The sequence below is a fragment of the Micromonospora sp. DT46 genome (assembly GCF_049841735.1).
In the GTDB taxonomy this organism is placed as follows: Bacteria; Actinomycetota; Actinomycetes; order Mycobacteriales; family Micromonosporaceae; genus Micromonospora; species Micromonospora reichwaldensis.
Genome location: NZ_JBNCKW010000001.1, coordinates 524,861 through 579,842, shown reverse-complemented (window position 1 = coordinate 579,842; position 54,982 = coordinate 524,861). Strand labels below are relative to the sequence as shown.

The 54,982-nt window shown below is 73.2% G+C and carries 55 protein-coding genes, 2 tRNA genes and 1 pseudogene (2 of these 58 cut by a window edge); 35 read left to right on the top strand and 23 right to left on the bottom strand.

What is annotated here, in order from left to right:
• Positions 1-53 carry the beginning of a Fur family transcriptional regulator gene (locus ACLQ20_RS02640; protein ID WP_151456754.1) on the bottom strand. Its footprint begins 376 nt before the window's first position, so 53 of the gene's 429 nt are visible here — the first part of the coding sequence; the start codon lies at positions 51-53; its stop codon lies off the left edge, out of view.
• A 226-nt stretch (positions 54-279) separates the two neighbouring features.
• Between ACLQ20_RS02640 and ACLQ20_RS02635 the strand changes: the two genes are divergently transcribed.
• The gene (locus tag ACLQ20_RS02635; protein WP_151456753.1) at positions 280-762 is read left to right on the top strand and encodes a DUF2231 domain-containing protein; all 483 of its coding nucleotides are present in this window, start codon (positions 280-282) and stop codon (positions 760-762) included.
• 55 nt (positions 763-817) lie between these two features.
• Here the strand turns inward: ACLQ20_RS02635 and ACLQ20_RS02630 are convergent, their stop codons facing one another.
• Positions 818-1,156 carry a hypothetical protein gene (locus ACLQ20_RS02630; protein ID WP_425853998.1) on the bottom strand — a complete coding sequence of 113 codons (339 nt, stop codon included), beginning with the start codon at positions 1,154-1,156 and terminating at the stop codon, positions 818-820.
• A 96-nt stretch (positions 1,157-1,252) separates the two neighbouring features.
• Here ACLQ20_RS02630 and ACLQ20_RS02625 point away from each other — a divergent pair, with 96 nt between their 5' ends.
• Together ACLQ20_RS02625 and ACLQ20_RS02620 are read left to right on the top strand one after the other, a co-directional pair.
• Positions 1,253-1,447 carry a hypothetical protein gene (locus ACLQ20_RS02625; RefSeq protein WP_151456751.1) on the top strand — a complete coding sequence of 65 codons (195 nt, stop codon included), beginning with the start codon at positions 1,253-1,255 and terminating at the stop codon, positions 1,445-1,447.
• An 18-nt stretch (positions 1,448-1,465) separates the two neighbouring features.
• Positions 1,466-1,777 (top strand): hypothetical protein, encoded by a 312-nt coding sequence (locus tag ACLQ20_RS02620; protein ID WP_425854258.1) that lies wholly within the window; start codon positions 1,466-1,468, stop codon positions 1,775-1,777.
• Between the two features lie 62 nt (positions 1,778-1,839).
• Here the strand turns inward: ACLQ20_RS02620 and ACLQ20_RS02615 are convergent.
• Together ACLQ20_RS02615 and ACLQ20_RS02610 are read right to left on the bottom strand one after the other, a co-directional pair.
• Positions 1,840-1,998, bottom strand: a pseudogene (locus tag ACLQ20_RS02615) (FmdB family zinc ribbon protein); the annotation flags it as partial.
• Positions 1,995-2,663, bottom strand: coding sequence for a 5-formyltetrahydrofolate cyclo-ligase (locus ACLQ20_RS02610; protein WP_425853997.1), 669 nt, complete (start codon positions 2,661-2,663; stop codon positions 1,995-1,997). The gene ACLQ20_RS02610 and the pseudogene ACLQ20_RS02615, both read right to left, overlap by 4 nt.
• 85 nt (positions 2,664-2,748) lie before the next feature.
• Between ACLQ20_RS02610 and ACLQ20_RS02605 the strand changes: the two genes are divergently transcribed.
• From ACLQ20_RS02605 to ACLQ20_RS02585, 5 genes are all read left to right on the top strand, one after another.
• Positions 2,749-5,016 (top strand): diguanylate cyclase, encoded by a 2,268-nt coding sequence (locus ACLQ20_RS02605; RefSeq protein WP_425853996.1) that lies wholly within the window; start codon positions 2,749-2,751, stop codon positions 5,014-5,016.
• Between the two features lie 9 nt (positions 5,017-5,025).
• On the top strand, positions 5,026-5,988 hold the full coding sequence (locus ACLQ20_RS02600; RefSeq protein ID WP_327030423.1) for a UTP--glucose-1-phosphate uridylyltransferase: 963 nt from the start codon (positions 5,026-5,028) through the stop codon (positions 5,986-5,988).
• A complete protein-coding gene (gene glp, locus ACLQ20_RS02595; RefSeq protein WP_151456791.1) occupies positions 5,985-7,298 on the top strand; it encodes a molybdopterin molybdotransferase MoeA in 1,314 nt (437 codons plus the stop codon). Before ACLQ20_RS02600 ends, glp begins: the two co-directional genes overlap by 4 nt.
• Before the next feature lie 144 nt (positions 7,299-7,442).
• Positions 7,443-8,048, top strand: coding sequence for a GNAT family N-acetyltransferase (locus ACLQ20_RS02590; RefSeq protein WP_370518989.1), 606 nt, complete (start codon positions 7,443-7,445; stop codon positions 8,046-8,048).
• 178 nt (positions 8,049-8,226) lie between these two features.
• A complete protein-coding gene (locus ACLQ20_RS02585) occupies positions 8,227-9,018 on the top strand; it encodes a divisome protein SepX/GlpR (protein ID WP_192581548.1) in 792 nt (263 codons plus the stop codon).
• Positions 9,019-9,027: 9 nt separating this feature from the next.
• Here the strand turns inward: ACLQ20_RS02585 and ACLQ20_RS02580 are convergent, their stop codons facing one another.
• On the bottom strand, positions 9,028-9,771 hold the full coding sequence (locus tag ACLQ20_RS02580) for a class I SAM-dependent DNA methyltransferase (protein WP_358115283.1): 744 nt from the start codon (positions 9,769-9,771) through the stop codon (positions 9,028-9,030).
• Positions 9,772-10,017: 246 nt separating this feature from the next.
• Here ACLQ20_RS02580 and ACLQ20_RS02575 point away from each other — a divergent pair.
• Positions 10,018-10,091: transfer RNA gene (locus ACLQ20_RS02575), tRNA-Ala, on the top strand.
• A 77-nt stretch (positions 10,092-10,168) separates the two neighbouring features.
• Here the strand turns inward: ACLQ20_RS02575 and ACLQ20_RS02570 are convergent.
• The 4 genes from ACLQ20_RS02570 to ACLQ20_RS02555 all read right to left on the bottom strand — a co-directional run bounded on the left by ACLQ20_RS02570 (position 10,169) and on the right by ACLQ20_RS02555 (position 12,836).
• Positions 10,169-10,336, bottom strand: a complete 168-nt coding sequence (locus tag ACLQ20_RS02570) for a hypothetical protein (RefSeq protein ID WP_327030424.1) — start codon at positions 10,334-10,336, stop codon at positions 10,169-10,171.
• 132 nt (positions 10,337-10,468) lie between these two features.
• Positions 10,469-11,428: a phosphotransferase enzyme family protein gene (locus ACLQ20_RS02565; protein ID WP_425853995.1), complete on the bottom strand. Its 960-nt coding sequence runs from the start codon at positions 11,426-11,428 to the stop codon at positions 10,469-10,471.
• 123 nt (positions 11,429-11,551) lie between these two features.
• Positions 11,552-12,331 (bottom strand): class I SAM-dependent methyltransferase, encoded by a 780-nt coding sequence (locus ACLQ20_RS02560; protein WP_425853994.1) that lies wholly within the window; start codon positions 12,329-12,331, stop codon positions 11,552-11,554.
• Between the two features lie 40 nt (positions 12,332-12,371).
• Positions 12,372-12,836 carry a MarR family transcriptional regulator gene (locus tag ACLQ20_RS02555; protein ID WP_151456797.1) on the bottom strand — a complete coding sequence of 155 codons (465 nt, stop codon included), beginning with the start codon at positions 12,834-12,836 and terminating at the stop codon, positions 12,372-12,374.
• A gap of 136 nt (positions 12,837-12,972) precedes the next feature.
• Between ACLQ20_RS02555 and ACLQ20_RS02550 the strand changes: the two genes are divergently transcribed.
• A complete protein-coding gene (locus tag ACLQ20_RS02550) occupies positions 12,973-13,872 on the top strand; it encodes an aminoglycoside phosphotransferase family protein (RefSeq protein WP_151456798.1) in 900 nt (299 codons plus the stop codon).
• A gap of 157 nt (positions 13,873-14,029) precedes the next feature.
• On the opposite strand, the gene ACLQ20_RS02545 is transcribed toward ACLQ20_RS02550, so the two are convergent.
• From ACLQ20_RS02545 to ACLQ20_RS02535, 3 genes are all read right to left on the bottom strand, one after another.
• On the bottom strand, positions 14,030-16,519 hold the full coding sequence (locus tag ACLQ20_RS02545) for a M14 family metallopeptidase (RefSeq protein ID WP_358115296.1): 2,490 nt from the start codon (positions 16,517-16,519) through the stop codon (positions 14,030-14,032).
• Positions 16,520-17,105: 586 nt separating this feature from the next.
• Complete coding sequence (locus tag ACLQ20_RS02540) at positions 17,106-17,315, bottom strand: hypothetical protein (protein WP_358115299.1); 210 nt, start codon at positions 17,313-17,315, stop codon at positions 17,106-17,108.
• 49 nt (positions 17,316-17,364) lie between these two features.
• Positions 17,365-18,723, bottom strand: coding sequence for a glycosyltransferase family 2 protein (locus tag ACLQ20_RS02535; RefSeq protein ID WP_151453481.1), 1,359 nt, complete (start codon positions 18,721-18,723; stop codon positions 17,365-17,367).
• Positions 18,724-19,059: 336 nt separating this feature from the next.
• Here ACLQ20_RS02535 and ACLQ20_RS02530 point away from each other — a divergent pair, with 336 nt between their 5' ends.
• A complete protein-coding gene (locus ACLQ20_RS02530) occupies positions 19,060-19,749 on the top strand; it encodes a hypothetical protein (RefSeq protein WP_151453480.1) in 690 nt (229 codons plus the stop codon).
• Between the two features lie 89 nt (positions 19,750-19,838).
• Here the strand turns inward: ACLQ20_RS02530 and ACLQ20_RS02525 are convergent, their stop codons facing one another.
• Both ACLQ20_RS02525 and ACLQ20_RS02520 read right to left on the bottom strand, forming a co-directional pair.
• Positions 19,839-20,909, bottom strand: a complete 1,071-nt coding sequence (locus ACLQ20_RS02525) for a hypothetical protein (RefSeq protein WP_327030430.1) — start codon at positions 20,907-20,909, stop codon at positions 19,839-19,841.
• A 208-nt stretch (positions 20,910-21,117) separates the two neighbouring features.
• Entirely contained in the window at positions 21,118-21,774 is a 657-nt protein-coding gene (locus ACLQ20_RS02520) for a 4'-phosphopantetheinyl transferase family protein (RefSeq protein WP_358115305.1), read from the bottom strand.
• A 269-nt stretch (positions 21,775-22,043) separates the two neighbouring features.
• Here ACLQ20_RS02520 and ACLQ20_RS02515 point away from each other — a divergent pair, with 269 nt between their 5' ends.
• Positions 22,044-22,313: a hypothetical protein gene (locus tag ACLQ20_RS02515; RefSeq protein WP_358115308.1), complete on the top strand. Its 270-nt coding sequence runs from the start codon at positions 22,044-22,046 to the stop codon at positions 22,311-22,313.
• Between the two features lie 41 nt (positions 22,314-22,354).
• Here ACLQ20_RS02515 and ACLQ20_RS02510 read toward each other — a convergent pair whose 3' ends face one another.
• On the bottom strand, positions 22,355-22,789 hold the full coding sequence (locus ACLQ20_RS02510) for an HNH endonuclease family protein (RefSeq protein ID WP_425853993.1): 435 nt from the start codon (positions 22,787-22,789) through the stop codon (positions 22,355-22,357).
• Between the two features lie 673 nt (positions 22,790-23,462).
• A complete protein-coding gene (locus ACLQ20_RS02505) occupies positions 23,463-25,178 on the bottom strand; it encodes a dolichyl-phosphate-mannose--protein mannosyltransferase (RefSeq protein ID WP_358115314.1) in 1,716 nt (571 codons plus the stop codon).
• Between the two features lie 66 nt (positions 25,179-25,244).
• On the opposite strand from ACLQ20_RS02505, the gene rsmI reads away from it, so the two are divergent.
• Positions 25,245-26,111, top strand: coding sequence for a 16S rRNA (cytidine(1402)-2'-O)-methyltransferase (gene rsmI, locus ACLQ20_RS02500; protein WP_425853992.1), 867 nt, complete (start codon positions 25,245-25,247; stop codon positions 26,109-26,111).
• A 106-nt stretch (positions 26,112-26,217) separates the two neighbouring features.
• On the opposite strand, the gene ACLQ20_RS02495 is transcribed toward rsmI, so the two are convergent.
• A complete protein-coding gene (locus tag ACLQ20_RS02495) occupies positions 26,218-27,270 on the bottom strand; it encodes a hypothetical protein (RefSeq protein ID WP_358115320.1) in 1,053 nt (350 codons plus the stop codon).
• 149 nt (positions 27,271-27,419) lie between these two features.
• Between ACLQ20_RS02495 and metG the strand changes: the two genes are divergently transcribed.
• Positions 27,420-29,222, top strand: coding sequence for a methionine--tRNA ligase (gene metG, locus ACLQ20_RS02490; protein ID WP_358115323.1), 1,803 nt, complete (start codon positions 27,420-27,422; stop codon positions 29,220-29,222).
• Between the two features lie 94 nt (positions 29,223-29,316).
• On the opposite strand, the gene ACLQ20_RS02485 is transcribed toward metG, so the two are convergent.
• Both ACLQ20_RS02485 and ACLQ20_RS02480 read right to left on the bottom strand, forming a co-directional pair.
• On the bottom strand, positions 29,317-30,168 hold the full coding sequence (locus ACLQ20_RS02485; protein WP_327030435.1) for an alpha/beta fold hydrolase: 852 nt from the start codon (positions 30,166-30,168) through the stop codon (positions 29,317-29,319).
• An 89-nt stretch (positions 30,169-30,257) separates the two neighbouring features.
• On the bottom strand, positions 30,258-31,490 hold the full coding sequence (locus ACLQ20_RS02480) for a hypothetical protein (protein WP_425853991.1): 1,233 nt from the start codon (positions 31,488-31,490) through the stop codon (positions 30,258-30,260).
• Between the two features lie 82 nt (positions 31,491-31,572).
• Here ACLQ20_RS02480 and ACLQ20_RS02475 point away from each other — a divergent pair, with 82 nt between their 5' ends.
• The 6 genes from ACLQ20_RS02475 (at position 31,573) to ACLQ20_RS02450 (ending at position 37,683) form a co-directional block, all read left to right on the top strand.
• The gene (locus ACLQ20_RS02475) at positions 31,573-32,499 is read left to right on the top strand and encodes a TatD family hydrolase (protein ID WP_425853990.1); all 927 of its coding nucleotides are present in this window, start codon (positions 31,573-31,575) and stop codon (positions 32,497-32,499) included.
• Positions 32,500-32,554: 55 nt separating this feature from the next.
• Positions 32,555-33,424 carry a 16S rRNA (adenine(1518)-N(6)/adenine(1519)-N(6))-dimethyltransferase RsmA gene (gene rsmA / locus ACLQ20_RS02470; protein ID WP_327030438.1) on the top strand — a complete coding sequence of 290 codons (870 nt, stop codon included), beginning with the start codon at positions 32,555-32,557 and terminating at the stop codon, positions 33,422-33,424.
• Between the two features lie 10 nt (positions 33,425-33,434).
• Positions 33,435-34,391, top strand: a complete 957-nt coding sequence (locus ACLQ20_RS02465) for a 4-(cytidine 5'-diphospho)-2-C-methyl-D-erythritol kinase (RefSeq protein ID WP_327030439.1) — start codon at positions 33,435-33,437, stop codon at positions 34,389-34,391.
• Positions 34,392-34,562: 171 nt separating this feature from the next.
• Entirely contained in the window at positions 34,563-36,368 is a 1,806-nt protein-coding gene (locus ACLQ20_RS02460) for an ABC-F family ATP-binding cassette domain-containing protein (RefSeq protein WP_151453467.1), read from the top strand.
• Positions 36,369-36,483: 115 nt separating this feature from the next.
• Positions 36,484-36,939: a DUF4383 domain-containing protein gene (locus tag ACLQ20_RS02455; RefSeq protein ID WP_425853989.1), complete on the top strand. Its 456-nt coding sequence runs from the start codon at positions 36,484-36,486 to the stop codon at positions 36,937-36,939.
• A gap of 267 nt (positions 36,940-37,206) precedes the next feature.
• Positions 37,207-37,683 (top strand): DUF4383 domain-containing protein, encoded by a 477-nt coding sequence (locus ACLQ20_RS02450; protein WP_151453465.1) that lies wholly within the window; start codon positions 37,207-37,209, stop codon positions 37,681-37,683.
• A gap of 12 nt (positions 37,684-37,695) precedes the next feature.
• On the opposite strand, the gene ACLQ20_RS02445 is transcribed toward ACLQ20_RS02450, so the two are convergent.
• The gene (locus ACLQ20_RS02445; protein ID WP_151453464.1) at positions 37,696-38,385 is read right to left on the bottom strand and encodes a TetR/AcrR family transcriptional regulator; all 690 of its coding nucleotides are present in this window, start codon (positions 38,383-38,385) and stop codon (positions 37,696-37,698) included.
• Between the two features lie 71 nt (positions 38,386-38,456).
• The gene (locus ACLQ20_RS02440) at positions 38,457-39,413 is read right to left on the bottom strand and encodes an acyl-CoA desaturase (RefSeq protein WP_327030440.1); all 957 of its coding nucleotides are present in this window, start codon (positions 39,411-39,413) and stop codon (positions 38,457-38,459) included.
• Between the two features lie 135 nt (positions 39,414-39,548).
• Here ACLQ20_RS02440 and ACLQ20_RS02435 point away from each other — a divergent pair, with 135 nt between their 5' ends.
• From ACLQ20_RS02435 to ACLQ20_RS02395, 9 genes are all read left to right on the top strand, one after another.
• The gene (locus ACLQ20_RS02435; RefSeq protein ID WP_225852029.1) at positions 39,549-40,304 is read left to right on the top strand and encodes a helix-turn-helix domain-containing protein; all 756 of its coding nucleotides are present in this window, start codon (positions 39,549-39,551) and stop codon (positions 40,302-40,304) included.
• 44 nt (positions 40,305-40,348) lie between these two features.
• Positions 40,349-40,419: transfer RNA gene (locus ACLQ20_RS02430), tRNA-Gln, on the top strand.
• 74 nt (positions 40,420-40,493) lie between these two features.
• A complete protein-coding gene (glmU, locus tag ACLQ20_RS02425; protein WP_370518918.1) occupies positions 40,494-42,029 on the top strand; it encodes a bifunctional UDP-N-acetylglucosamine diphosphorylase/glucosamine-1-phosphate N-acetyltransferase GlmU in 1,536 nt (511 codons plus the stop codon).
• A 55-nt stretch (positions 42,030-42,084) separates the two neighbouring features.
• Entirely contained in the window at positions 42,085-43,065 is a 981-nt protein-coding gene (locus ACLQ20_RS02420) for a ribose-phosphate diphosphokinase (RefSeq protein WP_151453461.1), read from the top strand.
• Positions 43,066-43,498: 433 nt separating this feature from the next.
• Positions 43,499-44,179, top strand: a complete 681-nt coding sequence (locus tag ACLQ20_RS02415) for a 50S ribosomal protein L25/general stress protein Ctc (protein ID WP_327030441.1) — start codon at positions 43,499-43,501, stop codon at positions 44,177-44,179.
• 105 nt (positions 44,180-44,284) lie between these two features.
• Positions 44,285-44,875 (top strand): aminoacyl-tRNA hydrolase, encoded by a 591-nt coding sequence (gene pth / locus ACLQ20_RS02410; protein WP_151453459.1) that lies wholly within the window; start codon positions 44,285-44,287, stop codon positions 44,873-44,875.
• Between the two features lie 122 nt (positions 44,876-44,997).
• A complete protein-coding gene (locus ACLQ20_RS02405; protein WP_151453458.1) occupies positions 44,998-45,831 on the top strand; it encodes an inositol monophosphatase family protein in 834 nt (277 codons plus the stop codon).
• A gap of 81 nt (positions 45,832-45,912) precedes the next feature.
• Positions 45,913-46,824: a sulfate adenylyltransferase subunit CysD gene (cysD, locus tag ACLQ20_RS02400; protein ID WP_311413708.1), complete on the top strand. Its 912-nt coding sequence runs from the start codon at positions 45,913-45,915 to the stop codon at positions 46,822-46,824.
• Positions 46,824-48,128 (top strand): sulfate adenylyltransferase subunit 1, encoded by a 1,305-nt coding sequence (locus tag ACLQ20_RS02395; protein WP_151453456.1) that lies wholly within the window; start codon positions 46,824-46,826, stop codon positions 48,126-48,128. The genes cysD and ACLQ20_RS02395 overlap by 1 nt, the downstream gene beginning before the upstream one ends.
• 125 nt (positions 48,129-48,253) lie before the next feature.
• Here the strand turns inward: ACLQ20_RS02395 and galK are convergent, their stop codons facing one another.
• Positions 48,254-49,414: a galactokinase gene (gene galK / locus ACLQ20_RS02390; RefSeq protein WP_425853988.1), complete on the bottom strand. Its 1,161-nt coding sequence runs from the start codon at positions 49,412-49,414 to the stop codon at positions 48,254-48,256.
• A complete protein-coding gene (galE, locus tag ACLQ20_RS02385; protein ID WP_151453454.1) occupies positions 49,411-50,394 on the bottom strand; it encodes a UDP-glucose 4-epimerase GalE in 984 nt (327 codons plus the stop codon). The genes galK and galE overlap by 4 nt, the downstream gene beginning before the upstream one ends.
• A gap of 176 nt (positions 50,395-50,570) precedes the next feature.
• Between galE and ACLQ20_RS02380 the strand changes: the two genes are divergently transcribed.
• The 6 genes from ACLQ20_RS02380 to ACLQ20_RS02355 form a co-directional block, all read left to right on the top strand.
• Positions 50,571-51,596 (top strand): hemolysin family protein, encoded by a 1,026-nt coding sequence (locus tag ACLQ20_RS02380; RefSeq protein ID WP_151453453.1) that lies wholly within the window; start codon positions 50,571-50,573, stop codon positions 51,594-51,596.
• A 33-nt stretch (positions 51,597-51,629) separates the two neighbouring features.
• On the top strand, positions 51,630-52,655 hold the full coding sequence (trpS, locus tag ACLQ20_RS02375) for a tryptophan--tRNA ligase (protein ID WP_425853987.1): 1,026 nt from the start codon (positions 51,630-51,632) through the stop codon (positions 52,653-52,655).
• Positions 52,656-52,701: 46 nt separating this feature from the next.
• A complete protein-coding gene (locus tag ACLQ20_RS02370; RefSeq protein ID WP_151453451.1) occupies positions 52,702-53,259 on the top strand; it encodes a 2'-5' RNA ligase family protein in 558 nt (185 codons plus the stop codon).
• A gap of 135 nt (positions 53,260-53,394) precedes the next feature.
• Entirely contained in the window at positions 53,395-54,318 is a 924-nt protein-coding gene (locus ACLQ20_RS02365) for a YihY/virulence factor BrkB family protein (protein WP_151453450.1), read from the top strand.
• A 14-nt stretch (positions 54,319-54,332) separates the two neighbouring features.
• Complete coding sequence (locus tag ACLQ20_RS02360) at positions 54,333-54,701, top strand: GntR family transcriptional regulator (RefSeq protein ID WP_393170328.1); 369 nt, start codon at positions 54,333-54,335, stop codon at positions 54,699-54,701.
• A 171-nt stretch (positions 54,702-54,872) separates the two neighbouring features.
• Positions 54,873-54,982, top strand: the 5' end (the start) of a protein-coding gene (locus ACLQ20_RS02355) for a hypothetical protein (protein WP_151453448.1). 331 nt of this gene lie beyond the right edge of the window; only the first 110 of its 441 coding nucleotides appear in the window; its start codon is at positions 54,873-54,875; its stop codon lies off the right edge, out of view.

Below are 54,982 nucleotides of genomic sequence, written 5' to 3'. Positions count from 1 at the left end.
GGCCGGGTGACCCGCAGGCCCCTCGACCGGAGCAGTTCCTCGCCACCGGGCATGTGCCAATGACAGCACGCGGGTCGGGGACCGACAACCGGCCTCCGGTGCAGGGTGGCGCCGGCCACAACCCCGGTCGTCCCGAGCCGGCCGCCGGGTCGGCGGGTTCCTCGCCGGGGAACGGTGAACCGGACCGGCTCCGGGCGCGTGTTCCCGATCGAGATTGACTGGGCGGGTCGACCGGCGCACCGTACGCTGGCCCCGCGACCGCGTACGCCGGAGGTGTGGATGTTCAAGGAGATCCTGGGTCTGCCGGCCCACGTGCTGGTGGTGCACGCGGTCGTCGTGCTCGTGCCGCTGCTGGCCCTGCTCTCCGCCGCGTACGTGGCGTTGCCCCGGTTCCGGGCGCGGCTGGACTGGGCGGTGGCGATCCTCGCCGTGGTGGCGCCCGTGTCGGCCTTCGTCGCCGTCGAGTCGGGGGAGGAGCTGACGGACGCGTTCCTCGCCCGGGGCATGCAGGGCCCGATCGTGGAGCAGATCTTCACGCACTCCCGCTACGGCGACATCCTGTTCCGCTGGGTGCTGCCGCTGGCCGTGGCGTCGCTGCTGCTGCTGTTCGTGACGAGCGGGCACCGGCGGGTGCCGAAGCTGCCGTCCTGGGTGACCCCGGTGCTGTCGGTCGTGGTGGTGGCGCTCGGCGTCGTCAGCCTCGTCTACGTGTACCTGACCGGGCACTCCGGGGCCGAGACCGTCTGGGGCAACACCCTCTGACGTCCCGCCGGCCGCGTCGGGCCGACAGGCGGCGCGGGCCGCGACCGGGCCGAGGTCAGAACACGAGCCGGGAGCAGAGCACGCAGACGAGGAGCACCAGCACCACACCGGTCACCGTGCCCACGCCGTACGTGAGTCGTTGCGCCCGCTGCTCCGCCGCGTCGAGTTCCGCCATGTCCTGCGCCGGCAGCCGCCGGGGCGGGGGCGGTCGCAGGTGCACCGGTGGGCGCCACCCGGCCGGTGGCGGGGTGGTCGCGGGCGGGCCCGCGTAGCCGCTCCCACGCGCCGGGGGTGGCGTGGCCGGCCCCGGCGGCGCGCCCGTGGGCCGCTCGGGCGAGGCGTCGGGCCGTCGCCAGTACTCGTCCGGGGCGCCGCCGGAGGTGGGGGTCGTCACGCCGTCCGACGCTACCAACGCCCCGGCCCGGCGGCCGGCCGGACGCGGCGGCCCGGCGGTTCGTCGTCGCTCCCGCCGGTGGTGGCTGCGCTAGTCTTGCCGCTCGTGAGCATCACCGAGGATCCGGGCCTGCCGGCGGTACGCGGCGACGACGACCGCGCCGTCGACCTCAGCGACGACTTCGTGGTGCTGCCCGAGCAGACCGCCGACGACACCGACCGGGGCTGGGGCGAGCGCTCGGGCGGCAACGACGACTGGCTGCTCGCGGAGCGCCCTCCGCACTGGGACTGAGCGGCTCACCGCCGCCCGGTGGACGAGCGCGGCCGGCCCGGGGCCCGGCCCAGCTTCGGGGGCCGGCCCCCGGGCCGGGGCGGCGTGGGTCAGGAGGAGCTGGCGCTGCTGGCGGCCGGGGCCTTGCCCCCGCCGCCGGTGGAGCCGCCCGAGCCCGACGACGGGGACGAGCCCGACGACGAGGACGAGGAACCGGCGGACGAGCCCGACGACGAGGACCCGCCGGACGAGCCGGAGTCACCGCCGCCGGACGAGTCGGACTTCGCCGGCTTGGCGGCGGCGCCGCTCTTCGCGCTGTCCGAGCCGGACGAGCGCGAGTCCGTGCGGTAGAAGCCCGATCCCTTGAACACGATGCCGACGGAGTTGAAGACCTTCCGCAGCCGTCCCTCACACGCCGGGCACTCGGTCAGCGGTGCGTCGGAGAAGGACTGCACCGCCTCGAGCTGGTGGCCGCACGCGGTGCAGGCGTACTGGTACGTGGGCACGTTCTCCTCCGGATCTGGCACGGCCGTTCTGGCACTCGACGGATTCGAGTGCCAATGGTGCGTCATCGCCCCCGGATTCGTCCAGCGGAAGTGTGGGGCGCGACACCCGCCACGCCCCCCGGGGCGGCGTCCAGCGTACGCAGGCCGTCGGCGGGCGTGACGACCGCGCGTACCGGGCGGTCGTGCGGCTCGGCGGGAAGCGCCTCCACCAGCTCGCCGTCGTGCAGCGGGACCACGGTCAGGGCGGTCGCCGGCACCCGGGCCAGCGCCCGGTCGTACGAGCCGCCGCCCCGGCCCAGCCGCAGCCCCCGGCGGTCCACCGCCAGCGCGGGCAGCACCACCAGTTGCGCCCCGGCGACCGCCGCCCGGCCCAGCCGCGGCCCGGCCGGCTCGCGCATCCCCCGCCCGGCGGCCACCAGCCCGGCCGGCCCGCTCCAGGCCGCCCAGTCGAGGTCGAGGTCGTCGCACAGCACCGGCAGCAGCAGCTCCCCGCCCGGCGGCAGCGCCGCGTGCAGCACCGTCGGCAGGTCGGGCCCGCCCGGTTCGGAGCCGACCGGCACGTACGCCGTCATCCGCAGCGGGCGCAGCCGGCGTACGAGAGCCACCAGATCGGCCTGGACGCGCCCGGCGGCGTCGGCCCGCTGCGGCGCGGTCAGCGCCCGGCGGCGGGCGAGAACGGCGGCGCGCACATCCCGCTTCGCCTCTTGCGCTCCATCAGAAAAATCGGGCACGCAACACTCCTGACGCAACGTTTGTCGCCTGGTGGCTCTGTGTCAGCATCGCAAGCAACGGCGGCGGAACTTCCGGGGGGACCGAGTGACGCTACGCGGGCGGTTGACCACAGCCTTCCTGGCGGTGGCGCTCGGCCCGGTGGTGCTCGGGGTGATGTTCGTCGGGGCGACCGTGGCGGCGGTCGACTCGAGCCGCTCCACCGAGCGGCTCGCGGTGGCCGCCGCGACCGTGCGCACCTCCGTCGACGCCCTCTGCCAGCAGTTGCGGGCCGCCGCCGACGCGGTCGCCCTGGCCGGCGACCGGCCGGCCGCCGCGAGCCAGGTGGTCCGCCGTGGCCTGGCCGCCGCGGTGCGGGTCGCCGACGTCACCGGCCGGGTCACCTACGCCAGCCCCGGCGGCCCCGCGGGGCCCTGGCGGGACTGCGCCGACCCGCCGGCAGCCGGGCCGGTGCGGGCGCTCGCGGCCCGCGCCGACCTGCGCGACCGGGCCGGTGGGCCGCTCGGCACGGTCACCGCCGCGCAGCCGGTCGACCCGGCCTTCGTGGCGCGCCTCGCGGCCGTGACGGGGGTGGCGGTCACCCTGATCGACGACGCCGCGGCGCCCGTCCGGCTCGCCCACAGCACCGAGTCGACCGGCGTACGCGACGCCGTGCTCGCCGCCGCCGACACGCTGCACGGCGAGCGCGTCGCCGAGACCCCCGACGGCCGGTACGTCCGCCTGGTCGGCCCGTCCTCCGGGCAGCCCCTGCCGCTGGTGCTCTCTGTCCCCAGCGAACGACCACGCGGCCTGTACGTCGCACTGGGCTCGGCGGTGCTGGTGGCGACCCTGCTGGCCGTGGTGGCCGCCTGGCGGCTGGCCCGGGTCACGACCCGCCCGCTGGTCGAGCTGGCGGGCGCGGTGGACCGGGTGGCGCGCGGCGACCTGACCGCCCGGGTGCCGGTGCGCAGCCGGGACGAGATCGGCCGGCTGGCCGGCGCGTTCAACCGGATGACCCGCGAGACGGGCACCTACGTGGCGGCGCTGACCAGCAGCCGCGACCAGCTGCGCGGGCACCTCGCGGTGCTGGGGGACACCCTGGCCAGCACCCACGACCTGCAACGCATCCTGCGGGTGATTCTGCACAGCGCGATCGCGGCGACCGGCGCCCGGGCCGGGGCGGTGCTGCTCGTCGACGACGGCGGGGTGCTCGTCGCGCAGTGCACCGAGGGGCTGGACGAGCCCGACCCGGCGGACGAACCCTCGGGGCCGTTGCGGGTGCCGCTGGGCAGCGGTGTGGTGGGCGCCGTCGCGGCGACCGGGGAGCCGCGCCGGGGGCGGGTGGAGCCCTCCGTCGCGCCGCCGGGGGAGCCGCACTGCCGGACGTACATCGCGGTGCCGTTCGCGGCCCCCGGCACGACGGGCCCGCCCGACGGCACCGCCCGCGACGGGCCCGCCCCGCGCCCCGGGGCGGAGCCGGCCGCCCCCGCCGGGGCGCTCGGTGTGCTGGCCCTCTACGACCGGCTCGGCGCGGACGAGTTCGACGACGACGACCTCGTCACCCTGCGCACCTTCGCCGGCCACGCCGCGGTGGCGGTGGACAACGTCCGGGTGCACGAGGAGGCGCAGCGGCTCTCGCTGACCGACCCGCTCACCGGGCTGTGGAACTACCGCTACCTGAAGGAGTCGATCCGCCGGGAGGTCGAGCGGGCGAGCCGGTTCGGCCGGATGCTCAGCGTCCTCGCCCTCGACCTGGACCGGTTCAAGACCGTCAACGACACGTACGGGCACGCGGCCGGGGACGCCGTGCTGGCCGAGTTCGCCCGCCGGGTGCGCGGCGAGATCCGCGAGGTCGACCTCGCCTTCCGGCAGGGCGGCGAGGAGTTCGTACTGCTGCTGCCGGAGACCGACGCCCGGGGCGCGGCGATCGTCGCGGAGCGGCTCGGCGCGGCGATCCGGGACGCCCCGATCGCCGCCGACGGGCACGGCGGTGCGGCCGTGGCCATCGGCGTCACCGTCTCCGTCGGCATCGCCGTGCACCCCGACCACGGCAGCACCGGCCAGCAGGTGCTGGACGCCGCCGACGACGCCCTCTACGCCGCCAAGGCGGCCGGCCGGGACACCTGGCGCATCGCCGAGGAGCGGGCCGGACCGTCGGCGCGGGAGATCCCCGTCCCGGCTGCGGCGGCCACCCCCGAGGACGGTCTGCCGCGCGCCGGCGCTCCCCGCCAGCCGGTGCGGGTCCGCCCCGATCCGGCCGATCCGGCCGACGCCGCCCCGGGGAGCGCTCCGGGCGCGCCCGACCCGGTGCGGCCGGGTCCCTGCGGCGGCGCGTCTTCCGGTCCTCACCCTCCACGACAGAGCCGTGGCCGATAGTCTCGCGACATGTCGGAGCACTCAGCGAACCCCTCATCGGCGACCGCCGCAACCGGTCGCTCCCGCGCGGTCAAGGCCGTCATCCCGGCCGCCGGTCTGGCCACCCGGTTCCTGCCGGCCACGAAGGCGGTGCCCAAGGAGCTGCTCCCGGTGGTCGACCGGCCGGTGCTGCAGTACATCGTCGAGGAGGCCACCCAGGCCGGCATCGGCGACGTCCTGCTGATCACCGGGCGGGGCAAGACGTCGATGGTGGACCACTTCGACCGCCGCCCCGACCTGGAGGCGCGGCTGGAGGCGAAGGGCGACGCCGAGCGGCTGGCCGCCGTGCGCGGCCCCAGCGAGCTGGCCGAGATCTACACCTGCCGGCAGCCCGAGCAGCTCGGCCTGGGCCACGCCGTCGGCTACGCCGAGTCGCACGTCGGCGACCAGCCCTTCGCGGTGCTGCTGGGCGACGAGTTCGTCAAGCCGGCCGAGCCGCTGCTGCCGGCCATGCTGGAGCTCCAGGCGCGCACCGGCGGCGTGGTGCTGGCCTTCTTCGAGGTCGACCCGGCCGAGACGAAGCGCTACGGCATCGCCTCGGTGGAGCCGGCCGAGGCGGAGCTGACCGACATCGGCGAGGTCGTCCGGGTCACCGGCATGGTGGAGAAGCCCAAGCCGGAGGACGCGCCCAGCAACCTCGCGGTGCTGGGCCGCTATGTGCTGCCGAGCAGCATCTTCGACGCGATCCGGCGGACGGAGCCGGGCAGCGGCGGGGAGATCCAGCTGACCGACGCCATGGAGCTGCTGCGCAGCGAGGGCACCCCGGTGCACGCGATCGTCTACCGGGGCACCCGCTACGACACCGGCATGCCGCTGGGCTACCTCCAGACCGTGGTGCAGATCGCCGCCGAGCGCGACGACCTCGGCGCCGAGTTCCGCAAGTGGCTGGCCGAGTTCGTCAACTCCGACGCGTCGGGCGTGACTGGTACATGACAGCGTCGGCCGACGCCGAGGCGGCCGCGAACGAGTTGACGCCGCTCGCCGACTACCTGGGCAGCGTGCTGCGCAGGTTACGCGCGCTGCCTCCGCTCGACCTCGACCTCACCCAGGCGCACGGCAACGTCCTCGCCGAGGACGTCGTCGCGCCGCACTCCTTCCCGGCCTTCGACCAGTCGGCCGTGGACGGGTACGCCGCCCGCTGGGAGGACATCTCCGGAGGCGGTCGGGGCGTGGGCTACGTCCCGAGCCAGTCCGGCGGGCCGGGCGGGCGCAACGTCCGGCTCAACGTCGTCGGCGACCTCGGCGCGGCCAGCTGGCGGCCGGTCCGGCTCACCCCGGGCGCCTGCTTCTCCGTCGCCGCCGGGGCGCCGCTTCCGCTCGCCGCGGACGTGGTCGTCCCGGTCGAGTGGACCGACCAGGGCATGGCCGCCGTGGAGATCTTCCGCGTGCCAAAACGCGGGTACGGGGTGCGCCGGGCCGGCGAGGAACTGCCCGCCGGCACCCTGCTGGCCCGGGCCGGCACCTACGTGTCGCCGGCGCTGGTGGCGGTCTTCGCCGCCACCGGCATCGGGCACGTCGTGGTCCGGCCCAGCCCCCGCGTGGTGATCGTGGCCACCGGCGACGAGCTGGTCGACGTGGGCCGGGGCAGCCAGCCCGGCCAGACGGTCGACGCCAACTCGCACGCGCTGACCGCCGCCGCGGCCGAGGTGGGCGCCCTGGCGTACCGGGTGGGCATCTGCGACGACGATCCGGAGGGGCTGCGCGGGCTGCTGGAGGACCAGACGCTGCGCGCCGACCTGATCATCACCACGGGTGGGACCGGCACCGGGCCGGGCGACATGGTGCGGCGGATCCTCTCCCGGCGGGAGGGCAGCCGGGCCGGCCCGGTCACCTTCACCGAGGTCGCGCTCTACCCCGGCACCTCGCTCGGTTTCGGCACGGTCGGCGCCGAGGAGGTGCCGGTGGTCTGCCTGCCCGGCGACACGGGCTCCGCCCTGATCGGCTTCGAGGTGCTGGCCCGCCCGGCGATCAACCTGCTGGCCGGGGCGGAACCGGTGTTCCGGCCCAGCGTCCGCGCCCACCTGCTGGAGACGATCTCGTCCCCGGTGGGGCTGCGCGAGTTCCGCCCCGCGCACGTCGCCGAGCGGCGCGGCGGCGGCTACACGGTGCAGCCGCTCAACGGTGGCCCGTACACCCTCTCCGGGCTGGCCGAGGCGAACGGGCTGATGGTGCTCGGCGAGCGAGTGACCACCGCGGCGGCCGGGTCCACTGTGGACGTCCTCCTGCTGGACCGGCGCCGGTGAGCGCCGTCCGAGATTCGGTTTCGTCGGTCGTGAACGGAAGGTTGGCCCGGTGAGTGCCGTCCGGGCTCTGGTTTCGTCGGTCGTGAGCGGAAGGTCTGTTCCGTGAGTCTGTTCGGGGTCGGGCGGGCGCCGGGGTGGCCGGCGGTGCTGGCCGACGGGCCGGTGCTGCTGCGGCCCTACCGGCGTTCGGACGCCGCCGCCTGGGCCGAGGTGCGCCGCGCCAACCGGGAGTGGCTCGCGCCGTGGGAGTCGTCCGTGCCGGGAAGCTGGCACGAGCTGAACTCGCCGGCCGCGTTCCGCTGGGTCTACCGCGACCAGCGCCGGTCGGCGCGCACCGGCGAGGGGATGCCGTTCGCCGTCTGCCTGCGCGAGGACGGCCGGGATCGGCTGGTCGGCCACCTCAACGTGGGCAGCATCGTGCGGCGGGCGTTCTGCTCGGCGTACGTGGGCTACTGGGTGGACTCCCGGGTGGCCGGTCGCGGCGTCATCCCCACGGCGCTGGCGCTCGCGGTCGACCATGCCTTCAGCGTGGGGCTGCACCGGGTCGAGGTGAACATCCGCCCCGAGAACCGGCCGTCCCGGCGGGTGGTGGAGAAGCTGGGCTTCCGCGAGGAGTCGTACCACGTGCGCTACATGCACATCGACGGTGCGTGGCGGGACCATATCGGATACGCGATGACCAGCGAGGAGGTCGCGGCCGAGGGTGGGCTGCTGGCCCGCTGGCACCGGCTCCGCGCCACCACGGGGTGAGGCGTCCCACGCACGGGATCGGCGCGGCGTGTCAGCATCCGCGTCCACGGCCCGTAACCTCAAGTAACTGCAAGCTGTGGCAAGCGCTGCTCCACCCGTACGATCCGCGCACCCGACCACCATCGGTGGAAGATCCTGCGGCCGGGCGGCGGTTGCTCCGAATTCGGTGACGGGAGGGGTGAGGGTGCCGACCTCGGTGCTCCTCGCCGTCCTCGCCGCCGCCGGTCTGCTCGCCCTCGCCCCGGCGCTGGTTCGCCGGTACGACGCCACCGAGCGGCTGGTGGCGGAGCGGGCGCAGTCGACGGCGCGGGTGCTCCAGCGCCGCCGGCGGCGCCGCACTGTGCCGGGGCGCCGCCCGGTGCACCTGCCCCGCAGCCTCGTCATCACCCTCAGTGAAGACGCGAACACGGGCGGGCTCTCCGCGCCGGTCTCCGCGCCCCCCGCCACGCGCCGGTCGAAGCGGCTGCGCGCCGTGCCGCCGGCCCCCCGCAAGGGCCGCCGCCGGCCGCCGCCCCGCCGACAGCACACCCCCGCCGTCTACCGCCGCCGTCGGGTGCTCGCCGCGCTGCTGCTGCTGAACTTCGTCGAGCTCATCGGCGTGATCGTGGTCAGCCCCGGCTTCTGGATCAGCTTCGGGGTCACCGCCGCGCTGCTGGTCGCGTACGTCGTACACCTGCGGCGGCTGGCACTGGCGGATCGCCGGCGGCGGCGGGCGCAGGCCCGCGAGGCGGCGTGGCTGGCCGCCCGGCAGGCCGAGGTGCGGCGGGAGCAGGCCCGCCGGGCGGCGGCCCGCCGCGAGGCGCAGCGCCGCCTGGCGGCCCAGCGCGAGGTGGTACGCCGTGCCGCGATGGGCCTGGACCGCCCGGCGGACCTGCCGGCGGCGGCCAACGGCGGCTCGGTCTCCTACCGCCGCTCGGGTGGCCTGCGCGGTCGCCCCTACCAGTCCGGCCGCGGCTCCCACTCGGCCTGACCGGCCACGTCAGCTCGTGGCTGGCAGGCGGTAGACGGACACGTGCGACCGCGAGTCGGCGGTGAACTCGGCGCCGGACCAGTCCGCGTGCCGGCTCTCCAGCTCGAACCCGGCCAGCTGACCCATGAGGTCCAGCTCCGCCGGCCAGATGTAGCGGTGCGGCGACCGGAACAGCTGGGCGTGCGTGCTCTCGTCGAACCGGAAGTGGTGCGACACGACCTGCTGGCGCAGCACGTCGTAGGTGTCGAGGCCGATGTACCCCGGCTCGGACGACCAGACCGTCGCATCCAGGCCCGGTGGGAGCTTGCGCAGCTCCGGCACCCACAACTCGATCACGAACCGGCCGCCCGGGGCGAGGTGGCGGGCGGCGTTGCGGAAGCAGGCCACCTGCTCGGACTGGGTGAGCAGGTTCGAGATCGTGTTGTAGACGAGGTAGACCAGCGAGAACTCGCCCGGGGCGGTGGCGGTCGCCATGTCACCGATCACCACCGGAACGGTCGCCTCATCCACCTTCGTCCGCAGCCGCTCCACCATCGGACGGGACAGCTCGATGCCGCTGACCGGCACCCCGCGCGCGGCGAGCGGAACGGCCACCCGGCCGGTGCCGACGGCGAATTCGAGCGCCGCCCCGCCGCCGGCCAGCTCGGCCAGGCGATCCACGGTCGGCCCCAGCACCTCGGAGGCGAACATGCCGGTGCCCGGGGTGTCGTAGCGGCGGGCGGTGTCGTCGTCCCAGACGTCTTCCTGTCGCATACGCCCCACGCTTCCCACTACCACCCGCGATGTCCACCGACTTTCGCGCCGATCGGCTCCCCCTCCGCCGCCTGCCTGGGGTCCTTCTTCGAGATCTTGGTGGCTGGCGGCCCCCGGAGGGGCCGTTTCGTGCCAAGATCTCGGCGCGCGGGGGGTGGATTCGCGGCGGGGGCGGTGAACCTGTTAGCCTTGGCGCCGGCCCGCCCGGTGAAAGCCGGGTGGGACCGATGCCGGTCCGCCGGCGGAGGGGTTGTGGCGCAGTCCGGTAGCGCACCTCGTTCGCATCGAGGGGGTCAGGGGTTCGAATCCCCTCAACTCCACCCAGCTCAAGGCCGTTTCCGCACGTCGGAGACGGCCTTTTCCGATCTTGTACGGCAGCTGAGTGCAGCAACGGCGTTCAGGCTAGGTCCTCGGGCTTCACCCTTCCCTTCCCGAGAAGCTTTCTAGCGAGGATCAGGCGGCCGAGGATGATCGCGTAGACGTTGCCGATCAAGACCAGCGCAGCTGCGCCAATCTCGCCGTGACCGGCCAACATCAGGGCAGGAATGCCGGCGAACAGCAGCACGGGCACCACGAAGAGCCACAAGGGGAACCGCAGGTAGTAGAGAAGTGAGGGGGACGAGGGTTTCGGCACGAGGCCATTAGAACGCACGCGGCCAAACAAGCCCGCCCGTGGACTGAGTGACTACCGAGGGGGTCAGGGGTTCGGGTCGGCGACGGTCTCGGCGATGCGGGTGAGCCAGTACTGGTCGTTGGCGCGAGATTCCGGACTGGCCTCGGGGTTGAGGACGCTACGCAGAAATGCAGCGACGTCGTCGAGGTGCCGCTCGCTGCGGTAGTAGCTCAGCAAGGTCTGGTCCGGTTCCAGCGGCCCGTAGCCTCGGCGGAAGAGTTCGGCGCGGTGCGCGTCGATCGGGTGGTCGCCGAAGTCCTGGCTGTGGATGAACATCAGGTCCCGCTCGCGTGGCGCGAGGATCGGCGCGTCCCAGTCCACGACGTGCAGGGGACCGTCGTCGTCAGCGATCAGGTTGCCGGGATGGATGTCGGCGTGGCAGATGACGTGTCGAGCGTGCGTCACGCGGGAGGCCAGCTCGTCGACCGTCTCCGCCAACCGGTGCAGCGCGGCGCCGTACCGGGCCCAGAACGCGCCGAGGACCTCGCTCGTCGCAGCCTGTCCGCCGAGGGCCCGCAGCCGCTCGCCAGCGTCCGATCGGTAGGTCTCGACCGGCAGGACGGCGGCGAGGTCTGCGCTCGGCGTGACGGCGTGCAGGCGACCCAGGAACTCGCCGTACTCGCTCCACTGGCGGTCGGTGAGGCCGCGCCGCCACAGGCTGCCGCCGTCGTGGAACGGGTAGAGCAGCAGCTGGTACTCCCCGAAGCCGTGACAGGCTCCGCCGTCCGGCAGGTCGATGGGTGCCACGACCTGCCCGACGCCCTGCGCTTTGAGGAACCCGGGCAGCAGGACGGCCGCCCGGGTGAACGTGCCGCGGCGCAGCTTCAGGAAGTATCGCTCGCCGTCGGACGCGTCCACCCGGTACGCCCATGCGTGCCCGTCGAGCCCGACCGGCATGAACACGAGGTCGACGATGGTCATGGCCCAGGCGGCGGCCACCTCAGCCGCCAGGAGCCGCTCGTCGACACCAGGCTTGTCGATCATCGGCGGAGCGTCGCAGTTGGCAGTCCGGCCGGCAAGGGATTTGCCACCTGCGGGCGCCCGGGCGCCTGGCTGGCCCGCGAGTCGGGTCAGCCATGCCACGGCGCGCCTGTCAGCCGCCCGCCGTCACGGCTTCACCGCCCGGGTGGCGAAGTAGCCGGGCAGCCATCCGGCGGTGGCGTCGGAGTGGTGCGGCGCCTCCTCGAAGCCGACGATGACGAAGCCGGCGGCGAGCTGACCACCGATCTGCGCGGTCATCGTGTGGCTGTACTCCAGCGGTGCGTCCGCGCCCCACAGGCGTTCGCGCTCCGCCGCCGGGACGTGGGTCAGGTCGCTGTACGGCAGCCGGTGGCGCACCACCAGTTCGCCGCGCTGGTCCAGCGCCTCGTTGTCGAAGAGGAAGACGTCCGGGTTGAGGAAGCCGGACAGCAGCGTCCCGCCCGGTCGCAGCACCCGGAAGCACTCCCGCCACACCGGCGCGAGCTCGGGCACGAACAGGTTCGACACGGGGTGGAAGACCAGGTCGAACGAGGAGTCCGGGAACGCCGACAGGTCGCGCATGTCCCCGAGGACGGTACGCAGCTCCAGGCCGTCCCGCCGGGCGACCGACTCGTCCTGTTCGAGTTGCCGGGGCGAGTTGTCGAAGACGGTGACCCGGGCCCCCGCAGCGGCCAGCGTCGGGCCCTGCTGCCCGCCGCCCGAGGCCAGACACAGGACGTCCGTGCCCGCGAGTTCGGGGGGAAACCAGGTGCGGTCGACGGGCTGGTAGCCGATCAGGACGACCGACCAGTCGCCGGCCCGCGCCCTGGCGATCGTCTCGCTGGAGACGGGGCGTGACCACTCGTTGCCCTGCTCGACCTGCCGGTCCCAGGCGGTGCGGTTGTGTGCTACCGGGTCAAGAGGCATGGCCTCACGTTACAGAGCTGGACTGACCAGGCTGGGCGCGCTACGCCGCGCCACCGGTGTTCAGGATCAACTGCCGGAGAACCTTGAGGGTCGCGACGTAGTCCGCGTCATCGATGCCCTTGTGGATGCGGGCCCGGATTGCCGGCGCGTGCTGTTTGAGGCTGACTCGGGCGTCTTCTCCGGCCGCGGTGATCCACAGTCTTTCTTCCTCGTCGCGGGTCAGCCACCCGCGCTCTAGCAGAGCCTCCGCCTCGACGTCCAGATCGTCTTCGGCCCTGAGATACGAGCTCATCGCCCGTCGGAGCTCAGGAAGTGTCATCCCGCCGCCGTCGGGCAGGAGGTCGTTCCTGGAGAGGTTCCGCAGCAGCCAGAACTGGGGCTGAGTGAACCCGAGTTCGGCATGCCGGGCTCGGGTGAAAGCGATGAGGGATTCGTAGGCGACGCCTGTCCAGTAGGCGGCCGGTTGGCCCGCGAGTTCTGCGTCGGACAGTTGCAGCGTCGTCATGTGATCTCCTTCGCCGAGGACGGAACCATTGGGAACGAAGGTAGAACCTCAACGTCGGTTCAGGTCAAGAGCCTGGCGTGAGCGTGGACCGGCACCCCGGCACGCGCCCGGAAGCGCCGATGACAGAGTGGTACTCGTGGGCAGTGCGACCGAGCGCGAGATTCGCTGGGTTGAGTCGGCTTGGCAGCGTCGGATCACCAGGGTGCGGCGTCTCACGGGTGGTTGCACGTCCACCATGCTTGGCCTGACCGGACACGACGGCGAACAGGCTGTACTCCGACTGATGACGAAGGAGCCGTGGCGCCGACACGCTGCCGGGCTGCTTTCCAGGGAGGCGGCTGTCCAGCACCAACTGCAACGGTCATCGATCCCAGCGCCTCGAAGTGTCGCCCTCGATCTGTCCGGGGACTCCGCCGGGGCACCGGCACACCTCATGTCCTGGCTGCCCGGGCGTCTGTGCCTGACCTCTGCCGCGGACGGCATCCTGGAGGCGATGGCGCAGGTCCTCGTCAGCATCCACCAATTCGCGCCCGGCCGGGACAGGCCACGGCAGTACCAGTCCTGGGCGGCGCCGGACAAACGAGTCGTGCCGCCGTGGGCGCAGCGGCGACAGCTCTGGCATCAGGCGTTCGAGTTGCTGGACCAACCCGTACCGGCCTATGCCGGTACGTTCCTGCACCGAGATTTTCATCTGGGGAATCTGCTGTGGTCGCAGGGGCGTGTCAGCGGCGTCGTGGACTGGGTCGAGACATCGTGGGGACCGGCGACCCTGGACGTGGCACATGCCGCGACCTACCTCGCGATGTTGCACGGCGTTGAGGCTGGAGCCAGATTCACGAACGCGTACCGTCGCCGGGCTGATGACCGTCACGACGAGGACGGGTGCCGGTACTGGAACGTCATGGACATTGTCGGCTACCTGCCGGACCCGGTGAAAGTCGTCCAGCCATGGCGCGACTCTGGACTAAGCATCAGTGACGACCTCGCTCGCAGCCGACTCGAGCAGCGGCTTGAGCACGTTCTGCGAGCTCACTGACGACCTGACTGGCTCCCGCTCGGTCGGTGCCGCACCCGCCCACCCACCCACCACGGCTGCGACGCTGACGCGCCCGGACTCACCATGGAAACGCTCGTTGCCTCGTCGGTGCGGCCTCCCGCACCGACGAGGCAACGAATTACCGGATGGGCGCTACCTACTTGACGATCGTCACCGTCGCCGAGCGGTAGTTCTTGCCGTTCTTCTCCGGGTCGTAGCCCTTCTCGACGTTGCCGGAGGCGTCGACCGAGAACCAGCGGAACGTGGTGGTGCTGGTGACGCGGAAGACCTGCCCCGGCTCACGGAACTCGGTGGCCTGGTAGCGCGGCGATTCGAGGGTCGGCCGGCTGCCATCCGTCGTGTAGTAGATGGTGGCCGGCTCGCTCGTCTCGAAGCGCACGTCGACGGACCCGGTGTACCTGCCGCCGCCAGGGACGAGCTCGGAGGTCGGCTTCTTCTTGTCCTTGCCCCACTCTGCCGCGATCCGGAACATCTCCATGATCCCGTTGGCGTACTCCATCGTCTCGGAGTGGCCGCTGACGAGCGCCGGATTGCCCTCCCACGCCGGCTGGAACGAGCCGCCCTGCCAGTTGCCGGTGGCCGGGTTGTAGATCGAGCCGCCGACCTCCCAGCCGAAGGAGTAGATCCCGTAGGTGTGGTACATGTCCTCACGGACGTTGCCGGCGGAGGAGTACAGGACGTCCGACGAGCCGCCGACGTTCTCCGGCGTGACGACGGTCTCCCGGTACGCCTTGACCTGCGACAGGATCCTGCCGGCCGACTGCCAGTAGAACGCCTCGTCGCCCAGCGGCGGACGCGGCGTGGTGACCCGGCCGTCCGCGATGTAGGCGCCGGGCTGCCAGAACAGCTGGCCGCCGTTGGAGTGCACCGACATCATGAACTTGATGTTCGAGTACTTCTCGACCAGCCAGACGATGTTCTTCGACTCGGGCTCGGACAGCTTCTCCGGCCCCTGGTAGGTGCCGCTCGTGCACACCGTCGACCCACCGGCGTAGCCGTCGTGGCCCGACCCGACCCGGTAGTTCCGGTTCAGGTCGACGCCCCACGAGTTACGGCGGTCCGGGTCGGCGTTCGCGTCCTCGCAGTGGTTCGTCAGGTTCTTACGCTGCGAGGCGTAGTTGTAGAAGCTGTAGTTCGCGCCGTCGGGGTTGTTCGACAGGACGAGGAAGATGTCCGTCTCCTGGACGATCTTCTTCGTGTCCTTGTCGGTCTTGTAGTTGTGCACCAGACGCTCGGCCGTCTCCAGCGTCGTCGTCGCGGGCACCCACTCGCGGGCGTGGTCCTGGGCCTGGATCAGGACACCGGGGTTGCGGCCGTCGCGGTGCTTGCCGATCCGCAGGACCGGGATGGTGGCCTCGCCGCGGGGCACCTCGCCCTCCGGCGCGCCGACGCGCTTCTGGTCGAGGAAGTCGCTCAGCGCGACCGGGGCGGACGTCGGCACGACGAGCCCGGTGCCCGCGTTGCTGCGGTACGGGTGCGCCCGGTCGATCAGGCCCTGCGACTGGGTCTCCAGTGCCGCCGCCACCTGCGCGGCGGTGCTGGCGAGCGCGCCGTTGGCGTCCTTCGCGAGGAGGACGCGGACCGCCTTGCCCGACACGTCGACGCCGAGCGGGAGGCTCGCCCCCGGCCGCTCCACGAATTCGACGGTGACGTCGTTGCCACCCTCGTGGCCCCACGCCGCCGAACTGACGACGACCGCCGCCTGCCCGGTACCGCCGATCGTGGCCTGCGCCTTGCGCTGGTAGCCGTTCGTCTTGTGCGGCAGGTAGACGATCTCGGCGATGTCCGGGTACTGCCGGGCGATCTCCTCGGCGCGGCTGAAGAGCTGCTGCGGATGCTTGTAGCCGTCGATGAAGTCCGACCTGTAGCCCGGGTTGTCCGTCAGCGGCGGCGGGGCGCCCTCGAGCCAGTTGGAGACCTTGCCGGTGGTGACGCCGCCGGTCGAGCTGCTGACCTTGATCTGGTCAGGACGCGCGTCGAGCTTGAACAGGTTCCGGTGGAACATGTACTGCCCGGAGTCGACGAAGCGGCTCATCGTCCGGGCGGAGCCGAACGGCGTACCGACGCCCGAGTCGTTCTCGAGCTGCATCAGGACGATCGGGTTGGTCTGCGCGCCTTCGGTGGTCCGTGCCTCGACGTAGAGGAAGCCCTGGCCCTTCGTGGTGAACCAGTCGGCGCGGACGACTCGTACCGTCGCGTCGTTCGCCTCGGTCACCTGCGCCGGCTGGGCGAGCGGCTGGGCGGCCCGTGCCCCGGCGGCCCGGAAGCCGCCGTCGGCCACGTCGCTCCAGGTGAAGCGCTCGTTCTCGCCGAGGATCTTGACGCCCATCGCCTTGAGCTCGGCGACCTGCCCGGCGTCCACGTGCGCCTCGCCCTCGATGCCGTCCGGCACACGGGTGAGGCCGTGCTCGACGTCGTAGCCGGCGGCTACCACCTTGTCGAGCATGTCGGATCCGGTCAGCTTGATGCGTACGTGGTTCGACTCATGATCCGCGTGGTGGGCTCCTTCGGAGCCCGTGGCGGTGGGCTTCGTGGGGTCCGCGCCCGCAGGCGCGGTCGCGACGAAAGTGGTTGCCACCAGGGCGGACATCGCGAAGAACACGATGCGTGGCTGTCTACCTCGCATGCTCCCCTCCTTCTGTCTGTGGCCGTCAGTGATGTCGCGGCCGGCCCGAGCGCGGGCCGGACCGCATCGATTCATCCAAAGATGGACATGCTGCACCCGCGCACGACGAGCCCGGCTCCGACGGATCGCGTCGGAGGATCGTGCCGGGTGCGAGCGGGCCGGGTGCGTCGGATGCAGTGCGTCGTGTGTCCGCCCACGGCGATCCAGGCCTCGACGGATCGCGTCGAGGACCGTGTGGAGCATGGGCGGAACTGAGGCGGCGGAGGCGTCTTTCACGTCGACGACGTGGCTTGACCTGGATCTTTGCATCGCCTGAGCCGTTTGATCAACCCTTCGATGCGACGGCCAGAGGGAACCTTGAGGATTCGGTGTGCTGGCCAGCGCCGCAGGTGGCGCCCGTGACCGGCGACCACCACGACGGTGGCGCCGTCGAGGGCGACCGGATGAAGGCCTACGGGCGCAGGTCGACCGAGACGTGCCCGGACAGGGCGCGAAGGAAGTCGGGCGCGTCGAAGATCGCGCCGGCGGAGGCGACGCCTACGGTCCTGGTCCGTCCCGTGAGGACACGGTCGACGAGGCGAAGGCGCTACCTGGTCTGCCCGTCGTCACGCAGGGCGAGGAGCGCCGCTTCGAGCCGCAGCCCGAGCCCCGTCATGACGAGCAGGGCGGCGAGGACGTATCCCCCGGTCGAAGGATTATCCGGGCTGATCATCAGTAACGAGATGAGCAGCCCGGCGGCCAGGGCGACGTTGCCCATCACTCTGGTCGAGCCGCTACGCGTGTACCGGAGATCCACGCAAGTCACCGTATAGGGCTGGAGCGGGCGCCAATGTCCCTGGCCGACGTCACACGCGCGCCGGGCCCCTCCGAGCGGCGGCAGGCAGGGGCCGCAGGGTGAGCACCTCACCGAGCCCGTCGACGTGGGTCAGCCTGGTGGCGAACGCGGCGCTCAGGGCGCGGCGCAGGTAGTCCAGCACCGCCGGCCCCGGGGTGAGCGGCGCCGATCCGGTGTCGCCCGTGCCGACCAGGTGCACCTCGCGGGCGAGCCGTCCGGAGGTGTTGACGAACCGGCAGAGATCGTCCCACCGCAGGTACCGCCAGAAGTCGACGCTGACCACCGCGTCGAGGCTGCCCGGCGGGATGGGCGGGTCCATGCCGACCAGGTGGTGGTTCGTCGGGCCCGGCGGGGCGGAGTAGTCGAAGGTCAGCGCCCCGGTCGGCAGGTCGACCTGATCGCTGCCGGTGCCCACCCACAGCACGCGGGGGCCGGGCAGGCGGTCGGCGAGCCGGTCGAACGCCGGCCCGATCCGGCACGTCGAGCGCCGCGCGCAGTCGGTGGCCGCGGAGCGGTAGTACACGATGCGCTCCAGCGAGTCGTACACGTCCAGCAGGCCGTAGAACTCCCATTCGATGACGTGGTACTGCCCGGTCAGGAGGCTCCGGTTGGCCGCGAAGTCGGACCAGTTGCGGTCGGTGTTGCGGTGGTGCGGGAGGTGGAAGGCGCGGGCCTCGTCGTCGAAGGCGAAATTGAGTTCGGTCACGCCGAGGTGCCGGTGCACCCGATAGAACAGCTCGATGTCCTCCAGGCCCCAGCGCAGCCCGGAGCGTTCGTCGAATCCGCCGGTCCGGTCGAAGAGGTCACGGGCGAGCGAGATGTTGTGGGTGTAGGCGAGCGCCCAGCCCGCCCGGAGCCACTCCGGCCCCGGGGGCTGACCGTGCGGGAAGCGCAGGTCGCCGGCGCGGTCCGCGCGGCGGCGGGGGACGTCGGTCATCTCCCGGTCGTCGAGGGCGGCCTCGACGTGCTCCAGGCTCAGCTCGTCGCGCCGGCCCATCAGCACGGCGGGCCGGCCGGCGACCGCGTGGTGGGCCAGGTGGCGCTCCAGCAACTGCGGGGAGGCGTACGAGTCGGCGTCGAGGAACAACAGCAGCGGCGCCCGGGTGTGCCGGACCGCCTCGTTGCGGGCTGCGGAGCGTCCCCGCCGTCTGGGGAACTCCAGCAGGCGGAGGTCGAGACCGGTGGCAGCCTCGACGGCGTCGGCGTAACCGGCGGGGGAGCCGCCGTCGCGGATGACCACCACCTCGAAGCGCTCGGGGCTCACCGTCTGTCGCGTCAGCGACCGCAGCGTCAGCGCCAGGCACTGCGCGTCCTGGTAGGTGGGTATGACCACGCTCAGCTCGACCGCGTCGTTCGTCCGTGCCGTCATTCGACTTCCCCGTCATGGTGGTGGTGCACGATCTCCGTCGACGCGCCTCGCGCGGGAGCGCGGCCCGGCCGGGTCACGCGTGGTGGTTCACGCTCACCGGCCAGGACCATCGTCGTCGAGGGTGCCGGTGGGAGCTAAGCAGCGCGCCAAATGAGGATCAATCGATTCGTCGATGTCTGGGGTGCGATCAGTGGATCGACAGGGGTCCCGACGACACCGGGTGACGAATGCGAGGCGCGGCGTCGAGGAAACCCCGCAACCCGGCCGGCAGCCGGATCCGCGGCCGCCACCGTCCGGGGACGGGCGCGCGTGCGGCCGGTCACTACGCTGCGGCCCGTGGAGCGGATGGCGGGTGTGTTCTGGACGGGTGGCTGCGCGGCAGTCGCCGTCCTGCTCGTGGCGGGCGTCGTCGCGCTGGTCGTGGCGTCCCACCGGCGGGAGCGGGAGCGGCGGGAGCACTGGCGACAGTGGGCCGCCCGGTACGGCTGGACCTTTGACGAGCGGCCCCAGATCACCTGGACCGACCGGGTGCCGGGCCGCAACCGCCGGGGCGTGCGGTTCGCGCTGACCGGGACGCTGCACGGCCGACCCGTCTGCGTGGCCGAGTACGCGTACACCGAGACGCACAGCTCGACCGGCGCGGACGGCAACCAGACGACCACCACGCACACCCACACGTACGTCGTCTGCTCGGTGTGGCTGCGGCGGCCGTTCCCGGCGCTCTCGGTCGGACCACGCCACGCGTTCTCGAAGCTGGGCCGCGCGCTGTTCGGCAGCGACACCTACGCCACCGGGCACGAGGAGTTCGACCGGCAGTGGCGGGTGGCCGCTGCGGCCCCGGGGCAGCAGGCGCTGGTCGGGCCGACCCTGATCGCGGCGCACCTGGCGGGAGCGGTGCCGGCGTGGAGCGTGCGGGGGGCGGAACTGGTCACCTACCGGCGCGGCCGGCTGGAGGACGCCGCCCTGGTGCCGTCGCTGGTGACCCCGCTGATCACGGTCGCCGACCTGCTGGAGCAGGGCCGCTGACGAGCGCCGGCCTCCCCGACGGGACGGCCGGCGGGAAGAGCGCGGGAGGCCGGACCCCAGGGGCCCGGCCTCCCGTCACGAGCTGTGGATCACGGCCGCCAGGAGCCGGTGGTCTCGAACCTGTGCAGGTACTCCAGCGCGCCGTTCTTGTCGGCCACGTTGAACACCACCGTGCCCGCGCGCCTGCTGCCCTCGGGCAGGTTGTTGCCGGAGTCCAGGGTGTCGCCGCAGCCGGAGAGCGCGCTCGCCAGGCCGTTGGCGGTGGTGCCGTTGGCGGCCACCCAGTTGAAGTAGAACGGGTTGATGGAGCTCTTGCCCTTGGTCACCGTCGCGGTGACGTGGGCGATCAGGTACATGCCCTTGTCGGGGGGCGGGGCGTACGACCGGCAGCCCTTGGTCTCCGTGGTGAACCGGGTGACCGTGATCTCCATGGTCCCGTCGTCGTCGGAGACCACCAGGGTGGCGCCGGGCTTCATGTTGAAGGTCTCGCCGTCCCTGGCCGACGGGGACGGGCCGTCCGGCTGCAGCGTGATTCGCGGGGCGGCTTTATTCAGGTCGTCCGCCGCCTTGTTGGCGCCGGCGATGAGCGCGACGACGCCGCCGATGCAGCAGAGCAGGGCCAGCACGGCCACCACGGCCACGACGATCAGGACGGTCTTGTTCTTCTTCGGCGGCGCGGCCGGATGCGGCGCGCCGAGGGGGTAACCGGGCGCGCCGCCCGGGTAGCCCGGCCCACCGGGCGCGTAGCCGGGCCCACCGGGCGCGTAGCCGGGCCCACCGGGCGGCGGGTAGCCGGGCCCGGCGGCCGGATACCCCGGCGTGCCGGACACCGGCGGGTACGGCGTGCCCGAGGTCGGCTGGTGCGGGGCGGCCCACGGCTCGCCCGGCATCCCGGACACCGGTGGCTGCGGCATCCCGGACACCGGTGGCTGCGGCACCCCCGAGACCGGCGGCTGCGCCCACGGCTCGCCGGGCGCGCCCGACACCGGTGGCTGCGGTGCCCCGGAGACCGGCGGCTGCGGCGCGGCCCACGGGTCGCCGGCCGGCTGCTGCGGCGGCACGGGCGGGAGCGGGGCCCACGGGTCGCCCGTGGCCTGCGGGGCGCCGGAGGTCGGCGGCTGCGGCGGGTGGCCGCCCTGGTCGGCGGGGAACTGCGGCATCGGTGCCGGCGGGTACGGCTGCGGCTGCTGCTCCGGGCTCGGTTGGTTCGGATCCTGCGGCCCGTAAGGGGGCGGGGGGTGACTCACCGTACTCCTAGGCACCTGACGACGACGGCAAACGCGGCTGACGCTACCGTGCGCGGACAACGGACCATCTTCGCGTCTCCGGCAGCGCCGCGCCGTCCCCTGTTCGGATTCCGTGCCCGGGTCAACCGGACAGCAGCACGGCGGCGGTGCGGACCAGCGCGTCGTCGACCGCGAACCGGCCGGTGACCAGCGCGGGCGGACGGGCGAGCGGAGCCGCGTCGAGTCGCGCCGGGGCGATCCGGGCGGTGAAGGTGCCGGCGTCCGGATCCAACTCCACCAGCGCGTCGTGGAAGTCCAGCCACGTGCCGACGACCGGGTGCCACACCTTGTAGACGGTCTCCTTGGCGCTGAACAGCACCGCCGGCCAGGAGGTGCCCACCGGCAGGCGGGCGCACCGGTCCTGCTCCTCGGGCAGGCAGATCAGCCGGCGTACGCCCGCGTTGAGCTCCCGGTGCCCCTCGGCGTCGATGCCGACCGACCGGACCTCGCCGGAGCGGGCCGCGACCGCCGCGCAGTAGCCGCGGGTGTGGGTGATGGCGCCGACCACGCCGGCCGGCCAGACCGGCGACCGGTCCGCGGCCGACGGCACCGCCACCGGGGGTACGCCGAGGGCCGCCATCGCCCGGCGGGCGCAGACCCGCCCGGCGGTGAAGTCGCGGCGGCGGCTCTGCACCGCGCGTTCGCCCAGGCAGGCCCGCTCGGCCGGCAGCAGCTCGCCAGCCCAGTCCGACGCCCCGGCCACGGCCACCGCCACGGCCGGCGGCAGCAGGTCACGCACCGCCGCCCCCCGACAGGTGCGACCGTCCGCGCGCCCGCCCGGCTCCGAGCCCGTCGGCCGGTGGCCGGTGCGGCGGCTGGCGAACGGACCGCCGGGCCGGCGCCCCGCCCACGGTCGGCGTCGCGAGGGTCATGGTTGGTGAACGTACCGCAAGGCGTAACACCGCAGCGTCCTGCGGCGCTGACAGGGCGTCGCCGGTGGGCGGGAATGGTCCACTGTCGACCAGCCCACCGGGGGCGGGTCGCCACGTGAACCGGAGAGGGAGTGCGATGACCGGTGGTGCGGAATCCTCGGCGTCCGGGGCGGACGAGCACGCTCCACTCGCTCCCGGCTGGACCTGCGGCACGTGCGGGGCGGAATGGCCGTGCCCGGCCAAACGGTCCCGGCTGCTGGAGGAGTACCGGCGGGACCGCGCCATGCTCAGCGTGTACCTGGGGTCCTGTCTCGCGGCCGCCGCGCAGGACCTGCCGCCGTCCTCCGGCACGTCCCTGCAGGACCGGTTCCTCGGCTGGCTGCCCCGCAGCCCCCGGACGTCCTGACCGCACCCCGGGGCGACCGGTCGCCCCGGGGTGCCCGGCGGTCAGTACGCGTGCGTCACCGTGATCGTGATGTTCGTGCAGGAGTTCGCCCGGCTGGTCAACGCGCTCTTCTCGGCGCTGTCGACGCTCAGCCGCCACCGGGTCTTCACCGCCACCCACTCGCCGACGTACCGGCACTTCTCGTTGGTGGGCTGCCAGGTGGCCGGGTCCTGGTCGCCCTTGGCCTGGTTGACGTTGTCGGTCACCGCGACCAACGACCTGACGTCGCCGAGGTCGTTGGCGAACGCCTGCCGCCGCGACGTGGTCCAGTTCCGGGCGCCCGAGTCCCACGCCTCGGCGAGCGGAACCATGTGGTCGATGTCCAGGTCGGACGGGTTGGTCCAGTAGGCGGCGTCGTAGTAGGAGCGCCAGCGCCCGCCGGTCAGTTGGCAGCTCGAGCCCACCGTGGGGCGGGTGGTGGCCTCGGCGATCAGCACCTCGTAGCGGGTGTTGCAGCCGTCGGAGTCCGCGTCGGTCCAGTGCGGGGAACAGGTCCCGGTTGTAGCCGGTACGGCTCTCGGCGGCCACCGGCAGGTCGGCGACGAGGGTACGCAGCGGCACCGAGACGGTGGCCGCGTGGGCGGGGGCGGACAGGCCGAGGGTGGCGGCGGTGACGGTGGCCAGCAGGCCGCCGGTCCAGCGGAGGGTACGGGTCATCGTGAACTCCGTCCGATCGATCGGGATGGCTGACAGTGCAACCGGCCCGGGTGCCGACGGACCGGACCCAGGGTTACTGGAGAACCAAATCGATCGATACGTTACGGGAAGTCTCCCATCGATGGGAATCCCGATAGCTGCGAAATCTGGCAGATCCCGGTCCCGCCGGCGCTGTCGATCCGTACCGTTTGCGCGAGATGACGGACCGTTAGTGCCGGATGTAAACCATCCGTGCGGTGTCGCGTTGGTCGGAAATCTGACCGAAGTCGACCCGTTGTGCCAGTGGTAGGTGGTGGTTAAGCTCTTGATGCGCGCCCCAATCGCCCGCTTCCCCCGTGGCAGGCGATCGGGGCGCGCATCTACGTCGAACGGGCCCGCACGCCACCGCGTGCGGGCCCGTTCTTTGTGCACCCGCCGCGCCGCCCGGGGCGCGCGGCGGGTGCCGTGCCGTCCTCAGATCCAGCGGCCGTCCAGCCACATCCGCGCCGACCACTCGGCGTACGGCAGCACCTTCCCGACGAAGATCGGATGGAAGTACGCGAAGCAGAGCGCGACGAGCAGGACGTACGCCCCGGCGATCACCCCGCCGACCAGCCTGCGGTCCCGGATCTCGTCCGACTCCTCGCGCGCGGCGGCAGGTCCGCCGTCTCCCGGCTGCGCGGCGACGGCGCCCGGTGGACCGGCCGGCGTGATGATCGCGCCGAGCACGTAGACCACCGCCAGCACCAGGAACGGCAGGATCGGCGCGGTGTAGAAGGAGAACATCGTCCGGCCGTCGAGGGCGAACCAGAACCAGGGCAGCAGGCCGGCCGCCACGACGAGCAGGATCGCCCCCGCGCGCCAGTCCCGCCGGGCCAGGCCCAGCCAGACCAGCGCCGCCAGCGCGGGCAGGAACGACCACCAGAGCAGCGGGGTGCCCAGCAGCAGGACCTCGGAGGCGCAGCTCGGCGCCCCGCAGGGCCCGTTGCCAACCCAGTAGAAGGCGACCGGCCGGCCGAGCAGCAGCCACTGCCACGGCCACGACTGGTACTTGTGCGAGTCGTCGAGGCCAGTGTGGAAGCCGTACGCGGCCTTGTGGTACTCGATCAGGTTGTTCAACGCGCCGAAGACCGGGGTGTCGCTCAGCGGGGCGTTCGGGTAGCGCTCGGCCAGCCGGTAGTAGCCCTCGTCGCTGAGCAGCCAGCCGGACCAGGTGGCGACGTAGGTGACCACGATCAGGACCCCGGCCAGCACCAGCCACGGCACCTCGTCGAGGAGGGTGTCCCGCCACGGTCGGCGTACGCCGGCGGAGCGGCGGACCCCGACCTCCCACAGGATCACCAGCAGCGCGAAGACCGGCAGGAAGTAGAGCGCGCTCCACTTGACCGCGCAGGCGCAGCCGAACAGGACCCCGGCGGCGAGCCGCCACCACGGCCAGTTCCGCCAGCCGCCCGCCGGACGCCCGGCCCGCCCGGGCTGGCCCGGGTCCAGGCCGGCCTCCAGCGCCCGGGCCCACCGGCGGCGCCGGGCGTCCCGGTCGAGCACCAGGGCGCCGAACGTGGCCAGCACGAAGAACAGCAGGAAGATGTCGAGCAGCGCGGTGCGGGAGAGCACCAGGTGGAAGCCGTCCAGCGCGAGCAGCAGGCCGGCGGCGCAGCCCAGCGCGGTCGAGCGGAACATCCGCCGGCCGATGCGGACCAGCAGCAGCACCGACAGGGTGCCGATGACCGCCGCCGAGACCCGCCAGCCGAACTCCGGGGCGGTCGTCATCAGGTGCCCCGGCACGGAGATGCCGTGCTCGGCGTCGGCGTAGCCGAAGGCCCACTCGCCGAACCCGATCAGCCACTTGCCCAGCGGCGGGTGGACCACGTACGACGCGCCGCCGTCCTTGTAGTTCCACTCGACGCCCTTGTCGATGAGCCCCCAGCCCTCCCGGGCGTAGTAGGTCTCGTCGAAGATCTTGCCCGGCGGGTGGCTCAGGCCGACGAAGCGCAGGATCGCCGCGATGGCGACGATCACGCCGGTGGCGAGCCAGGAACGCCCGTCCAGCCGGGCCTCGACGGTGGCCAGCCGCCGCCGGACCACGCCGGGGATCCCGCCGGAAGCCGGGGACCTGCCCTCCGGCGGACTCCCGTCCGTGAGGTCCTGCCCCGCCTGGTCCGCGCTCTGTGCTGTCGACGCACTCGTCACCCGGCGATCGTAGGCTGCGAAGGTGCCCGGTGGCGCCCGTCGTCCCCGATACCGGTAAAGCCGTCGATGAAGGAGTTGCATCTCGTGGGTGAAAAGTCCGAAACCGGGCGCCTGGTCCTGCTCGGCGCGCCGCTCGGCAACCCCGCCGACGCCTCCGCCCGGTTCCGTGAGGTGCTCGCCGCCGCGGACGTGGTGGCCGCCGAGGACACCCGCCGGCTGACCCGGCTGGCCCGGGACCTCGACGTCACCGTCGGCGGCCGCATCGTCTCCTACTTCGAGGGCAACGAGGAGCGGCGCACCCCCGAGCTGGTCGACGTGCTGACCGCCGGCTACCTGGTCGCCCTGGTCACCGACGGCGGCATGCCGAGCGTCTCCGACCCGGGCTACCGGCTGGTCCGGGCTGCCCTCGACGCCGGCGTGCCGGTCACCGCCGCGCCGGGCCCGAGCGCGGTCACCACCGCCCTGGCACTGTCCGGCCTGCCCTGCGACCGGTTCTGCTTCGAGGGCTTTCTGCCGCGCACCGGCGGCGCCCGGCGGTCCCGCCTGCGGGCGCTGGCCGCCGAGGAGCGGACGCTGGTCTTCTTCGAGGCGCCGCACCGGATCGCCGCCGCGCTCGCCGACCTGGCCGCCGCGTTCGGCGCCGACCGGCCCGCCGCACTCTGCCGCGAGCTGACCAAGACGTACGAGGAGATCGTCCGCCGCCCGCTCGGCGAGCTGGCCGACTGGGCGGCCGAGGGGGAGCCGCGCGGCGAGATCACCCTCGTCGTGGCCGGCGCGCCCGAGTCGGCCCCCGAGCGGCCCGACGACGACACGCTGCGGGCCGCCGTCGCCGCCCGCGAGGCCGCCGGGCTGTCCCGCCGGGACGCGATCACCGAGGTCGCCACGGAGTACGCCCTGCGCCGCCGCAACGTCTACGCCGTCGTGCACGCCTGACACCCGAGTCGGCACGCCTGACGCCCGACTGGAATTTCCACCCGGCCCGGCCGGGCACCCTCGGCGGCCCGGCCGTCGGGCGCCCGGCAGCACCCGACGGGCGGGCTCACCAGGCGGCGACGAGGAAGCCGAGGGTGATCGCCAGCGGGCCGGCCACGGCGCCCGTCACCGCCCAGCGGCGGGCGCGGGGGTCGGCGATCCGGGTGGACCCGGTCCACCGGACGATCCCCGCGCCGCAGCCCAGCACCACCAGCAGGCCGAGCAGCCAGCGCAGGTGCCCGGCCGCGCCGGTGTCCGCGTACGCGGTGCCGCCGTCCGGGCCGGTCATCCGGGCCGGCAGGATCGTGCCGGCCGCGGTGCGCTCCGCGGCCACCCCGCTCACCCGCACGCCGTACGCGGTCCACGTCTCGTCGGCGGGAGCGAAGTTGCCCCGGCAGCGCTGCGCGAGGCCGCCCCCGGTGCAGTCGGCGATCACCACCGTGCCCCGCGTGGCGTGCCCCACCGCCAGCCAGAACGGGCCCGCGCTGACCCAGGCGAAGAACGCCGCCATCAGGCTCAGCGCCAGCAGGGCGGCCAGCCCCGGCAGCGGATCGGGCGGACGCGGGGTGCGCCGGGCCCGACGCCGCGCGGCCTCCTCCCGGGCCGACCGCTCCCGCTCGTGCGGCGGTTCCTCCCGGATCGGGGTGCCGTCCCAGTGCACCAGCTCGATCGGCGGCCAGTACGCCCCGTCACCATCGTCGGACCCGTCCCCGCCGTCCGGCGTACGCCCGCCGTCGCCCCGGTCAGACGCAGGCCCACCACCCTCGCCGTCCGGCGTACGCCCGCCGTCGTCCCGGTCCGGCGGGTCACCGGCGGACGGACGTCCCCGGCGGGGCCAGCGGTTCGGCTGTCGGACGGGGACCCGGCGCGGTACGGCGTCGACCGGCGCCCCGGTCGTGGGCTCCACCTCGACGGCGGGCGCGGCGGACGGCGGGGCCGCCGCCGGTCCGGCGGCCTCGACGGGCGGTTCCGGTGGCGACTCCGGCGGCGCGGCGGCCTGGACCGCCCGGGGGTGCGGCGCGCGGGTGCCGCGCGGCGCCCTCCCCGCGTCGCCGTCCGTCGGGCCGGAGGGACGGTCGTCACGATCCCGGGCCGCTCGTCTGCCAGTCACGGCGTTCATTGCACCCCGCGACCAGGGCATCCGCAGGCAGCTCAGGCCGCGTGTCGGCGACAAATCGGGCGAACAACGGATCCGGTCCCGCCGGGCCGCCGACCCGAGGGCCCTATTGGTTCGCGGTCACCGCGAGCGGGTCACTAGGCTTGCTGGTCATGAGTCACGTTCTCGCGGCGGTCGCCTGGCCGTACGCCAACGGCCCGCGCCACATCGGCCACGTCTCCGGTTTCGGCGTTCCCTCCGACGTCTTCAGCCGGTACATGCGGATGGCCGGGCACGACGTGCTCATGGTGTCGGGCACCGACGAGCACGGCACCCCCATCCAGGTGCAGGCGGACGCCGACGGCGTGACCCCGCGCGAACTGGCCGACCGCTACAACCGGGTGATCGTGGAGGACCTGCACGGCCTCGGGCTCTCCTACGACCTGTTCACCCGCACCACCACCCGCAACCACTACGCGGTGGTGCAGGAGCTGTTCGAGGGGATGTACCGCAACGGCTACATCGTCCCGAAGACCACCATGGGGGCGATCTCCCCGTCCACCGGCCGGACGCTGCCCGACCGCTACATCGAGGGCACCTGCCCGATCTGCGGCTACGACGGCGCGCGCGGCGACCAGTGCGACAACTGCGGCAACCAGCTCGACCCGATCGACCTGATCGACCCGAAGTCGCGGATCAACGGGGAGACCCCGAAGTTCGTCGAGACCGAGCACTTCTTCCTCGACCTGCCCGCCCTCGCCGACGTGCTGCGGCAGTGGCTCGACACCCGCGAGGGCTGGCGGCCCAACGTGCTGCGCTTCTCGAAGAACCTGCTCGACGACCTCCAGCCCCGGGCCATCACCCGTGACCTGGAGTGGGGCGTGCCGATCCCGCTCGACGGCTGGCGGGACCGCCCCGACAAGCGCATCTACGTCTGGTTCGACGCGGTGATCGGCTACCTGTCGGCCTCGATCGAGTGGGCCCGCCGCTCCGGCGACCCCGAGGCGTGGCGCCGGTGGTGGTCCACCGACGGTGAGGGGAAGGACGCCCGCGCCTACTACTTCATGGGCAAGGACAACATCGTCTTCCACTCGGTGATCTGGCCGGCGCTGCTCTCCGGCTACTCGGGCGAGGGCAGCCGCGACGGCGCGCCGGGCGACCTGGGCCGGCTCAACCTGCCCACCGAGGTGGTCTCCAGCGAATACCTCACGATGGAGGGGAAGAAGTTCTCCTCGTCGCGCCGGGTCGTCATCTACGTACGGGACTTCCTGGAGCGCTACGACGCCGACGCGCTGCGCTACTTCATCGCCGCCGCCGGCCCGGAGAGCAACGACACCGACTTCACCTGGGCCGAGTTCCTCCGCCGCAACAACGACGAGCTGGTCGCCGGCTGGGGCAACCTGGTCAACCGGTCCGTCTCCATGGCGGCGAAGAACTTCGGCGCGATCCCGCCCGTCGACCCGGCCGGCCTCACCGAGGCCGACGAGGCGCTGCTCGCGGTCGCCCGGGCCGGCTTCGCCACCGTCGGCGACCTGATCGCCCGGCACCGCCAGAAGCAGGCCATCGGCGAGGCGATGAGGGTGGTCGCCGAGGCCAACCGGTACCTCTCCGAGCAGGCGCCGTGGAAGCTCAAGGGCGAGGACGACAAGCCGCGGATGGGCACCATCCTGCACGTCACCCTCCAGGTGGTCAGCGACGCCAACACGCTGCTCACCCCGTTCCTGCCGCACTCCGCGCAGAAGGTGCACGAGCTGCTCGGCGGCACCGGCGTCCACGCGCCGATGCCGGTCATCGAGGAGGTCGAGGACCTCGACGGAGGGCCCGCGTACCCGGTGCTGACCGGCGACTACACCGTCGGCGCGCGGTGGGAGTCCGTACCGCTGGAGGCCGGCCGGCCGCTGGCCGCGCCGAAGCCGGTCTTCCGCAAGCTCGACCCGTCGATCGTCGACGAGGAACTCGCCCGCCTGGCCGACTGACGGCCGCCTGCGTGCCGACGGGCGCGGCCCCCGAAGGGGCCGCGCCCGTCGCCCGTCGTGCCGGCCGCCGCGCCGGACCTGGCGCCGGTGCGCGTCAGGCCCGGGCCATCGCCGGCGCGCCGATGAAGTCCATGATGCTGCGGTTGACCTCGGCCGCGTTCGTCCACGGGGTGCCGTGCGGCGCGCCCTTCAGCGTGACCAGCTGGCTGCCGGGCAGCATCGGCTGCAGCCGCTGACCGGTCTTCGGGTACGGCAGCACCGCGTCGGCGTCGCCCTGCACGATCAGCACCGGCACGTCGATGCGGGACACGTCGCCCCGGAAGTCGGTCTGCCAGGCGTCCACGCTGTCGTGGGTGCCCTTCGCCGAGGCCCGGGCGCCGATCTCCCAGTGCGCCCGGAACGCCTCCTCGCTGACCAGCTTGCCCTTGTTCTCCTGGTAGTTGAAGAACGCCTCGCAGAAGGTGGTCAGGTAGGCGAACCGGTCGTCGATGATGGCCTGCTGGAAGCCCTGGAAGAGGCTCTTGTCGACGCCCTCCGGGTTGTCCGAGGTCTTCAGCAGGAACGGCGCGAGCGGGGCCAGCAGCACCGCCCGGTCGACCCGCTGCGAGCCGTACACGCCCAGGTAGCGGGTCACCTCGCCGGTGCCCATCGAGTGGCCGACCAGGATGACGTTCCGCAGGTCCAGCTCCGTCATCAGCACGTCGAGGTCGGCGGCGAACGTGTCGTAGTCGTACCCGGACGCCGGCTGGGCGGAGTTGCCGAAACCCCGCCGGTCGTACGTGATCGTCCGGTATCCGGCGGCCTGCAACGGCCCGGTCTGCTTCTCCCAGGTCGACCCGCTGAACGGGAAGCCGTGGATCAGCACGATCGGCTGACCGGAGCCGTGGTCCTCGTAGTACAGGTCGATGGGGGCGGAGTTCTCCGTCCCCACAGTGATGAAAGGCATGCGCGTCTCCTGGTCACGTGACGATCGGACGCCCGCGCTTTCCCACCCCACCCGAGGTTATGCCGCCCGGGACCGGCGCCCAGCCCCGCTCACAGCGCGTACGGCAGGTCCACCACCTGGTCGTCGGTGACCTCGGAGGCGGGCGCCCACGTCTCGTAGACGCCCCGCTCCTGGCACTGCGCCCCGGTCTCCGCCACCGCGTCCGGGCCGGGCCGACGCAGGCGCAGGCGCAGCCACCCGGACTCCTCCCGCAACACCAGGCAGGGCACGCCCCGCCAGTCGGCCAGCCGCAGCCGGCGGGCCGCCGACTCCACCGGGTACCGGGCGGCCCGGGTCATCGCCAGCACCCGGAACCCGCCCGGCTGGTCGGCCACCGCCTCGTACTCGCCGCCGGCGTAGTCGCCGACCAGCCGGGTGGAGCGGGGCGTCTCGCCGGTCGGCACGTACTCCTGGTCGGGGGAGAGCCCCGGCACCGCCGCCAGCAGGTGCCGCCACTGCGGGCCGGCCATCCGCAGCCAGCCGCGCTGCTCGGCCTGGTAACTGTAGAGCACCACCTCCACGCCGTCGGCCGGATAGGCGAGCAGGGTGGCGTTCGCCGGCATCGGCAGGTCCGCGAAGTCCCGGGTGACGAACTCCGGGACGAGCTGGGCGCTGCTGGGCACGAAGCCGGTGCCGAGCACCGCCCCGCCCAGCCGGTCCCGGGGCGCGAGCGCGGTCAGCCCCCGGTGCGCCCCGCCGACCGGCACGTCGTAGTCGGCCGGGTCGGCCGCCCGCCAGCGCAGCGCGTACGTCACGTCCGCGCCGTCGGTACCGGCCGCGCCGTCGGTGCGCAGCACGGCCGTCGCCGACGGCGTACGCAGGTGCGCCACGTCGTGCTCCCGGTAGCAGAAACCGTGCGGCAGCCACCCGCGCACGTAACCGGCGAGCTGCCGCGCGGAGAGCACCTTCACCATCCGGGTGCCCCGCCGGATTACCGCGGAGGCGCGCACCGCCGCCAGCGTCGGATCCCCGGCCGCCGCGGGCTGCTGGCTGAGCTGCTGCACGTACGCCCAGCCCCGCTCCCGGTGCAGCGGCACCAGCAGCGGGGACTCCGCCTCGTCGCCCGGGTCGGCCACGGGAGGCAAGACGGTGACCTCGGTGGCGTGCACGAACCTGCGCCACGGCAGCGCGGCGCCGGACCGGGGCGCCCACTCGAAGCCGGGCGCCTCCTCGGCACTGAACAGCTCGTACGCCGCGCCCCGGGCGATCTCCTCCGCCGGGTACACCACGCCCCCGTACGTCACACGCGGGCCGTTTCCGCTGGCCTGAGGGGTGATGGTCACGCCGACGACGCTAGGCGCGGGATGTGCCGTCCCGGTGAACAGGCGGTGGCGTCCCCACGACACGGGCCACCGGCGGTGTGTGATGCTGGCCGCGATGAGCGAGCCCACCGAAACCCGCAAGCAGCGCGCCGCCCGCCGGGCCGGGGAGTTCCCGCCCGTGCCCGAGCCGCTGCCCCGCCCCGTGCTGGACAGCCACACCCACCTCGACATCACCGTCAGCGAGGCCGGCGTGCCCCCGCAGCCGCAGGCGGACGGGGACCCGGGCGTCGTGCCCGTCGAGGACCCGGTCGCCGTGGCCGTGGCCGTCGCCGCCTCGGTGGGCGTCGACCGGCTGGTGCAGGTCGGGGTGGACGTCGCCTCCTCCCGCTGGGGGGCCGACGTCGCCGACAGCCACCCGGCCGTGCTGGCCACCGTGGCGCTGCACCCGAACGAGGCCCCCCGCCTGCCCGACCTGGACGAGGCGCTGCGCGAGATCGAGGCGCTCGCCGCCCTGGACCGGGTACGGGGGATCGGCGAGACGGGGATGGACTTCTTCCGCACCGGCGAGGAGGGACGCGCCGTCCAGGAGGAGAGCTTCCGGGCGCACATCGCCATCGCCAAGCGGTACGGCAAGGCCCTGGTCGTGCACGACCGGGACGCGCACGCCGACGTGCTGCGGATCCTCGACGACGAGGGCGCGCCGGACACCGTGGTGCTGCACTGCTTCTCCGGCGACGCCGACTTCGCCCGCGAGTGCGTTCGCCGGGGCTACCTGCTCAGCTTCGCCGGCACGGTCACCTTCGGCAGCGCCGCCGCGCTGCGGGAGGCCGCCGCGCTGACCCCGGTCGAGCAGATCCTGGTGGAGACCGACGCGCCCTACCTGACCCCGATGCCGCACCGGGGCCGGCCGAACGCCTCGTACCTGATCCCGCTGACCGTACGGTCGCTGGCCGAGACGACGGGCACGGACCTGGACGACCTCTGCGCCGCCGTCTCCGCCACCGGCGACCGCGTCTTCGGCCCGTGGTGAGCAGGAGGGCCCCTGGCCCGCGCGCCCCCCACGCCGCCCGCATAGGCTACGGGGCGTGACCGGTCTCCTCGGCCCGGCGGAGATCCGGGAACTGGCCGCCCGGCTGGGCGTCACCCCCACCAAGAGGCTCGGCCAGAACTTCGTGCACGACCCGAACACCGTCCGGCGCATCGTCACTGCCGCCGGGCTGGCCCCGGACGACGTGGCGCTGGAGGTCGGTCCCGGCCTCGGCTCCCTCACCCTCGCCCTGCTCCCGGCCGCCGCGCACGTGCACGCCGTGGAACTCGACGCGACGCTGGCCGGCGCGCTGCCCGACACCGCCGCCCGGCACGCCGGGCCCGACGCCGCGCGGCTCACCGTGCACCACGCCGACGCGCTGCGGGTCCGCGCCACCGAGTTGGCCGAACCCGCGCCCACCGCGCTGGTGGCGAACCTGCCCTACAACGTGGCCGTGCCGGTGGTGCTGCACCTGCTCGCCGAGCTGCCCAGCCTGCGGCACGGGCTGGTGATGGTGCAGAAGGAGGTCGCCGACCGGCTCGTCGCCGGCCCCGGCTCCAAGGTGTACGGCGTGCCGTCGGTCAAGCTCGCCTGGTACGCCTCGTCCCGCGCCGCCGGGAAGGTCCCGCCGAACGTCTTCTGGCCGGTGCCGAACGTCGACTCCGGGCTGGTCGCCTTCACCCGCCGCGAGCCGCCCCGCGCCGACGTACCCCGGAAACGGGTCTTCGCCGTGGTGGACGCGGCCTTCGCGCAGCGCCGCAAGACCCTGCGCGCCGCGTTGGCCGGCTGGGCCGGCGGCGCGGACCGGGCGGCCGAGGCGCTCACCGCCGCCGGCGTCGACCCCGGCGCGCGCGGGGAGTCGCTCACCGTCGAGCAGTTCGCCGCCATCGCCGCGTCGGCCCCGGCCGCCCCACCCGCCGCGCAGTAGGCTGACGCCCGTGACCGAGGCCTGGGGACCGGACGACGAGGACGAGCAGCGGCGGCGCGGAGCCAGCGGACCGGTGCGGGTCCGGGTGCCCGCCAAGGTCAACCTGCACCTCGGGGTGGGACCGCTGCGCCCCGACGGCTACCACGAGCTGAACACCGTCTACCACGCCATCTCCATCCACGACGAGCTGACCGCCCGCCGGGGCGACACGCTCACCCTCACCATGGAGGGCGAGGGCGCCGGCGAGCTGGCCCTGGACGACACCAACCTGGCCATCCGGGCGGCCCGCGCCCTCGCCGGCTACGCGGGGGTGCCGCCGCACGCCCGGCTGCACCTGCGCAAGCAGATCCCGCTGGCCGGTGGGCTGGCCGGAGGCAGCGCCGACGCGGCCGCGGCGCTGGTCGCCTGCGACACGCTCTGGGGGACCGGGCTGTCCCGCGACGAGCTGGCCCGGATCGCCGCCGACCTCGGCTCCGACGTGCCGTTCCTGATTCACGGCGGCACCGCGCTCGGCACCGGCCGGGGCGAGTCGGTCAGCCCCGTGCTGGCCCGCCCCACCACCTGGCACTGGGTGGTGGCCGTGGCCGACAGCGGCCTCTCCACCCCGGTCGCCTACCGGGAACTGGACCGGCTGCGCGAGGCCGGCACCGCCGGTGAGCCGCTGGGCAGCACTGACGCGCTCTTCGCCGCGTTGCGCCAGCGGGACCCGCGGGTGCTCGCCGCGGCCCTCGGCAACGACCTCCAGGACGCCGCCCTGGCCATGCGCCCGTCGCTGGCGGAGACGCTGAAGGCCGGCGAGGCGGCCGGCGCGCTGGCCGGCATCGTCTCCGGCTCGGGGCCGACCTGCGTCTTCCTCGCGGCGGACGCCGCCGACGCCGAGCGGATCGCCGCGGAGCTGGCCACCGCCGACGTGTGCCGCGAGGCGCGCACCGCGTACGGTCCGGTGCCCGGCGCGCGCATCGCCTGACCGGCCCACCCGCCCCGATCCCGCGCTCCCGGCCCCCGGGTACCGCCTCTCCAGGGGGCGCCGGGTGGAGCCCGCGCCCGGCGGGCGGCGGGGCGGTCCGCGTACGCTGGAGACTCAGGCGTCCCAGGTGCCGGCCGGCACCGGGACGCCTTGATCATGGGAGGTGAGGTCGTGGCCAACATCGTCAACCTGGACCGGGTTTCCAAGGGCTACGGCGCCGCCGGGCCGCTGCTCACCGACGTGTCGCTCGGCCTGGACGACGCCGACCGGATCGGCGTGGTCGGCCTCAACGGCGCCGGCAAGTCCACCCTGCTGCGGCTGCTCACCCGCATCGAGGAACCGGACGACGGGCGGGTCACCCACCGCCGCGACCTGCGGGTCGCCTGGCTGCCGCAGAGCCTCCAGCTCGCCCCCGAGGCCACCGTCCGGGACGTGGTGCTCGGCACCGCCTGGCTCGGCGAGAGCATGGGCGCCGAGCACGAGTGGGCCGGCGACGCCGGCGTGCGGGCCATCCTCGACGGCCTCGGCATGCCCCACCTCGGCCTCGACCAGCCCGTCGGCCCGATGTCCGGCGGCGAGCGGCGGCGGGTCGCGCTGGCCGCGCTGCTGGTCCGCGAGTCCGACCTGCTCATCCTCGACGAGCCCACCAACCACCTCGACGTCGGCGGCGTCGACTGGCTGGCGAAGTACCTCGTCGGCCGCAAGGGCGCGCTCGTCGTGGTCACCCACGACCGGTGGTTCCTCGACGCTGTCTGCACCACCACCTGGGAGGTCGCCGACCAGACCGTCCGGGCGTACGAGGGCGGCTTCGCCGCCTGGACCCTCGCCCGCGCCGAGCGGGACCGGGTCGCCGCGGCCACCGAGGCCCGCCGGCAGAACCTGCTCCGCAAGGAGATCGCCTGGCTGCGGCGCGGCCCGCCCGCCCGCACCTCCAAGCCGCAGTTCCGCATCGACGCCGCCAACGCCCTCATCGCCGACGTCCCGCCGGCGCGCGACACCATGTCGCTGCAACGGCTCGCCACCGCCCGGCTCGGCAAGCAGGTGTACGACCTGGCGCAGGTCACCCTGCACGCCGGCCCGAAGGAGATCCTGCGCGACACCACCTGGCAGGTCGGCCCCGGCGACCGGATCGCCATCCTCGGCCGCAACGGGGCCGGCAAGACCACCCTGCTGCGGATGCTGGCCGGCATCACCCGCCCCGACGGCGGGCGCTTCGCCACCGGCTCGACCGTCCGGCCGGCCTTCCTCTCCCAGGAGCTGGCCGAACTGCCCGGCCACCTGCGGGTGCTCGAAGCGGTGGAGGAGGTCGCCCGGCGGGTGCAACTCGGCGACCGGGAGGTCTCCGCCGCCCAACTCGCCGAGGTCTTCGGCTTCGACGACCGGCGGCTCTGGACGCCCGTCAGCGACCTCTCCGGCGGCGAGCGTCGCCGGTTGCAGATGCTCCGCCTGTTGGCGGGGGAGCCGAACGTGCTGCTGTTCGACGAGCCCACCAACGACCTGGACACCGACACCCTCGCCGCGCTGGAGGACCTGCTCGACTCCTGGCCCGGCACCGTCATCGTGGCCAGCCACGACCGGTACCTCATCGAGCGGGTCACCGAGGTCGCGTACGGGATGTTCGGCGACGGGCGGCTGGTGCACCTGCCCGGGGGCGTCGACGAGTACCTCGCCCGGGCCGCCGGCCAGCCCGGCCCCGCGATGCCGGAGACGGCCCCCGGGGGCGGCGCCGACACCCCCGCCGCGACCGGCATGTCCGCCGCCGAGGCGCGGCAGGCCCGCAAGGAACTGGCCCGGCTGGAACGGCAGGTCGGCAAGCTGGAGCAGAAGGAGGCGACGCTGCTCGACCAGCTCGCCACGCACGCCACCGACTACGCGAAGGTCGCCGAGCTCGACGCCCAGCTCAAGGAGCTGCGGGCCGAGCGGGAGCGGACCGAGGAGTCCTGGCTGGCCCTGGCCGAGGAGATCCCGGCGACCTGAGTCGCCCCCCTGGTCGCGGCGCCGCACACCCGAGGCCCCCGTGTGCGGCGTCACACCTCGGGGTGCGGGACAATCGTCGGCGACCCCTCACCCGAACGGCGTTGGAGACTCAGACATGGCCCACACCCCCGTCAACCACCCCGCGCGGCCGGTCTACCGGGCGATCGGCGGGCTGACCGGTCTGTACCTGGTGGCCTTCGGCGTGCTCGGCATCATCGCGAGCGCCGGCAACGAGGCCCTCGCCCAGGATGACACCCAGGTCCTCGGTCAGGGCACGAACCTCGGTTTCTCGCTGCTCAGCGTCCTGCTGGGGGCCGCGGTGCTGGCCGGCACCGCGATCGGCCGCAACATCGACGTCATGATCAACCAGTGGCTGGCGTACGCCATCATGGTGATCAGCCTCGCCGGTCTCGCCTTCATCCAGACCGAGGCCAACATCTTCAACTTCAGCATCTTCACCGTCATCGCGCTGATGGTGGTCAGCCTGGTCCTGCTGATGGTCGGCATGTACGGCAAGGTCGGCACGGACGAGGAGCAGGAGGCCTGGCAGAAGGCCCGGCTCGTGCTCTGAGTGGTTGTTGGGTTTTCGCCGGAGCCCGACCCCGCTCCGGGCGGTCAGGCTTGATCCCTGCGCGGGTCGGGCTCCGGCGAAAACCTGTCGTGGTCCCGCTCCCCGGCCGTTGCTGCCCGGTGGGGTGGGATCTTCGTGGTTGCGCCTGTCGTCGGTTGCCACGCCCGTCCTGGTCTCCTACGCCGTCCATCCTTTGCGCGGTTTGGCGGACGGGTGACCTCCTCCTTTGGGACAATCGGGGCGAATGTCCTGACTGGTGGAGGGGTCATGCCGCACTTTCCCGTGAACCATCCGGCGCGGCCGGTCTACCGGGTCCTCGCCGGCCTGGTGGGGCTCTACATCCTGGTCTTCGGGGTCTGGGGCGTCGCCCTGACGGCCGGCGACCCGCTCTTCGACCGGGGCGACAACTGGGCCCTCGGGCTCCGCACCAACCTGGCCTTCTCGCTGGCCTCCGTCGCATTCGGGATCGTGCTCATCGTCGGCGCGTCCCGGCGCGGCAACCTCGGCCACTACATGAACCTGACCGCCGGGGTCGTCTTCCTGGTCACCAGCGTCCTCATGATGTCCGTGCTCCAGACCGAGGCCAACTTCCTCAACTTCTCGATGTCCACGGTCATCGTGTCGATGCTCTTCGGCCTGCTCCTGCTCGGCACCGGCCTGTACGACAAGGTCGGCACCGACGAGCACGCCGAGGAGGAACGGCGGCTGCGGCACCACCCGGTCTCCGAGGCCCACGGCCGCTGACCGACGTCGGGGTCAGCGACCCCGCACCGTGATCAGGCCCGGCTTGGCCTCCAGGTGCGACAGCCCGCTCCAGGCCAGGTTGACCAGGTGCGCCGCCACCGTCTCCTTGCGCGGCTTGCGCACCTCCAGCCACCAGCGGCCGGTCAGCGCCACCATCCCCACCAGCGCCTGCGAGTAGAGCTCGGCCAGCTTCGGGTCGTAGCCCCGGCTGGAGAACTCGGCGCCCAGGATGTGCTCCACCTGGTGCGCGACGTCGTTCATGACGCTGCTGAAGTTGCCCGCCGCCGACAGCACCGGCGACTCCCGCACCAGCACCCGGAAGCCGCTGGTCTCCTCCTCGATGTACGTCAACAGGGCCAGCGCCGCCTGCTCCAGCAACTCGCGGGGGTGCCCGGCGGTCAGGGCCGTGGTGATCCGGTCCAGCAGGGCGCGTACCTCCCGGTCCACCACCACCGCGTAGAGCCCCTCCTTGCCGCCGAAGTGCTCGTAGACCACCGGCTTGGAGACCTTCGCGCGGGCCGCCACCTCCTCGATGGAGGTGGCGTCGAAGCCGCGCTCGGCGAAGATCTGCCGGGCGGTCGAGATCAGCTGCTCCCGGCGCTGGGCCGCCGACATGCGTACGCGTGAGGGGGGTTTGGGGGCCGCGGCGGGAATCGCCCGCCGCCGGCCGGTCGTGCCGTCGTTGCCAGGGACATCCGCCATGTTCTCGTCATTCCGCCGGCGCTCGGTCACCCGGCCATCCTGCCAGGCGACCTCCGCGCCCATCGACCGCTCTACCGGCCGGTGGCCGGTGCGACGAGCTTGGCCGCGATGCGTTCGGGCTTCGGCCAGCGCACGTCCCACGCCGCGCCGACCCTCTCGAACAGCCAGATCACCCGGGCCGAGATGTCCACCTGGCCGCGCAGTACGCCGTGCCGGGCGCTGGTCGGGTCGGCGTGGTGCAGGTTGTGCCAGCTCTCGCCGAACGACACGATCGCCAGCGGCCAGAAGTTCGACGCGCGGTCGCCCTGGCGCATCGCGAACGGCCGCTCCCCGTAGACGTGACAGACGGAGTTGATGGACCAGGTCACGTGGTGCAGGAGCGCGATGCGCACCAGGCCGGCCCAGAAGAGCGCGGACAGCGCTCCCCGCCAGGACCAGGTGAGCAGGCCGCCCATCAGCGCGGGACCGAGCACCGAGACCACCACCAGCAGCGGGAACAGCCGGTCCACCCTGGTGATGTCCCGGTCGGCGAGCAGGTCCGGGGCGAACCGCTTCCGGTTGGACAGCTCCCGGCCGAAGAGCCAGCCGACGTGCGCGTGGAACAGGCCCTTCGTCAGGCCGCGGAGGCTCTCCCCGAACCGCCACGGCGAGTGCGGGTCGCCCTCCAGGTCGGAGAAGGCGTGGTGGCGCCTGTGGTCGGCCACCCACTGGATGATCTCGCCCTGCACGGCCAGCGAGCCGGACACCGCCAGCGCGATCCGCAGCCAGCGCTTCGCCTTGAACGACCCGTGTGTGAAGTACCGGTGGTAGCCGACCGTGATGCCCAGCCCGGAGAGCACGTACCAGAACCCGGCGACGGCCACGTCGGTCCAGCTCAGCCAGCCACCCCAGGCGACCGGTACGGCGGCGACGAGGGCCAGGAAGGGGATCACCACGAACGCCCATAGGGCGATGAGAATGCCTCGGGACTGGGTGCCCTGGGTGAGGGGCTTCGGTCCGGCGGCGGGGTCGAGGGACGTAGCGGACATGGGCACCTCGCAGAGGGACGGAGTGATCACGAAGTTACGCCTACGTCACCGTAACTTAGGCGCTGGCGAGGCGCATGGGACAGCGTCAGGCATGAATATCTGACCCTGTCGTACGTCTGTTCTAAAGTGCTGCTCATGAACGATCCGATACCTGATCAACCACACCCGCCGTCGGTTCGGAAATACCGTGGACCGACCCCGCATCTGCATGAGGAGGCGCTTCGCCTGCGGCGCCGAGGCTGCACCGTCCCGGAGATCGCGAAACGGGTCGGTGTGGCCCGCTCCACCGCCTATCAGTGGGTGCGGCACCTGCCGATAGATCGCGACTCCGAGGAGGTTCGGGCGCGCCGACGAGCGCACTCGAAGGCGATGACGGACGCCCAGTGGGGTGAATATCGTGCTGCCCGCGACGCAGCACGGGCGGAGACGGTCGCGAAGGTCGCCGCCTGGGTCAAGCGCCTGCGATATCGGGAGCTGGTCCTGGTGGGAGCGGCAATCTACTGGTGCGAGGGGGGCAAGGCGAAACCCTGGCGTCCGAACGACTGTCGGCTCAAGTTCATCAACAGCGATCCGACGCTGGTGCTGTTGTTCCTCCGGTTCGTCGAGGCGCTCGGAGTTGCCCGGACCACGCTTCGGTTCCGGGTCAGCATCCACGAGAGCGCGGACGAGGCGGAGGCGGTGCGATGGTGGGCCGGTCTGGTCGGGGTGCCGGCGGCGGAGTTTCAGCGTTCGTCACTGAAGCGGCACCGGCCGGCGACGAAACGGCAGAACGTCGGGGCGGACTATCGGGGCTGCCTCACGGTTTACGTCCCGCGATCGAGCCGCCTCTACTGGAAGGTCGAGGGGATCATGAAGGGAATGGGCGATGGCGTCACGGGCGAGGGGCGCTAAGGTGTAGGGGGCTGGCAAGCTGTTCCTTTGCCCGTTTTAGACCGTCCCGGGTCGTCTAATGGCAGGACGTCAGGTTTTGGTCCTGATTGTAGGGGTTCGAGTCCTCTCCCGGGAGCTTCCGTTCGTCGCGGACGATGTCTGGTTAGCATGGCCGCGAGACTGTTCGCCGTCCCGACGGGAGCCCGTGTCGTGTCCCAGCCCCACCTCCGCACCGTTGTCGTGCTCGCCGCCGGTGAGGGCAAGCGGATGAAGTCGGCGCTGCCCAAGGTGCTGCACCCGCTGCTCGGCCGTACTCTCGTCGGCCACGTGCTCGCCGCCGCCGCTCCGCTGGCCGCGGACCGCACGGTGGTCGTGGTGGGGCACGGCGCAGACCAGGTCCGCGCGCACCTCGCGGAGATCGCCCCCGAGGCCACCCCGGTGCTCCAGGCCGAGCAGCTCGGCACCGGGCACGCCGTCCGGATCGCGCTGGACGCCGCGCCGGACGCCACCGGCACCGTGGTCGTGATCAACGGTGACGTGCCGCTGCTCCGCCCGGAGACGGTGGCCGCGCTGGTGGCGGCGCACGAGGAGGCACGCGCTGCGGCGACCGTGCTCGCCGCCGAGGTGCCCGACCCGACCGGCCTGGGCCGGATCGTGCGCGACACCGACGGGCGGCTGGAGCAGATCGTCGAGGAGCGCGACGCGACCCCCGCGCAGCGGGCGATCCGGGAGATCAACGCCGGCATCTACGCGTTCGACGCCGCCCGGCTGCGCGACGCGCTGGGCAAGCTGTCGACCGACAACGACCAGGGCGAGGAGTACCTGACCGACGTCTTCGCCCTGCTGGGCTCGGCCGGCGAGCCGGTGGCGGTGCACGTGGCGGCGGACCACGTGGAGACGCTGGGCTGCAACGACCGGGTCGAGCTGGCCGCCCTGCGCCGGCTGCTGCGCGACCGGGTCAACGAGGCGTGGATGCGTACCGGGGTCAGCCTGCTCGACCCGGACACCACCTGGATCGACGTGACGGTCGCTCTCGACCGGGACGCGGTGGTCGACCAGAACACCCAGCTGCGCGGCGGCACGGTGGTCGGCACGGGCGCGGTGGTCGGGCCGGACGTGACGCTGATCGACACCGTCGTCGGCCCGGGCGCCACGGTGCTGCGCAGCCACGCGGTGGGCGCGGAGGTCGGTGCGGGCGCCAGCGTCGGGCCGTACGCGTACCTGCGGCCGGACGCCCGGCTCGCCGAGAAGGCCAAGGTCGGCACGTTCGTCGAGGTGAAGAACTCGGAGGTGGGTGCGGGCGCGAAGGTGCCGCACCTGTCGTACGTGGGAGACGCGACGATCGGCGCGAAGGCCAACATCGGCGCGGCGACGATCTTCGTGAACTACGACGGGGTGAACAAGCACCGCACCACGGTCGGCGAGGGCGCGTTCGTCGGCTGCGACACCAGCCTCATCGCGCCCGTCGAGGTGGGTGCGGGGGCGTACGTGGCGGCGGGCAGCGCGATCGCGCAGGACGTGCCGGCGGGCGCGCTCGGGGTGACCCGGGCGCCGCAGCGCAACATCGACGGCTGGGTGGCCCGCAAGCGGGCGGGCACGGTCTCCGCCGAGGCGGCCGCGCGGGCCCAGGCAGCGGATGAGGGTGCGTCGGCGCCGGGATCCGGGGCAAGTGAAGGTGAGGCAATCCACGGGGATGCCGAGCCGGTCAGGTCGGCCCCGGGCGCGGGGGATACTGCAACCGAATAGTCCCCGGCCCACCACCACCGCCGGGTACCACCGACCAACGGGAGCAGACGGGCCCATGGGCAGCATCGTCGCCGAAAACCGCAAGAGCCTGATGCTTTTTTCCGGACGTGGCTTTCCGGAGTTGGCCAAGGAGATCGGTGAGGTGCTCGGCGTCGCGCCGACGCCGGCCGACGCGTACGAGTTCGCCAACGGCGAGATCTTCGTACGGTTCAAGGACTCGGTACGCGGTTCGGACGCCTTCGTGGTGCAGTCCGTCACGCACGGGGTCAACACGTGGGTCATGGAGACCCTCATCATGATCGACGCGCTGAAGCGCGGTTCGGCCAAGCGCATCACCGTGGTGCTGCCCTTCTACCCGTACGCCCGGCAGGACAAGAAGCACCGCGGCCGGGAGCCGATCTCGGCCCGGCTGGTGGCGGACCTGCTGAAGACGGCCGGGGCGAACCGGATCCTCACCGTCGACCTGCACACCGCGCAGATCCAGGGCTTCTTCGACGGCCCCGTCGACCACCTCTTCGCGATGGACATCCTCGCCGAGTACGTCCAGCACAAGTACGCCGGCCGCCCGATGACGGTGGTCGCGCCGGACTCGGGCCGGGTGCGGGTGGCCGAGCGGTGGACCGACCGGCTGGGCGGCTGCCCGCTGGCGTTCATCCACAAGACCCGGGACCCGCTGAAGCCGAACCAGGTGGTGGCGAACCGGGTGGTCGGCGAGGTCGAGGGCCGGGTCTGCCTGATCGTCGACGACATGATCGACACGGGCGGCACGATCTGCGGGGCGGCGGACATCCTCCGGGAGTCCGGCGCGGCCGACGTGATCGTGGCCTCGACGCACGCGCTGCTCTCCGACCCGGCGACCGAGCGGCTGAAGAACGCCCCGATCAGCGAGGTCCTGGTCACCAACACGCTGCCGCTGCCGCCTGAGAAGCAGCTCGACAAGATCACCGTGCTGTCGATCGCGCCGCTGCTGGCGCGGGCGATCCGCGAGGTCTTCGACGACGGCTCCGTGACGACCCTCTTCGGCGGCCTGAGCTGACCGTCTGACGCCGGGCCGGGCGGGTACCGCCGCCCCGGTCCGGCGTCGACCGCCGTGGCGGCGACGCTGCATCGACCGGTCACGGGCGGAAAGGCCGGTCGGCGGCGGGCCGGCCCGGCGGCCGGGCGGTCGCCCTACGGCGGCGTCGCGCGGCTCCCGGCGGCGGGTGCCGCAGGGGCAGGCCGAAATCGCCCTGCGGGCCTGCGGGAACGGTGATAAGGGGACTGCCGGAACGCGCGGAATCACCTCGGGTAGACTGGTGCGGTTGCCACGGCGAGGGTGCCCGGCGGGCCGCTGAGAAGCGCCGCACGGAGGCACCGTCATCGACGCGGTGCTCCGGGCAGTCGTTCTCGACGCATGAGCCCCAGCGAGCCCCTCGCCCCAGCACCGCCAGACGACAAGCCGCCGCAGCGAAAGCATCAGGAGTTCTCCCGTGTCCGAGGTAAAGATCAGCGCCGAGCCCCGCACCGAGTTCGGCAAGGGTGGTGCCCGTCGTACCCGCCGGGCCGGCAAGGTGCCCGCCGTGCTGTACGGCCACGGCGAGAAGCCCAAGCACATCGCGCTGCCGTCGCGTGAGTTCGCCGCCGCGATCCGCAAGGGCGGCGCCAACCAGCTCTTCGCGATCGAGGTCAGCGACGGCACCCAGGTGCTGGCGCTGCCGAAGGCGATCCAGCGCGACCCGATCAAGGACACCTTCGAGCACGTGGACCTGCTGCTGGTCCGCCGGGGCGAGAAGGTCACCGTCGAGGTCCCGGTGCAGCTGACCGGCGAGGCCGCGCGGGACACCCTGATCGTGCACGACCACGACACCCTGTCGGTCACCGCCGACGCCACCAAGGTGCCGGACCACCTGGAGGCCTCGATCGAGGGCCTGGAGGCCGGCACCCAGGTCACCGCCGGCGACGTGGAGCTGCCGGCCGGCGTCGAGCTGGCCGCCGACTCGGAGCAGACCGTCGCTTCGGTGACCGCCGCGCCGACCGCCGAGCAGCTCGAGGCCACCCTCCCCGAGGTCGAGGAGGCCGCCGAGGAGGCCGAGGCCGGCGTCGGCGAGGAGACCGCCGAGGCTCCGGCCGCGGAGGGCGAGGAGACCGCCGAGGCGAAGACCGAGGCCTGATCGGTTCGCATCGTTGCGACAGGCGTCCCCGCGCGGTCGGGGGCGCCTGTCGGCGTATCGGTGTCCGGGCGGTCGGGTGACGGCGAGCAGCGGGAGGGACGGGGCGTGACGGACGAGACGGGGCCGTGGCTGGTGGTCGGCCTGGGCAACCCGGGTCGGGAGTACGCCGGCAACCGGCACAACGTCGGCTTCATGGTGGCCGACCTGCTGGCGGGCCGGCTCGGCGCGAGGTTCGGCCGGCACAAGCGGGCGGTGGCGGAGGTCGCCGAGGGGCGGCTCGGGCTCGGCGGGCCGAAGCTGGTGCTGGTCAAGCCGCTGACGTACATGAACCTCTCCGGCGGGCCGGTGACCGGGCTGGCCCAGTTCCACAAGGTGCCGCCGGGCCGGGTGGTCGCGGTGCACGACGAGTTGGACATCGGGTACGGGCAGGTGCGGGTGAAGTGCGGCGGTGGCGAGGGCGGGCACAACGGCCTGCGCTCGATGTCGAAGTCGCTGGGCACGAAGGAGTACGTCCGGGTGCGGTTCGGCGTCGGCCGGCCTCCGGGGCGGCAGGACCCGGCGGACTACGTACTGTCGGATTTCGGCGCGGCGGAGCGCAAGGAGCTGGAGTTCCTGGTGGACCGGGCCGCGGATGTGGTGGAGTCGGTGATCACCAGGGGCGTGGAGCCGACGCAGAACCTCTACCACGGGGTGTGAGGGCCGGGTCGGGCGCCGGGGGCCGGTAGTCTTCGCCTTTCGGCGCGACGCGACCGTCGGGGCGGCTCGTCGGCGGCGGCGTGCCGGGTGCGGAGCACGGCGAGGCGACGGGAGCAGGAGTCATGGGCAGTCCTCCGATGATCGACGGCGCTTTCGCCCGGTGGCTGGCGGCCCGGGCCGGTCAGGCGCTGCTCGGCCTGCGGTCCGAGATGGGTTTCGCCGACGCGGGGGCGTTGAAGTCGGCGGGCGACAAGGTCTCGCACGACCTGATCCGCACAGAGCTGGCGAAGTGGCGGCCGGGTGACGCGGTCCTCTCCGAGGAGGACGAGGGTTCGCGGCTGGCCTGGGCGGCGGAGGTGAACGCCGAGGCGGTCTCCCGGCTGGCGGCGGACCGGGTGTGGATCATCGATCCGCTGGACGGCACCCGGGAGTTCGCCGAGGAGGGCCGTTCGGACTGGGCGGTGCACGTGGCGCTCTGGGCGCGTGACGCGCCGACGCCGCACGGACTGGTGGCGGGCGCGGTCGGGCTGCCGGCGCAGCAACGCGTGCTGGGCACCGACTATCCGCCGGCGTACCCGCAGCTGACCCCGGAGGCGGCCGCGGCGCCCGGCGGGCGGACGATCCGCCTGGCGGCGAGCCGGAGCCGGCCACCGGTGTTCCTGACCGACCTGGCGGAGGACGTCGGGGCGCACCTGGTGCCGATGGGCTCGGCCGGGGCGAAGATCGCCGCGGTGGTCACCGGTGAGGTGGACGCCTACATCCACGCGGGCGGCCAGTACGAGTGGGACTCGGCCGCGCCGGTCGCTGTGGCGACGGCCACCGGGCTGCACGCTTCCCGGATCGACGGTTCTGCGCTGAGATACAACGAGGCGGATCCGCGCCTGCCGGACCTGCTGGTCTGCCGCGAGGATCTCGCTAGTCGGTTGCTTGCAGCGTTGCAGCGTCATTCCGGGTAGCCTGAGCGGCACTTCTTGGCATGCCCGACCGGAAAGGTCTGGAATATCGATGAGCGGATTCGAGCGAAGCGAGCCCGTGTCATGACCGCCCCCGCCGCCTACCAGGTGTCGCACCTCGACGCGCTGGAGGCCGAGAGCATCTTCGTGATGCGCGAGGTGGTCGCCGAAATGGAGCGGCCCGTGCTGCTCTTCTCGGGCGGCAAGGACTCGATCGTGATGCTCCGGCTGGCCCAGAAGGCGTTCGCCCCGGCCAACATCCCGTTCCCGGTCATGCACGTGGACACCGGGCACAACTTCCCCGAGGTCCTGGAATACCGGGACCAGCGGGTCGCCGAGCTGGGGCTGCAACTGGTGGTGGCGAGCGTGCCGGAGGCGCTGGCCAGCGGGCTGGTGCGGGAGTCGGGCGACGGGATGCGCAACCGGATCCAGACGCCGGTGCTGCTGGACGCGGTGGAGAAGCACCGGTTCGACGCGCTCTTCGGCGGCGCCCGCCGCGACGAGGAGAAGGCCCGCGCCAAGGAGCGGGTGTTCAGCTTCCGCGACGAGTTCGGCCAGTGGGACCCGAAGAACCAGCGCCCGGAGCTGTGGTCGCTCTACAACGGCCGCCACCACCCGGGCGAGTCGATCCGGGTCTTCCCGCTGTCCAACTGGACCGAGCTGGACGTCTGGCACTACATCGCGCGCGAGCGCATCGCCCTGCCGTCGATCTACTACGCCCACGAGCGCGAGGTGGTCGAGCGCGACGGGATGCTCTACGCGGTAAACGAGTTCTTCCGCCCCCGGGCGGGTGAGGACCGGTTCAAGGCGCGGGTGCGCTACCGGACGGTGGGCGACGCGTCCTGCACGGCGGCGGTCCGTTCCGACGCCGACACGGTCGAGAAGGTCATCGAGGAGGTCGCCGCCACCCGGATCACCGAGCGCGGCGCCACCCGGGGCGACGACCGGGTCAGCGAGGCCGCCATGGAGGACCGCAAGCGGGAGGGCTACTTCTGATGACCACCGAGACCGTCGCGCCCGCGGCCACCGAGACGCCCGGCAGGCCGATGGACCTGCTGCGCTTCGCCACCGCCGGCAGCGTCGACGACGGCAAGTCGACGCTGATCGGCCGGCTGCTCTACGACACGAAGTCGCTCTTCACCGACCAGCTCGCCGCCGTCGAGGCGGTCAGCGCGGCCCGGGGCGACGAGTACACGAACCTGGCGCTGCTCACCGACGGCCTGCGGGCCGAGCGCGAGCAGGGCATCACCATCGACGTGGCGTACCGCTACTTCGCCACCCCCCGGCGGAAGTTCATCATCGCGGACACCCCGGGGCACATCCAGTACACGCGCAACATGGTCACCGGGGCGTCGACGGCCGACCTGGCGCTGATCCTGGTGGACGCCCGCAAGGGCCTGGTCGAGCAGTCCCGCCGGCACGCGTTCCTCTGCTCGCTGCTGCGCGTGCCGCACCTGGTCCTCTGCGTCAACAAGATGGACCTGGTCGACTTCTCGCAGGAGGTCTTCGAGCGGATCGCGGACGAGTTCACCGCGTTCGCCGCGAAGCTCGACGTGCCCGACCTGACGGTGGTGCCGATCTCGGCGCTGCGCGGCGACAACATCGTCGCCCGGTCGGAGAACATGCCCTGGTACGAGGGCCCGTCGCTGCTGCACCACCTGGAGCGGGTGCACATCGCGAGCGACCGCAACCTGGTCGACGTCCGGTTCCCCGTGCAGTACGTGATCCGCCCGCAGTCCACCACCGTCACCGACTACCGGGGCTACGCCGGCCAGGTCGCCTCCGGCGTGCTCAAGCCGGGCGACGAGGTGATGGTGCTGCCGTCCGGGTTCACCAGCCGGATCGCCGCCGTGGAGACCGCCGACGGGCCGGTCGCGGAGGCGTTCCCGCCGATGTCGGTGACCGTACGCCTGGAAGACGAGATCGACATCTCCCGGGGCGACATGATCTGCCGTCCCAACAACGCCCCGGCGGTGTCCCAGGACATCGAGGCGATGGTGTGCTGGATGGACGAGACCCGTCCGCTCCAGGTCGGCGGCAGGTACGCGATCAAGCACACCACCCGCTCCGCGCGGGCGATCGTGCGCGGGCTGCACTACCGGCTGGACGTCAACTCGTTGCACCGCGACGAGTCCGCCGACGGGCTCGGGCTCAACGAGATCGGCCGGGTGCGGTTGCGGACCACCGTGCCGCTGCTCGCGGACGAGTACCGCCGCAACCGGACCACCGGCGGCTTCGTGATCATCGACGAGGCCACCAACCGCACCGTCGGCGCGGGGATGATCGTCGAGGCGCAGTGAGTCCCGCCGACGGGCGGGTGCCGACACCCGCCCGTCGCCTGCCGGGCTGACCGCGCCCGGCGCAGGGCCCCGGGCGCGCAGCCGCCGCTGCCCGCCGGGCGGCCGGCGGGGCGCCGCGTCGGTGCTCAGTCCAGCCGGGTCGCGCCCGGGCCGGGCAGGACGGTGACGTGGCCGGGCGCGGCGAAGCCCCGCTCGGCGTACGCGGCCGTGACTGCGGTGGCGACCGCGTCGGCCCGCTCCGCGTCGACGAGGGCGAGGACGCAGCCGCCGAAACCGCCGCCGGTCATCCGGGCACCGAGCGCCCCGGCGCCCAGGGCCGCCTCGACGGCCGTGTCGATCTCCGGGACGGTGATCTCGAAGTCGTCGCGCATCGAGGCGTGCGAGGCGGTCAGCAGCGGGCCGATCTCGCGTACCCGCCCGGCGCGCAGCAGCGCGACCGTGTCGAGCACCCGCTGGTTCTCGGTGACGACGTGCCGTACCCGGCGGCGGGTCTCGTCCTCGTCGAGCCGGGCCAGGGCGTCGGCCAGTCCGTCGGCCGGGACGTCCCGCAGCGCCGCGACGCCGAGCAGCCCGGCGGCCCGCTCGCAGGAGCCGCGGCGGGCGGCGTACTCGCCGTCGGCGTGCCGGTGCGGGGCCCGGCTGTCGACGACCAGCACGGCGAGGCCGGCGGCGTCCAGGTCGAAGGGGACCTGCTCGACGGACTCGTCCCGGCAGTCGAGGAAGAGCGCGTGCCCGGCGCGGCACCGGATCACCGCCGACTGGTCCATGATCCCGGTCGGCGCGCCCACGTAGTCGTTCTCCGCCCGCTGGGCCAGCCGGGGCCGTCGCTCGGCGGGCAGGTCCAGCCCGCCCAGGTCGACCAGGGCGGCCAGCACGGCGGCCTCCAGCGCGGCCGAGGAGGACAGCCCGGCGCCCAGCGGCACGTCGGAGGCGATGGCCAGGCGCGCGCCGGGTGCCGCGTGCCCCGCCTCCCGCAGCGCCCAGACGACCCCGGCCACGTACGCGCCCCAGCCGTCGACCCGGCCGGGCCCGGCCAGCTCGTCGGCGCCGAAGGCGACCGTCTCGCCGGTGAGCTCGGAGCAGACCGTCCAGGTGTCGCCGGGCTGCGGGGCGGCTGCCACCACCGTGCGCAGCGGCAGGGCGAAGGGGAGCACGAAGCCGTCGTTGTAGTCGGTGTGCTCACCGATGAGGTTCGCCCGCCCGGGAGCCGCCCAGCGGCCGGCGGGCGGCTCGCCGTACGCCGAGCGGAAGCCGGCGGTGGCGCGGGCCGCGACGTCGTCGGTCACCGCGGCCCCGCGACGTGCGTGCGGTAGAAGGCCCAGGCGTCGGCGACGATGTCGGGCAGGGTCGGCTTCTGCGGCACCCAGCCCAGCTCCTCGCGGGCCAGCGCGGACGACGCGACCAGCTCGGCGGGGTCGCCCTCGCGGCGCGGCGCCACCTCGACCGGCACGGGGTGGCCGGTGACCTCGCGGACCACGTCGACCACCTGCCGGTTGGTGAAGCCGTTGCCGTTGCCCAGGTTGTAGATCCGGTGCTGGCCGGCGGTGGCGGCGCCGAGCGCCAGCAGGTGGGCGCGGGCCAGGTCGGCGACGTGGATGTAGTCGCGCACGCAGGTGCCGTCGACGGTCGGGTAGTCGTCGCCGAAGAGCTGGAGCTTCTCCCGCCGGCCGGCGGCCACCTCCAGCGCGATCGGGATCAGGTGGGTCTCGGGGTCGTGCCGCTCGCCGAGCGCGACGTCGCCGTCGAGGTAGGCGCCGGCCACGTTGAAGTAGCGCAGCGAGACGGCGGCCAGGCCGTGCCCGATCGCCTCGGAGGTGAGGGCCATGTCGACGGCGAGCTTGGTGGCGCCGTACGTGTTGGTGGGGGCCTTGACCGCGGTCTCCGGGATCGGCAGCTCGGTGGGGTTGCCGTAGACGGCGGCGGTGGAGGAGAAGACCAGGCGGGGTACGCCGGCGGCCCGGACGGCGTCGATCAGGGCGATCGAGCCGACCGTGTTGGCGTGCCAGTAGAGCTCGGGCCTGGTCATCGACTCGCCGGCGGCGATCAGCGCGGCGAAGTGCAGCACCCCGTCGAAGCCCGCGCCCGGGGTGAGCACCCGCGCGGCGTCGTGGACGGACGCGTCGACGTACGTCGCGTCGGCGGCGAGCGCCTCCCGGTGACCGGTGCGCAGGTTGTCGAGCACCACCACCTCGTGGCCGGCGTCGAGCAGCATCCGGGTCACCACGCTGCCGATGAAGCCGGCGCCGCCGGTGACGAGCAGTTTCACGTCGGTCTCCTCCTAGCCTGGCCGCCCGGTAGCGGCCCATGTCGTGATCACCCTACGGCCGGTCGTCCGGTGGCCGCCCTCCGTCAGCGACCTTGCCATTCCACCATGATTCCCCAACTTCGAACAGAGCCGAACACGGACAGCCTGTCGGCGCCGTGCTGTCTACCATCACAGTCATGCGGGAAGCGGGTGCTCCCGGGCCGCGGCGACGCGCCCGGGGCCGGCCACGCCGCGAGCCGGGGCCGCTGCCCCGGGCCGTCGCCCGGATGGTGGTGCGCGCCGCCGACGCCGCCACCCGGGCGGTGACGGCCCTGCTCGGCGCCAGCCCGGCGGCCGGCCGGGAGCGGATCAGCGAGGCGGAGCTGCGCGACCTGGTGGCCGCCAACACCCTGCTCGACCCGGTCGAGCGCCGGATCATCGACGAGGTGCTGGCCGCGGGCGCGAGCCTGGTCCGCGAGGTGATGATGCCGCGCACCGAGGTCGTCTTCCTCTCCGCCCGGCACACCATCGCCGAGGCGGAGCGGCTGGTCCGGGCCGAGACGCACACCCGCTACCCCGTGGTCGACGGCACCCACGACGACGTGGTCGGCTTCGTGCACCTGCGCGACGTGCTGCTCCGCCCCGACCTCGACCCCCGCACCACCGTCGGCGAGCTGACCCGGGAGGTGAAGCGGCTGCCCGGCAGCAAACGGGTGCTCGCCGCGCTCAGCGAGATGCGCCGGGAACGCCACCACCTCGCCGTCGTGGTCGACGAGTACGGCGGCACCGCCGGCATCGTCACCCTGGAGGACCTGATCGAGGAGCTGATCGGGGAGATCCACGACGAGTACGACACCGCCCCCGAGCCGGTGCACGCGGGCCTGCCCGCCGTGGTGGACGGCCGGCTCAACCTCGCCGACTTCGCCGAGCGCACCGGGGTGAGCCTGCCACCCGGCCCGTACGAGACGGTCGGTGGATTCGTGATGGCCGCGCTGGGCCGGCTCCCGGTCGCCGGCGACGAGGTGCCGGTGACCGCCGGCCCGGCCGGCGACGGCGGCGCGGCACCCGACGACCCGTCCGGCGGATGGCTGCTGCGGGTGCTCACGCTGGAGGGACGACGGGTGGCCCGGCTCACGGTCACCGCCGGGCGCCTGCCGGAGCCACGGCGCGAGGCCGCCGCCCCGACACCGACGGGGCGGAGCCGACCCGCCGGGCCGTCATGACGCGCACCGGGTCTTGCTGACAGAATTGCCGCCATGTCCGACGTACCCGCCCGCCCCCGCGTCTTCTCCGGCATCCAGCCGACGGCCGACTCGTTCCACCTCGGCAACTACCTGGGCGCCGTGCGGCACTGGGTGGCGTTGCAGGACACCCACGACGCCTACTACTGCGTGGTCGATTTGCACGCGATCACCGCGGGGCACGACCCGAAGACGCTCATGCAGCGTTCCCGGATGGCGGCCGCCCAGCTCTTCGCCGTCGGCCTCGACGCGGAGCGCAGCACGCTCTTCGTGCAGTCGCAGGTGCCCGAGCACTCGCAGCTCGCCTGGGTGCTGGGCTGCATCACCGGGTTCGGCGAGGCGAGCCGGATGACGCAGTTCAAGGACAAGTCGCAGAAGCAGGGCGGCGAGCGGGCGAGCGTGGGCCTGTTCACCTACCCGGTCCTGCAGGCCGCCGACATCCTGCTCTACCAGGCCAACGCCGTGCCGGTGGGCGAGGACCAGCGCCAGCACCTGGAGCTCTCCCGCGACCTGGCCCAGCGGTTCAACTCGCTGTTCGGGCCGACCCTGACGGTGCCCGCGCCGCACATCGTCAAGGACACCGCGAAGATCACCGACCTCCAGGACCCGACGGCCAAGATGTCGAAGTCGTCCTCGTCGCCGGCCGGCATCGTCAACCTGCTGGAGGACCCGGCCCGCTCGGCCAAGAAGATCCGTTCCGCGGTCACGGACACGGGGCGGGAGATCGTCTTCGACACCGAGACCAAGCCCGGCATCTCCAACCTGCTGACCATCTACTCGGCGCTGAGCGGCCGCAGCGTCGACGACCTGGCCGCCGCGTACGCCGGCAAGGGCTACGGCGACCTGAAGAAGGACCTCGGCGAGGTGGTGCGGGAGTTCGTCGGCCCGATCCAGGAACGCACCCGGACCTACCTCGACGACCCGGCGCAGCTGGACAAGCTGCTCGCCGCCGGCGCGGAGAAGGCCCGCGCGACCGCCGGCGAGACGCTGCGCACCGTGTACGAACGGGTGGGCTTCTTCCCGCCGGTGCGCGGCGAGTAGCGCCCCGGCGCGACGGGTGAGGGCGGACGGGCCGGTGGCCGGAGGGATGACGCACAGCGTGGATCGCAGGGACGGGACGCCGGACGCCGGTGACACCATCGAGATCGGCATCGCGGTCGACATCCCGGAGCCGTGGGGCGGCATGCTCACCCGGCGGCGGGTCGAGGCCGGCGACCCTCGGGTCGTGCCCGCGCACGTGACCCTGCTCGGGCCGACCGAGATCCCGGTGGCGACGCTGCCGGCGGTGGAACGGCACCTCGGGGCGGTCGCCGCCGCCCACCTGCCGTTCACCCTGCACCTGCGGGGCACCGGCACGTTCCGGCCGGTGACCCAGGTCGTCTTCGTGGCGGTGGCCGCCGGGATCAGCGAGTGCGAGCTGCTCGCCGCCGCGATCAGGGCCGCCCCGGAGCTGCACCGCGAGACGCGCTTCCCGTACCACCCGCACGTCACGGTCGCGCAGGACGTCGCGCCGGAGGCGCTGGACAGGGCGTACGAGGACCTGGCCGACTTCTCGGCCATGTTCGAGGTCGAGGCGTTCACCCTCTTCTCGCACAGCGGGCAGACCCGGTGGCAGCCGCGCCGGGACTTCCGGCTGGGCGGCTGAGCGGTCGGCCCGGGTGCGCCACGAGCGCCACGGCGCCCACCTTCCCGGCGCCGGCCCGCGTCGGACGACCGCCGCCCGGTGCGGGGCGGCGTCCGGTTGCCCGCACGGGGGCGAAGGATCGGCGAGGATGACGGCGTGAACGTGCTGAGCCGCATCGAGGCGGGCATCGACAGCAGGATCAGCGCGGTGCGCCGCCGGTGGGGCGTCGCGGACCACCTGTGGCGGGCCGGCGTGCTCTACACCGACGTGCTGGGCGGGCGGCTGGCCGCCGCGATCGCCTACTACGGCTTCTTCGCGGTCTTCGCGCTGGCGCTGGTCGGGTACTCGATCTTCGGGGCCATCCTGGAGGACAACGACGAGGTCAGCGACGCCGCCGCCGACTTCCTCCGGGAGAACCTGCCGTTCCTCGACCCCGTGCAGATCGCCGACAGCAGCGGCACGGTCGGGGTGGTCGGCCTGATCATCCTGGCGTTCACCGGGATCGGCTGGGTCGAGGCGATCCGCTCCTCCCAGCGGCTCATGTACGGGCTCAACCAGCAACCGGGCAACCTGGTGGTCCGCCGCCTGGTCGACCTCGGCGTGCTGGTGGTCATCTTCGTGCTGCTCGGCGTCTCGGTGGCGGCGGTGGACACCCTGGAGTCGCTGCTGCGCTTCCTGCTGCGCAGCACCGGCTCGGCGGGCCTGACCACGGTCAGCGCGGTGCTCAGCGTGCTGGTCAACGCGGTGCTGGCCACCCTGCTGCTGGTGGCGGTGCCGAGGCTGCGGATGACCCGGTCCCGGCTGCGCCCCGTGGTGCTGCTGGTCGCGGTCGGCATCACGCTGCTGAACACCGTCGGGCGCTTCTACGTGGTACGCACCGAGCGGAACCCGGCGTACACGGTCGTGGCGGGCGCCGTGGGCCTGCTGCTCTACCTCTACCTGCTCAACCAGTTGGTGCTCTTCGGCGCGGCGCTGGCCGCGACCAGCCCGCGCGGTCGGGTGGTGGACCTGGCGGCGAGCCCGGCGCCGGCCGAGACGGACGCGGAGACGGATCCCGGCACCCCGGGCGGGGCCGGATGAGCGGGGGAGCGGGCGTGCGGATCTCGGTCGACCAGGCCTCGGCGGTGCCGCCGTACGAGCAGGTGCGCGGGCAGCTCGCGGAGCTGATCGGGACGGGCCGGCTGGCGGTGGGCACCCGGCTGCCCACCGTCCGGGCGTTCGCGGCCGACCTCGGGCTGGCGGTCAACACCGTGGCGCGGGCCTACCGGGAGCTGGAGGCGGCCGGTCTGCTGGAGACCCGCGGCCGGCACGGCACCTTCGTCGCGCCCGGGCGCGACGACGCGACGGACCGGTTGCAGCGGGTCGCGGCCGACTACGCCGCCGAGGCCGCCCGGTTGGGCGTGCCGCCCGCGGCGGCGCTGGCCCTGGTCCGCGCGGCGTTGGACGCGGCCCGGCCGGGCTGACGCGCTCCGGCCGCCGCCGACGAGACGGGACTGGTCGGCCCGCTGGCAGGCCGCCGTCGGCGCTCCCGCCACCTGACCGCCGGCCGCGCGGCGAAATCCCGACAGCCACGGCGGCGGTGAATAGGGGCGAATGCCTCCCGGCCCGGGGGCGCGACGGACCATGATGGGCGCGTGGGCGCACTCGTGACACTGGACCTGCCGGACGACTCGCCGATGCTCGGCCTGCCGTGGATCATCACCTTCGGCCCGCTCGGCGACGCCGACGAGTGGGAGCCGGTGGT

What these genes read in the sequence shown, in the direction of transcription:
- ACLQ20_RS02635 (WP_151456753.1), top strand. Translation starts at nt 280, where the DNA reads ATGTTCAAGGAGATCCTGGGTCTGCCGGCCCACGTGCTGGTGGTGCAC.
- ACLQ20_RS02600 (WP_327030423.1), top strand. Translation starts at nt 5,026, where the DNA reads ATGTCGGAGCACTCAGCGAACCCCTCATCGGCGACCGCCGCAACCGGT.
- glp (WP_151456791.1), top strand. Translation starts at nt 5,985, where the DNA reads ATGACAGCGTCGGCCGACGCCGAGGCGGCCGCGAACGAGTTGACGCCG.
- ACLQ20_RS02580 (WP_358115283.1), bottom strand. Translation starts at nt 9,771, where the DNA reads ATGCGACAGGAAGACGTCTGGGACGACGACACCGCCCGCCGCTACGAC.
- ACLQ20_RS02565 (WP_425853995.1), bottom strand. Translation starts at nt 11,428, where the DNA reads ATGATCGACAAGCCTGGTGTCGACGAGCGGCTCCTGGCGGCTGAGGTG.
- ACLQ20_RS02560 (WP_425853994.1), bottom strand. Translation starts at nt 12,331, where the DNA reads ATGCCTCTTGACCCGGTAGCACACAACCGCACCGCCTGGGACCGGCAG.
- ACLQ20_RS02555 (WP_151456797.1), bottom strand. Translation starts at nt 12,836, where the DNA reads ATGACGACGCTGCAACTGTCCGACGCAGAACTCGCGGGCCAACCGGCC.
- ACLQ20_RS02545 (WP_358115296.1), bottom strand. Translation starts at nt 16,519, where the DNA reads ATGCGAGGTAGACAGCCACGCATCGTGTTCTTCGCGATGTCCGCCCTG.
- ACLQ20_RS02535 (WP_151453481.1), bottom strand. Translation starts at nt 18,723, where the DNA reads ATGACGGCACGGACGAACGACGCGGTCGAGCTGAGCGTGGTCATACCC.
- ACLQ20_RS02525 (WP_327030430.1), bottom strand. Translation starts at nt 20,909, where the DNA reads ATGCCGCAGTTCCCCGCCGACCAGGGCGGCCACCCGCCGCAGCCGCCG.
- ACLQ20_RS02515 (WP_358115308.1), top strand. Translation starts at nt 22,044, where the DNA reads ATGACCGGTGGTGCGGAATCCTCGGCGTCCGGGGCGGACGAGCACGCT.
- rsmI (WP_425853992.1), top strand. Translation starts at nt 25,245, where the DNA reads ATGAAGGAGTTGCATCTCGTGGGTGAAAAGTCCGAAACCGGGCGCCTG.
- ACLQ20_RS02495 (WP_358115320.1), bottom strand. Translation starts at nt 27,270, where the DNA reads ATGAACGCCGTGACTGGCAGACGAGCGGCCCGGGATCGTGACGACCGT.
- metG (WP_358115323.1), top strand. Translation starts at nt 27,420, where the DNA reads ATGAGTCACGTTCTCGCGGCGGTCGCCTGGCCGTACGCCAACGGCCCG.
- ACLQ20_RS02485 (WP_327030435.1), bottom strand. Translation starts at nt 30,168, where the DNA reads ATGCCTTTCATCACTGTGGGGACGGAGAACTCCGCCCCCATCGACCTG.
- ACLQ20_RS02475 (WP_425853990.1), top strand. Translation starts at nt 31,573, where the DNA reads ATGCTGGCCGCGATGAGCGAGCCCACCGAAACCCGCAAGCAGCGCGCC.
- ACLQ20_RS02455 (WP_425853989.1), top strand. Translation starts at nt 36,484, where the DNA reads ATGGCCCACACCCCCGTCAACCACCCCGCGCGGCCGGTCTACCGGGCG.
- ACLQ20_RS02450 (WP_151453465.1), top strand. Translation starts at nt 37,207, where the DNA reads ATGCCGCACTTTCCCGTGAACCATCCGGCGCGGCCGGTCTACCGGGTC.
- ACLQ20_RS02445 (WP_151453464.1), bottom strand. Translation starts at nt 38,385, where the DNA reads ATGGCGGATGTCCCTGGCAACGACGGCACGACCGGCCGGCGGCGGGCG.
- ACLQ20_RS02440 (WP_327030440.1), bottom strand. Translation starts at nt 39,413, where the DNA reads ATGTCCGCTACGTCCCTCGACCCCGCCGCCGGACCGAAGCCCCTCACC.
- ACLQ20_RS02435 (WP_225852029.1), top strand. Translation starts at nt 39,549, where the DNA reads ATGAACGATCCGATACCTGATCAACCACACCCGCCGTCGGTTCGGAAA.
- ACLQ20_RS02420 (WP_151453461.1), top strand. Translation starts at nt 42,085, where the DNA reads ATGGGCAGCATCGTCGCCGAAAACCGCAAGAGCCTGATGCTTTTTTCC.
- ACLQ20_RS02405 (WP_151453458.1), top strand. Translation starts at nt 44,998, where the DNA reads ATGGGCAGTCCTCCGATGATCGACGGCGCTTTCGCCCGGTGGCTGGCG.
- cysD (WP_311413708.1), top strand. Translation starts at nt 45,913, where the DNA reads ATGACCGCCCCCGCCGCCTACCAGGTGTCGCACCTCGACGCGCTGGAG.
- ACLQ20_RS02395 (WP_151453456.1), top strand. Translation starts at nt 46,824, where the DNA reads ATGACCACCGAGACCGTCGCGCCCGCGGCCACCGAGACGCCCGGCAGG.
- ACLQ20_RS02380 (WP_151453453.1), top strand. Translation starts at nt 50,571, where the DNA reads ATGCGGGAAGCGGGTGCTCCCGGGCCGCGGCGACGCGCCCGGGGCCGG.
- trpS (WP_425853987.1), top strand. Translation starts at nt 51,630, where the DNA reads ATGTCCGACGTACCCGCCCGCCCCCGCGTCTTCTCCGGCATCCAGCCG.
- ACLQ20_RS02370 (WP_151453451.1), top strand. Translation starts at nt 52,702, where the DNA reads ATGACGCACAGCGTGGATCGCAGGGACGGGACGCCGGACGCCGGTGAC.